The 55,707-nt window shown below is 55.1% G+C and carries 57 protein-coding genes, 2 tRNA genes, 2 other RNA genes and 1 riboswitch (1 of these 62 running past the window's edge); of the genes, 27 read left to right on the top strand and 34 right to left on the bottom strand.

From position 1 onward, the window contains the following. Positions 1-112: 112 nt before the first annotated feature. Positions 113-1,252: a glucans biosynthesis protein MdoC gene (mdoC, locus tag BH714_RS04300; protein WP_014169528.1), complete on the top strand. Its 1,140-nt coding sequence runs from the start codon at positions 113-115 to the stop codon at positions 1,250-1,252. Positions 1,253-1,286: 34 nt separating this feature from the next. On the opposite strand, the gene ymdB is transcribed toward mdoC, so the two are convergent. The 5 genes from ymdB to csgB form a co-directional block, all read right to left on the bottom strand. Next, positions 1,287-1,829, bottom strand: coding sequence for an O-acetyl-ADP-ribose deacetylase (gene ymdB, locus BH714_RS04295; RefSeq protein WP_014169527.1), 543 nt, complete (start codon positions 1,827-1,829; stop codon positions 1,287-1,289). A 106-nt stretch (positions 1,830-1,935) separates the two neighbouring features. Next, positions 1,936-2,256: a fimbrial protein gene (locus BH714_RS04290; protein WP_014169526.1), complete on the bottom strand. Its 321-nt coding sequence runs from the start codon at positions 2,254-2,256 to the stop codon at positions 1,936-1,938. 159 nt (positions 2,257-2,415) lie between these two features. Next, positions 2,416-2,748 (bottom strand): curli assembly chaperone CsgC, encoded by a 333-nt coding sequence (gene csgC, locus BH714_RS04285; RefSeq protein ID WP_040017126.1) that lies wholly within the window; start codon positions 2,746-2,748, stop codon positions 2,416-2,418. A gap of 60 nt (positions 2,749-2,808) precedes the next feature. Further along, positions 2,809-3,264, bottom strand: a complete 456-nt coding sequence (gene csgA / locus BH714_RS04280; RefSeq protein ID WP_014169524.1) for a curli major subunit CsgA — start codon at positions 3,262-3,264, stop codon at positions 2,809-2,811. A gap of 41 nt (positions 3,265-3,305) precedes the next feature. Next, positions 3,306-3,761 carry a curli minor subunit CsgB gene (gene csgB / locus BH714_RS04275; protein ID WP_020884698.1) on the bottom strand — a complete coding sequence of 152 codons (456 nt, stop codon included), beginning with the start codon at positions 3,759-3,761 and terminating at the stop codon, positions 3,306-3,308. Positions 3,762-4,527: 766 nt separating this feature from the next. Here csgB and csgD point away from each other — a divergent pair. The 4 genes from csgD to csgG are packed head-to-tail and all read left to right on the top strand — an operon-like array spanning position 4,528 to position 6,869. Next, the gene (gene csgD, locus BH714_RS04270; protein WP_020884699.1) at positions 4,528-5,178 is read left to right on the top strand and encodes a biofilm master transcriptional regulator CsgD; all 651 of its coding nucleotides are present in this window, start codon (positions 4,528-4,530) and stop codon (positions 5,176-5,178) included. 4 nt (positions 5,179-5,182) lie between these two features. Next, the gene (gene csgE, locus BH714_RS04265) at positions 5,183-5,572 is read left to right on the top strand and encodes a curli production assembly/transport protein CsgE (protein ID WP_020884700.1); all 390 of its coding nucleotides are present in this window, start codon (positions 5,183-5,185) and stop codon (positions 5,570-5,572) included. A 23-nt stretch (positions 5,573-5,595) separates the two neighbouring features. After that, positions 5,596-6,009, top strand: coding sequence for a curli production assembly/transport protein CsgF (gene csgF / locus BH714_RS04260; protein WP_020884701.1), 414 nt, complete (start codon positions 5,596-5,598; stop codon positions 6,007-6,009). 26 nt (positions 6,010-6,035) lie between these two features. Next, entirely contained in the window at positions 6,036-6,869 is an 834-nt protein-coding gene (gene csgG / locus BH714_RS04255; RefSeq protein ID WP_014169519.1) for a curli production assembly/transport protein CsgG, read from the top strand. Positions 6,870-6,912: 43 nt separating this feature from the next. Here the strand turns inward: csgG and BH714_RS04250 are convergent, their stop codons facing one another. The 4 genes from BH714_RS04250 to ghrA all read right to left on the bottom strand — a co-directional run bounded on the left by BH714_RS04250 (position 6,913) and on the right by ghrA (position 9,827). Further along, positions 6,913-7,395, bottom strand: coding sequence for a DUF1097 domain-containing protein (locus BH714_RS04250; protein WP_074176885.1), 483 nt, complete (start codon positions 7,393-7,395; stop codon positions 6,913-6,915). A 96-nt stretch (positions 7,396-7,491) separates the two neighbouring features. Further along, on the bottom strand, positions 7,492-8,046 hold the full coding sequence (locus BH714_RS04245; RefSeq protein WP_040017125.1) for a TorD/DmsD family molecular chaperone: 555 nt from the start codon (positions 8,044-8,046) through the stop codon (positions 7,492-7,494). 20 nt (positions 8,047-8,066) lie between these two features. Next, positions 8,067-8,804 (bottom strand): phosphatase, encoded by a 738-nt coding sequence (locus BH714_RS04240; protein ID WP_014169516.1) that lies wholly within the window; start codon positions 8,802-8,804, stop codon positions 8,067-8,069. Between the two features lie 84 nt (positions 8,805-8,888). Then, on the bottom strand, positions 8,889-9,827 hold the full coding sequence (gene ghrA / locus BH714_RS04235) for a glyoxylate/hydroxypyruvate reductase GhrA (protein WP_040017123.1): 939 nt from the start codon (positions 9,825-9,827) through the stop codon (positions 8,889-8,891). A 232-nt stretch (positions 9,828-10,059) separates the two neighbouring features. On the opposite strand from ghrA, the gene BH714_RS04230 reads away from it, so the two are divergent. Then, positions 10,060-10,147: transfer RNA gene (locus BH714_RS04230), tRNA-Ser, on the top strand. Positions 10,148-10,374: 227 nt separating this feature from the next. Next, positions 10,375-10,510: non-coding RNA, RtT sRNA (locus BH714_RS04225), on the top strand. A gap of 120 nt (positions 10,511-10,630) precedes the next feature. On the opposite strand, the gene BH714_RS04220 is transcribed toward BH714_RS04225, so the two are convergent. Next, on the bottom strand, positions 10,631-11,536 hold the full coding sequence (locus BH714_RS04220) for a LysR family transcriptional regulator (protein ID WP_014169514.1): 906 nt from the start codon (positions 11,534-11,536) through the stop codon (positions 10,631-10,633). 109 nt (positions 11,537-11,645) lie between these two features. Between BH714_RS04220 and BH714_RS04215 the strand changes: the two genes are divergently transcribed. The 4 genes from BH714_RS04215 to BH714_RS04200 all read left to right on the top strand — a co-directional run bounded on the left by BH714_RS04215 (position 11,646) and on the right by BH714_RS04200 (position 13,621). After that, on the top strand, positions 11,646-12,506 hold the full coding sequence (locus BH714_RS04215; protein WP_040017122.1) for a pirin family protein: 861 nt from the start codon (positions 11,646-11,648) through the stop codon (positions 12,504-12,506). A gap of 20 nt (positions 12,507-12,526) precedes the next feature. Further along, the gene (locus BH714_RS04210; RefSeq protein WP_040017121.1) at positions 12,527-13,204 is read left to right on the top strand and encodes an isochorismatase family protein; all 678 of its coding nucleotides are present in this window, start codon (positions 12,527-12,529) and stop codon (positions 13,202-13,204) included. A gap of 147 nt (positions 13,205-13,351) precedes the next feature. Then, positions 13,352-13,439, top strand: a tRNA-Ser gene (locus BH714_RS04205). Between the two features lie 44 nt (positions 13,440-13,483). Then, positions 13,484-13,621, top strand: a non-coding RNA gene (locus BH714_RS04200) — RtT sRNA. Between the two features lie 116 nt (positions 13,622-13,737). Here the strand turns inward: BH714_RS04200 and phoH are convergent. The 4 genes from phoH to efeU form a co-directional block, all read right to left on the bottom strand. Further along, a complete protein-coding gene (gene phoH / locus BH714_RS04195) occupies positions 13,738-14,526 on the bottom strand; it encodes a phosphate starvation-inducible protein PhoH (protein ID WP_040017120.1) in 789 nt (262 codons plus the stop codon). Positions 14,527-15,025: 499 nt separating this feature from the next. Continuing rightward, positions 15,026-16,309, bottom strand: coding sequence for an iron uptake transporter deferrochelatase/peroxidase subunit (efeB, locus tag BH714_RS04190; protein ID WP_020884708.1), 1,284 nt, complete (start codon positions 16,307-16,309; stop codon positions 15,026-15,028). 5 nt (positions 16,310-16,314) lie between these two features. Continuing rightward, the gene (gene efeO, locus BH714_RS04185) at positions 16,315-17,442 is read right to left on the bottom strand and encodes an iron uptake system protein EfeO (protein WP_040017119.1); all 1,128 of its coding nucleotides are present in this window, start codon (positions 17,440-17,442) and stop codon (positions 16,315-16,317) included. A gap of 42 nt (positions 17,443-17,484) precedes the next feature. Next, positions 17,485-18,318 (bottom strand): iron uptake transporter permease EfeU, encoded by an 834-nt coding sequence (gene efeU, locus BH714_RS04180; RefSeq protein ID WP_020884710.1) that lies wholly within the window; start codon positions 18,316-18,318, stop codon positions 17,485-17,487. 251 nt (positions 18,319-18,569) lie between these two features. On the opposite strand from efeU, the gene BH714_RS04170 reads away from it, so the two are divergent. Next, a complete protein-coding gene (locus BH714_RS04170; protein ID WP_014169507.1) occupies positions 18,570-19,754 on the top strand; it encodes a NupC/NupG family nucleoside CNT transporter in 1,185 nt (394 codons plus the stop codon). 32 nt (positions 19,755-19,786) lie between these two features. On the opposite strand, the gene BH714_RS04165 is transcribed toward BH714_RS04170, so the two are convergent. Continuing rightward, a complete protein-coding gene (locus BH714_RS04165; RefSeq protein ID WP_014169506.1) occupies positions 19,787-20,206 on the bottom strand; it encodes a DUF3574 domain-containing protein in 420 nt (139 codons plus the stop codon). A gap of 110 nt (positions 20,207-20,316) precedes the next feature. Next, positions 20,317-21,825 carry a sodium/proline symporter PutP gene (gene putP, locus BH714_RS04160; protein WP_020884712.1) on the bottom strand — a complete coding sequence of 503 codons (1,509 nt, stop codon included), beginning with the start codon at positions 21,823-21,825 and terminating at the stop codon, positions 20,317-20,319. Between the two features lie 423 nt (positions 21,826-22,248). Here putP and putA point away from each other — a divergent pair, with 423 nt between their 5' ends. Both putA and BH714_RS04150 read left to right on the top strand, forming a co-directional pair. Beyond that, positions 22,249-26,211 (top strand): trifunctional transcriptional regulator/proline dehydrogenase/L-glutamate gamma-semialdehyde dehydrogenase, encoded by a 3,963-nt coding sequence (gene putA, locus BH714_RS04155; RefSeq protein ID WP_040017118.1) that lies wholly within the window; start codon positions 22,249-22,251, stop codon positions 26,209-26,211. A 101-nt stretch (positions 26,212-26,312) separates the two neighbouring features. After that, positions 26,313-26,708, top strand: a complete 396-nt coding sequence (locus tag BH714_RS04150; RefSeq protein WP_020884714.1) for a lysozyme inhibitor LprI family protein — start codon at positions 26,313-26,315, stop codon at positions 26,706-26,708. On the opposite strand, the gene rutR is transcribed toward BH714_RS04150, so the two are convergent. Continuing rightward, entirely contained in the window at positions 26,705-27,343 is a 639-nt protein-coding gene (rutR, locus tag BH714_RS04145; RefSeq protein WP_014169502.1) for an HTH-type transcriptional regulator RutR, read from the bottom strand. The two genes, BH714_RS04150 and rutR, sit on opposite strands and share 4 nt — an antisense overlap. Positions 27,344-27,586: 243 nt before the next feature. Here rutR and rutA point away from each other — a divergent pair, with 243 nt between their 5' ends. From rutA to rutG, 7 genes are read left to right on the top strand one after another with little or no spacing between them, the layout of a single operon-like run. Then, positions 27,587-28,678 (top strand): pyrimidine utilization protein A, encoded by a 1,092-nt coding sequence (rutA, locus tag BH714_RS04140; protein WP_025204484.1) that lies wholly within the window; start codon positions 27,587-27,589, stop codon positions 28,676-28,678. Beyond that, positions 28,678-29,367, top strand: coding sequence for a pyrimidine utilization protein B (rutB, locus tag BH714_RS04135; RefSeq protein ID WP_020884717.1), 690 nt, complete (start codon positions 28,678-28,680; stop codon positions 29,365-29,367). Before rutA ends, rutB begins: the two co-directional genes overlap by 1 nt. 11 nt (positions 29,368-29,378) lie before the next feature. After that, positions 29,379-29,765: a pyrimidine utilization protein C gene (gene rutC, locus BH714_RS04130; RefSeq protein WP_020884718.1), complete on the top strand. Its 387-nt coding sequence runs from the start codon at positions 29,379-29,381 to the stop codon at positions 29,763-29,765. Positions 29,766-29,772: 7 nt separating this feature from the next. Beyond that, a complete protein-coding gene (gene rutD, locus BH714_RS04125; RefSeq protein ID WP_020884719.1) occupies positions 29,773-30,573 on the top strand; it encodes a pyrimidine utilization protein D in 801 nt (266 codons plus the stop codon). A 9-nt stretch (positions 30,574-30,582) separates the two neighbouring features. Then, positions 30,583-31,173, top strand: coding sequence for a malonic semialdehyde reductase (locus BH714_RS04120; RefSeq protein ID WP_020884720.1), 591 nt, complete (start codon positions 30,583-30,585; stop codon positions 31,171-31,173). A gap of 9 nt (positions 31,174-31,182) precedes the next feature. Next, complete coding sequence (rutF, locus tag BH714_RS04115; protein WP_040017115.1) at positions 31,183-31,677, top strand: NADH-dependent FMN reductase RutF; 495 nt, start codon at positions 31,183-31,185, stop codon at positions 31,675-31,677. Positions 31,678-31,698: 21 nt separating this feature from the next. Then, positions 31,699-33,027 (top strand): pyrimidine utilization transport protein G, encoded by a 1,329-nt coding sequence (rutG, locus tag BH714_RS04110; RefSeq protein WP_014169495.1) that lies wholly within the window; start codon positions 31,699-31,701, stop codon positions 33,025-33,027. Here rutG and BH714_RS04105 read toward each other — a convergent pair. Together BH714_RS04105 and BH714_RS04100 are read right to left on the bottom strand one after the other, a co-directional pair. Then, positions 33,015-33,938, bottom strand: coding sequence for a DMT family transporter (locus BH714_RS04105; RefSeq protein ID WP_040017114.1), 924 nt, complete (start codon positions 33,936-33,938; stop codon positions 33,015-33,017). The two genes, rutG and BH714_RS04105, sit on opposite strands and share 13 nt — an antisense overlap. 117 nt (positions 33,939-34,055) lie before the next feature. Further along, the gene (locus BH714_RS04100; protein WP_001273664.1) at positions 34,056-34,226 is read right to left on the bottom strand and encodes a con-10 family general stress protein; all 171 of its coding nucleotides are present in this window, start codon (positions 34,224-34,226) and stop codon (positions 34,056-34,058) included. A gap of 391 nt (positions 34,227-34,617) precedes the next feature. Here BH714_RS04100 and wrbA point away from each other — a divergent pair, with 391 nt between their 5' ends. Together wrbA and BH714_RS04090 are read left to right on the top strand one after the other, a co-directional pair. Then, the gene (wrbA, locus tag BH714_RS04095) at positions 34,618-35,214 is read left to right on the top strand and encodes an NAD(P)H:quinone oxidoreductase (protein ID WP_014169491.1); all 597 of its coding nucleotides are present in this window, start codon (positions 34,618-34,620) and stop codon (positions 35,212-35,214) included. Positions 35,215-35,232: 18 nt separating this feature from the next. Continuing rightward, positions 35,233-35,460: a YccJ family protein gene (locus tag BH714_RS04090; RefSeq protein ID WP_014169490.1), complete on the top strand. Its 228-nt coding sequence runs from the start codon at positions 35,233-35,235 to the stop codon at positions 35,458-35,460. A 32-nt stretch (positions 35,461-35,492) separates the two neighbouring features. Here BH714_RS04090 and agp read toward each other — a convergent pair whose 3' ends face one another. Together agp and BH714_RS04080 are read right to left on the bottom strand one after the other, a co-directional pair. Then, complete coding sequence (gene agp / locus BH714_RS04085; protein ID WP_040017112.1) at positions 35,493-36,734, bottom strand: bifunctional glucose-1-phosphatase/inositol phosphatase; 1,242 nt, start codon at positions 36,732-36,734, stop codon at positions 35,493-35,495. 86 nt (positions 36,735-36,820) lie between these two features. After that, entirely contained in the window at positions 36,821-37,180 is a 360-nt protein-coding gene (locus tag BH714_RS04080) for a winged helix-turn-helix transcriptional regulator (protein ID WP_020884724.1), read from the bottom strand. A 100-nt stretch (positions 37,181-37,280) separates the two neighbouring features. Between BH714_RS04080 and BH714_RS04075 the strand changes: the two genes are divergently transcribed. Beyond that, positions 37,281-38,030 (top strand): SDR family oxidoreductase, encoded by a 750-nt coding sequence (locus BH714_RS04075; protein WP_032681279.1) that lies wholly within the window; start codon positions 37,281-37,283, stop codon positions 38,028-38,030. 1 nt (position 38,031) lies between these two features. Here BH714_RS04075 and BH714_RS04070 read toward each other — a convergent pair whose 3' ends face one another. Continuing rightward, on the bottom strand, positions 38,032-38,535 hold the full coding sequence (locus BH714_RS04070; protein ID WP_040019009.1) for a DedA family protein: 504 nt from the start codon (positions 38,533-38,535) through the stop codon (positions 38,032-38,034). Positions 38,536-38,825: 290 nt separating this feature from the next. Next, positions 38,826-38,995, top strand: a riboswitch (M-box (ykoK) riboswitch). A 60-nt stretch (positions 38,996-39,055) separates the two neighbouring features. Between BH714_RS04070 and BH714_RS04065 the strand changes: the two genes are divergently transcribed. After that, on the top strand, positions 39,056-40,057 hold the full coding sequence (locus tag BH714_RS04065; protein WP_040017110.1) for a magnesium transporter: 1,002 nt from the start codon (positions 39,056-39,058) through the stop codon (positions 40,055-40,057). A 41-nt stretch (positions 40,058-40,098) separates the two neighbouring features. Here the strand turns inward: BH714_RS04065 and BH714_RS04060 are convergent, their stop codons facing one another. After that, entirely contained in the window at positions 40,099-41,175 is a 1,077-nt protein-coding gene (locus BH714_RS04060) for a LacI family DNA-binding transcriptional regulator (protein ID WP_040017109.1), read from the bottom strand. Between the two features lie 269 nt (positions 41,176-41,444). On the opposite strand from BH714_RS04060, the gene BH714_RS04055 reads away from it, so the two are divergent. Further along, positions 41,445-42,710 carry a maltoporin gene (locus BH714_RS04055; RefSeq protein WP_040017108.1) on the top strand — a complete coding sequence of 422 codons (1,266 nt, stop codon included), beginning with the start codon at positions 41,445-41,447 and terminating at the stop codon, positions 42,708-42,710. A gap of 104 nt (positions 42,711-42,814) precedes the next feature. On the opposite strand, the gene BH714_RS04050 is transcribed toward BH714_RS04055, so the two are convergent. The 6 genes from BH714_RS04050 to BH714_RS04025 form a co-directional block, all read right to left on the bottom strand. Next, on the bottom strand, positions 42,815-43,057 hold the full coding sequence (locus BH714_RS04050) for a PTS sugar transporter subunit IIB (protein ID WP_073395886.1): 243 nt from the start codon (positions 43,055-43,057) through the stop codon (positions 42,815-42,817). Between the two features lie 99 nt (positions 43,058-43,156). After that, positions 43,157-45,214, bottom strand: coding sequence for a beta-galactosidase (locus BH714_RS04045; RefSeq protein ID WP_040017107.1), 2,058 nt, complete (start codon positions 45,212-45,214; stop codon positions 43,157-43,159). A gap of 30 nt (positions 45,215-45,244) precedes the next feature. Continuing rightward, positions 45,245-46,447: a glycoside hydrolase family 53 protein gene (locus BH714_RS04040; RefSeq protein ID WP_040017106.1), complete on the bottom strand. Its 1,203-nt coding sequence runs from the start codon at positions 46,445-46,447 to the stop codon at positions 45,245-45,247. Between the two features lie 2 nt (positions 46,448-46,449). Then, complete coding sequence (locus tag BH714_RS04035) at positions 46,450-47,301, bottom strand: sugar ABC transporter permease (protein WP_014169479.1); 852 nt, start codon at positions 47,299-47,301, stop codon at positions 46,450-46,452. Positions 47,302-47,312: 11 nt separating this feature from the next. Further along, positions 47,313-48,617 (bottom strand): carbohydrate ABC transporter permease, encoded by a 1,305-nt coding sequence (locus BH714_RS04030; protein ID WP_020884733.1) that lies wholly within the window; start codon positions 48,615-48,617, stop codon positions 47,313-47,315. A 57-nt stretch (positions 48,618-48,674) separates the two neighbouring features. Then, entirely contained in the window at positions 48,675-49,889 is a 1,215-nt protein-coding gene (locus BH714_RS04025; RefSeq protein WP_040017105.1) for an extracellular solute-binding protein, read from the bottom strand. Between the two features lie 321 nt (positions 49,890-50,210). Here BH714_RS04025 and BH714_RS04020 point away from each other — a divergent pair, with 321 nt between their 5' ends. Then, positions 50,211-51,326 (top strand): ABC transporter ATP-binding protein, encoded by a 1,116-nt coding sequence (locus BH714_RS04020; RefSeq protein WP_020884735.1) that lies wholly within the window; start codon positions 50,211-50,213, stop codon positions 51,324-51,326. Here the strand turns inward: BH714_RS04020 and hpxK are convergent. The 5 genes in view from hpxK to BH714_RS03995 are tightly spaced (at most 14 nt apart) and all read right to left on the bottom strand, a layout consistent with a single transcriptional unit that may run on beyond the window. Beyond that, the gene (hpxK, locus tag BH714_RS04015) at positions 51,323-52,564 is read right to left on the bottom strand and encodes an allantoate amidohydrolase (protein WP_040017104.1); all 1,242 of its coding nucleotides are present in this window, start codon (positions 52,562-52,564) and stop codon (positions 51,323-51,325) included. The two genes, BH714_RS04020 and hpxK, sit on opposite strands and share 4 nt — an antisense overlap. After that, complete coding sequence (locus BH714_RS04010) at positions 52,561-53,802, bottom strand: pyridoxal-phosphate-dependent aminotransferase family protein (RefSeq protein ID WP_014169474.1); 1,242 nt, start codon at positions 53,800-53,802, stop codon at positions 52,561-52,563. The genes hpxK and BH714_RS04010 overlap by 4 nt, the downstream gene beginning before the upstream one ends. Before the next feature lie 14 nt (positions 53,803-53,816). Beyond that, positions 53,817-54,554, bottom strand: coding sequence for an amino acid ABC transporter ATP-binding protein (locus BH714_RS04005; protein WP_040017103.1), 738 nt, complete (start codon positions 54,552-54,554; stop codon positions 53,817-53,819). Next, positions 54,535-55,191: an amino acid ABC transporter permease gene (locus tag BH714_RS04000; protein ID WP_025204495.1), complete on the bottom strand. Its 657-nt coding sequence runs from the start codon at positions 55,189-55,191 to the stop codon at positions 54,535-54,537. The genes BH714_RS04005 and BH714_RS04000 overlap by 20 nt, the downstream gene beginning before the upstream one ends. Further along, a protein-coding gene (locus BH714_RS03995) for an amino acid ABC transporter permease (RefSeq protein WP_040017102.1) crosses the window boundary here: on the bottom strand, positions 55,191-55,707 show its 3' portion. 149 nt of this gene lie beyond the right edge of the window; 517 of the gene's 666 nt are visible here — the last part of the coding sequence; its start codon lies beyond the right edge, outside the window; the stop codon is at positions 55,191-55,193. Before BH714_RS03995 ends, BH714_RS04000 begins: the two co-directional genes overlap by 1 nt.

Genomic DNA, 55,707 nt, shown 5'->3' with positions numbered 1-55,707 from the left:
TTGCGTGCTTATCCTGGAGACAGGGTGTCGGTCTTGGTGTAGGGTTGGCTTCGAATGTAACCATTATGAGTCTTAGGGATAAGGCGAAAAGTCTGAGAATGCACAAAGTTATATGAGCTCAACACCTGTAGAACGTGAATATTTCCTCGACTCGATCCGGGCATGGCTGATGCTGTTGGGGATCCCCTTTCACATTTCACTGATTTACTCCAGCCACACCTGGCATGTGAATAGCCAGATGCCTTCCTGGTGGCTCACGCTGTTTAATGACTTTATCCATGCCTTTCGTATGCAGGTGTTTTTTGTCATATCCGGCTATTTCTCCTACATGCTGTTCTTACGCTACCCGGTAAAACGCTGGTGGAAAGTGCGCGTGGAGCGTGTGGGCATTCCGATGTTGACCGCCATTCCCCTGCTGACGTTGCCGCAGTTTATTATGTTGCAGTACGTCAAAGGCAAAGCGGAGAACTGGCCAAATCTGACGCTGTATGAAAAGTACAATACCCTGGTCTGGGAACTGGTGTCTCACCTGTGGTTCCTGCTGGTCCTGGTGGTGCTCACCACGGTCAGTCTGGTCATTTTCAGCCGCCTGCGCCATCGCCTGAGTACCCAGGCCGATACCTTCTTCGCCAATATTACGCTGGGTAAACTGTCTCTGCTCTTTTTGCTGCTGGGTATCGCCTATGCGGCCGTGAGACGCACGCTATTTATCGTGTATCCGCCGATACTGAGTGACGGGCTGTTCAATTTCGTCGTGATGCAGTCGCTGTTTTACATCCCCTTCTTTTTAGCCGGTGCGCTGGCATTTATTCATCCCAAACTTAAATCGCTGTTTACCACCCCGTCGCCATGGTGCGCCCTGGGTGCCGCTATCGCGTTTGCGGCCTATCTGTTAAATCAGCGCTATGGCAGCGGCGATGGCTGGATGTATGAAACAGAAAGCGTGATCACCATGCTGCTGGGTCTGTGGATGGTGAATGTGGTCTTCGCGCTGGGACACCGCTTGCTGAACTTTAAGTCCAGCCGCGTGACCTACTTCGTCAATGCTTCACTGTTTATTTACCTGGTGCACCACCCGCTGACGCTGTTCTTCGGCGCTTATATCACGCCACATATTGCGTCCAACACGCTGGGTTTCTTTACCGGACTGGTCTTTGTGATTGGGATTGCCATCGTGCTTTATGAAATCCATCTGCGGATCCCGCTCCTGCGTTTCCTCTTTTCAGGAAAACCACAGGCTAAAGCCTCATAAACAAACGCGGCGCACTCAGTGCGCCGCGTTTGTTTTAGCTCTCTACGTCCTGTCCACGCTGCGTGAGAAGCCGCTGATAAAGGTGTGTGGTTTCTTCGTCGAAACAGACAAAAATCACCTTCTCAGGCATCGGCTTGAGGGAGAGGTATCGGTAAACGGTCTCTACCGCGATCGTGGCAGCGGCAGGTTTTGGATATCCATATACCCCAGTGCTGATAGCCGGAAAAGCCATCGTCTTATAGCCGTTATCCGCTGCCAGGCGCAGGCAGTTGCGGTACGCCTCCTCCAGAATACTCGCCTCATGCCGATCGCCGCCATGCCATACAGGCCCCACAGCGTGAATCACCGCTTTGGCAGGAAGATCTCCCGCGAGGGTAATCACCGCATGACCCGGAGGACATTCACCCTGCTGCTGACGCACAGCTTTACAGGCCTCAAGGAGCTGCGGTCCTGCAGCCCGGTGGATTGCGCCGTCAACACCGCCCCCGCCCATCAGTGATGGATTGGCCGCATTAACGATCACGTCGACGTGCATCGTCGTAATATCGCCATGAATGACTTCAATTTGCGGTTTCATACGTACCCTCTGCTACCCGCCTTTTTCTTAAGTGTATCGCAGAGGAGGTATGGATAAAAAACTATCGGGGAAAAACCTCTTCCGCCGGGGAGCGGAAGAGCGAGAATTAACGATACTGAATTTGAACAACCGCGAGCGTTTTTTCGGGATTAAGGTACTTCATGCTGAGAGTTGCGAGGCTGGAATCGTTGACCTGACCGTTAAGTACATCTTCATAGCTGACTCTGCGCGTTTGCATCCGATTATTATCCGGGCATGTCATTGCAAACGCGTCATGATGCGGTGTGACCACGCAGGGGTCTGCGACAATAGCGCCGCGAAAATGAATCACACCACCGTCGACAATCGTGGCTGAAAAAGCGGGAGTAATAAATGCAGAGAGGATCAAACCTAAACCATAAACCCGTCGGGCTAAATATTTGGTCACTATATGTACTCCTCAATGAAAGTCGTCCTTGAGGGGTAAACGCGCTCCGCTAGGGCAAACGAAGCATCACGTTATGGAACAGCACTGCACAGTTCCTGATAACAGCATAGCTCAACCGCGCACGCCCGCCATATCCACAACATCTTGATTTCATAATCATTAGAGCGCACTTCCCGCCGGGGACCATTGCTGTGATAAATGAAGCGATTTCCCGTCAGAGACGGTGACAGTAATGTTCACCTTGTCTCCGGAATCTATATTTAAACTCAGCCGCATTAAATCAATCGTCTGATTAGCGGGAATAAAAAGTGTGTTTTGTTGCCGTGAAGAACTTTGCCCCCCCAGCCCCTGTCGCAAAGAGACAATCTGCACCTGACATTCACACGGTTCCGTCAGAATAACCTGCGGAATAATGGTGGTCATATTTCCCTGTTGCGACGTTTTAAACGTGATCTGACTGGAAAGCGCCGCGAGGAGAATTAAGGTATTCATGATGAACTCCCGAAAAAAAAACAGGGCAAATGCCCTGTTTTTTGTAGCACAGACTGGAAATTAATACTGATGTGCAGTCGCGTGGTTGCCAAAACCAACCTGCTGAACAGTCACAGTGGATCCGGATGCGGTTTGATCAACAGCAGCACCGTTGCCACCACCGTACTGGCTAACGTTCATCACCGAGTGGTTACCATTCCACTGGTCAAGCGTTGCGCTGTTACCGAAACCATTCTGAGTCAGACTAATTGAGCTGTCATCAGAGCCCTGACCAACGTCAGCACCGTTACCGCCGCCACTTTGATTAATGGTCAGTGTGGAATTTCTCGCACTGGTTTGCAAAGCGAGAGCCGAGTTACCGCCACCGTACTGGTAAATGCTCAGCGTTGAATTTGGACCACTGTCATGACCACCGTGGCCATGCCCGTTACCCCAACCGCCTTGATTAATACTACCGGCCATAGCACTACCAGAAACTACGATTGCTGCAATTGCTGCCACTTTGATAAATTTCATGGTAAACCCCCATCGGATTGATTAAAGTCGCCGCTAAATAACTAACGCTGAATAACGCGAATCGCCATTTGCGACTGTCTCTGCACTACAACTGCGGTTTTCTGCGTACCGTACTGCGTAATATTTGCTCTATTACCCGACCCTTTTTGGATAATTTTCGCACTATTACCATATCCATCTTGCGTAATACCTGCATCATTCGCGCTACCGCTCTGATCGATCCAGGCAATATTATAAGTCCCTGATTGATCAACTCTCGCTCTGTTGCCTGCTCCATCCTGAGAAACAATGGACAATAATTTTGACCCGTCCTGGCGAACCTGAGCATCATTTAACATGCCCTGCTGACCAATAATGGCTGCCTGATTTAATGATGAACGACTTAATTCATTAACCGTGAAGTTATATTCAGCGTTAGCCAAATCTGAATCAGCCGCGATTACAAATCCAGGCGCACCCAGTAATGTAAACATCATAAATAACGATGTATTTTTCATGTTGTCACCCTGGACCTGGCTATTTGATAACGCCATAACCTTGTTACTGTGACTTCGTGTTAGAACGACTCGTAATTTGTTAACGCGTCGTTACGGTGATGAGTATGTCTGCCGAAACATTTTAAATATCTCACCCGCGTGGCTTATTTTTATTTATCACGTCACCTCAAAGTAGTAATTCCATGCAAAAAAACGTTATAGACCGGGGTTCTTATTTTTCTATTAAGCCTTTCTTAATAATCGATTGTGCAGCGGGACGAGAGGAGTAAAGCCCCCATGCAACGGACGCTAAACGAAACGCCAGGAGGACATTTTACACAACACGTGACACGAGACCTGTTTTCTTAAGACGCAGCATCGTTCATTCCAGGACTTAGAAAATCTCTGTGACTCATACCTCTTTACGGGAAGAAATAAATAATTAATATTAATAAAAATCAAACAATTATAAATATTTGTATGATTTTTAAAATCTGTGCAGGGTTATTTACATGTACAACTTTCTTATCATTCCACAACATTTAAAAGAGTCCATTTTCACAAATTAATATTGATTTTTACATCCTGTTACACGTTTAACACTTGCTTTAAAGTTAGTAATAGCTAGATTGAAATCAGATGTACGAAATTTGTTTTATATTTACCTCCTGCTGGAGGTTATGGTTTTTTTCTTCACACAGCAGTGCAACATCTGTCAGTACTTCTGGGGTCCTCTTTTTTATCTGGAGGACCGCTGTCAGGTGTCATAAAAAAGTGGGGTTTCATCATGTATAATGAAGTCCAAAGTTTACATGGTCATACGTTACTGTTGATCACAAAACCTTCGTTGCAAGCGACCGCTTTATTACAACATTTAAAGCAATCGCTGTCTCTGCACGGGAAATTACATAATATTCAACGTTCTTTTGATGATATTGCACCTGGCAGTATCATTCTGATTGATATGATGGAAGCGGATAAAAAGCTTATCCATTACTGGCAAGATAATTTAAGCAGGAAAAACAATAATATCCGCGTGTTATTATTGAATACTCCTGATGAGTATCCCTTCAGGGATATTGAAAGCTGGCCGCATATCAATGGTGTGTTCTATATCACGGAAGAAGAAGATCGGCTGGTCGAAGGTCTGCAGGGTATATTGCGCGGCGAGTGTTATTTTTCGCAAAAACTTGCCAGCTACCTCATCACGCACTCCGGAAATTACCGCTATAACAGTTCAGAGTCAGCGCTGCTAACGCACCGTGAGAAAGAGATCCTGAACAAATTGCGCATTGGTGCTTCAAATATTGAAATCGCCCGTTCGTTATTTATCAGCGAAAATACGGTAAAGACGCACCTTTATAATCTTTTCAAGAAGATAGCTGTTAAGAACCGAACTCAGGCTGTTTCATGGGCAAACGATAACCTCAGGCGTTAATCAAATGAAACGCACGTTGAGTTGGATCGCCGCAGCGAGTTTCATGCTCGCTGCCGGGAACGTACGGGCCGTCGAGGTCGAAGTTCCCGGATTGTTAACAGACCACACTGTCTCCTCGGTCGGGCACAATTTTTATCGTGCATTCAGTGACAAATGGGACAGTACATTTACTGGAAATATAACAATCAACGAGCGGCCCAGTGCACGATGGGGAAGTTGGATAACAATAACGGCTAATCAGGACGTTATTTATCAAACATTTTTATTCCCCACGAAAATAGACTTCGATAAAAACGTAGCCTTAGCACTGGCTCAATCAGAAGATGCTATTAATCGCCTGCAAATTGATAAAGCGCTATTAAGCACTAGCGATTTAGCAAAAGACGAATTCTAGCGAACCTATATCCGGAGGCTGTCATGCGTATTGCATATGCAGTTGTTTCGATAATGCTAATAACCCCTATAAGCTGGGCCGGAAATATGACGTTCCAGTTCCGTAACCCTAACTTTGGCGGTAATCCCAATAATGGGGCGTTTCTGTTGAACGAAGCCCAGGCGCAAAACTCCTATAAGGATCCCAGCTTTAAGGATTTTAGCGTCGATACCCCATCGGCACTGGACAACTTCACGCAGGCTATCCAGTCGCAGATTTTGGGAGGGTTGCTGACCAACATTAATACCGGCAAACCCGGCCGAATGGTGACCAACGACTTCATTGTCGACATCGCCAACAAGGACGGACAACTCCAGTTGAACGTTACCGATCGAAAAACCGGGAAAACCTCCACCATTCAGGTTTCCGGTCTACAAAGTGATTCAACGAACTTTTAAACAACAACGAAATAAGGACAACGATCATGCAGCGCTTCCTGATATTTGTTGCAGTGTGCTTATTGAGCGGTTGTTTAACTGCTCCACCTAAAGAAGCTGCAAAACCAACATTAATGCCTCGGGCTCAAAGCTATCGTGATTTAACACATTTACCTGCGCCGACCGGTAAAATATTTGTCTCGGTTTACAACATTCAGGATGAAACGGGACAATTTAAACCTTATCCGGCAAGTAACTTTTCTACGGCAGTGCCACAGAGCGCCACCGCCATGCTGGTGACCGCCCTGAAGGATTCGCACTGGTTTATTCCTCTGGAACGTCAGGGTCTCCAGAACCTGTTAAATGAACGGAAAATTATTCGCGCTGCGCAGGAAAATGGTACCGTCGCGAATAATAACCGCATGCCGCTGGAATCACTGGCCGCGGCGAACGTCATGATCGAGGGATCGATTATCGGTTATGAAAGCAACGTTAAATCGGGTGGTGTGGGCGCGCGTTACTTTGGTATCGGTGCTGATACGCAATATCAGCTCGACCAAATCGCCGTTAACCTGCGTGTCGTCAACGTCAGCACGGGCGAAGTGCTCTCTTCGGTAACGACCAGCAAAACCATTCTTTCTTATGAAGTGCAGGCCGGGGTTTTCCGCTTCATCGATTACCAGCGTTTGCTGGAGGGTGAAATCGGGTATACCTCTAACGAACCGGTCATGATGTGTCTGATGTCAGCCATAGAAACCGGGGTAATCTTCCTGATTAATGATGGTATCGATCGTGGATTGTGGGACCTGCAGAACAAAGCAGAGGCGCAAAACCCGATACTGGTTAAATACCGCGATATGTCAGTGCCTCCGGAATCCTGACAGGAAGCGCATAAAAAAGGCGAGATCATCATCTCGCCTTTTTTTATTCGCTTACCGCAGTGATGTTTTGCGCTTTATCCCGTCTGGCGGCCAGCCAGAGGCCGCTGTTCTTCATGGCATAGCCAAACACCAACCCCAGCATTAGCGAGGGAAGCACCAGCGCCCAGTCCCCCTGCCCTGCAAACGTCGCGCATGCGCCCATAAAGGTACCGGGTACAAACGACAGCAGCATATGCTTTGCCTGGATACACATCAAAAACGCGACTACGCCGGTCATGATATAGCCCAGGATCTCCAGATGCGGGGCCAACGCGCTGCCCTTCATAATCACGAGTGCCCAGATAACACCGCTCATCAGGGTACAGCCAGAGATAAAAAGCCCTTTTACGCCGCCTTGCGGGCAGGCAAAGTAGGCCGTACAGCCCAGAAACCCGGCCCAGCTGAGCAACCCGAGAGAGACCGCCACCCATCCCCATAGTCCGGAGAGAATGCCTGTCGTGAATGCGATACACAGTAATATGTTCATGGCGCGCATCTTAGCAGAAGCGCGCCATGGAAATGAGATCAGATGCACATTCCGTGCAAGATGAAATGTATGGTTGCAGAATTTATGTGACCTAAATCACTCTTCATCCTCTTCTTCCAGCTCATCCCACATTGCCGCAATGGCGTCGCGGGTCAGCGGAGCCAGCGTTCTCCAGAACGGCGAGGTCGCATGTGCTTCAACTTTGCCGAGGAAAGTACCGCACCACGGCAGCAGATACGCTTCGAAGAGCGTTTCGATAGCCTCGTTCTCATCATCAGCGGCGTGATCTTCAATCCAGGATGCAGCCAGCAGCAGCGTTCCGATATGGTCCGCAGGGGTATCCGTCAGCGGCATTCCGCGTTCAGAGAGAAACGTGCGCACTTCCGCTTCCGTCGCCCCTTCCTGCCAGGCTGAACGGTACGGCGAAACGCGGCATTCGTCGCCAATAAACAGTGCGTTGTAATCCGTTGAAATCTGCTGCATATCGCAACTTTTTTGCAGACGCTCCAGCAACTCATCCTGTTCCAGCGGCCAGTTTTGCGCCAGTTTCCCTTCACGAATCAGGGTAAAGAGTGGAACCAGCAGCGGGTCTTGCGGCTGACGATAGAACAGCGTACCCAGCACGCGGCAAAGGATGGAAAACTCATTCATTTTTTTATTCCATTACACAATTAAAGATCGGCAAATTCATCAATCGGATCCATTCCGCGTGACTCGAGGAAATCAAGCATGCGGCGTGGGGTAACATTAAGGATCCTGTCTTCCGGGAAATCCACGTCATTCAGTATTTTCAGGCATTCACTAAAATCACCCAGCGTAAACGCGGTATGGGAATCGGAACCCAGCGCCACCATGCCGCCGGCATCCCGTACTGCAGCTGCCACGGCGCGACAGTTTGCTTCACTGCCCTTGCGCGAGTGAACAAAAGAAGAGTTATTGATCTCCAGCGCCACGCGGTGTTTCGCTGCCGCCTGGGCAACAGCCTCGATATCAATCGGGTATTTAGGATTACCCGGATGAGAAATAATGTGCACGTTGCCGCTGGCTATAGCAGCAATCATCGCTCGGGTGTTCGTCTCTTTATCCTGCGGCGCGAAAACCGGCTCGTGGAAACCGGCAAGGATCAGATCCAGAGAGGTCAGCATCGGTCCGGTGCAGTCGATTTCACCGTCTGTATTTTTAATGTTTGCCTCGATACCGCGCAGTATCCCAATACCGTCCACCAGACGTGGCCAGATCCGCATATTCACAAAATGCCAGTAGTGCGGCGCATCTGCCATGTCCGGGCCGTGATCGGTAATCGCAAAAAGCGTAATGCCCTTGCGTTTCGCTTGCGCGATATAATCATGGAGGTTGCTATACGCGTGAGTACTGGCGACGGTGTGCATATGCAGGTCAACGGGATACATCTTTCTCTCCTCTGCGGTTTTTCCAAAGGATAGCAGTTATCTGCAGCGAATATTAGCAAAAACCCGGCTAACGCCGGGTTTCACTCAGTAGCCGCGCTGTCTGTCGACCTTTCCGGTTACCGGATGGCCCTGCTCCATCTCACTGATGGTGTGGGTAATATAGGCCACAGCTTCCGCCGGACGCGTGACCGCTGCAATGTGCGGCGTCATCGCCACATGCGGATGTGCCCACAGCGGGCTTTCGGCCGGTAACGGCTCGCGGCTGTACACATCCAGCATCGCCCCTTTCAGTTTTCCGCTGTTCAGCGCCTGAAGCAGATCGGACTCAACAAGGTGTACCCCGCGTGCCAGGTTCATTACGTAACTCTGGTCGGCCAGTTGATTAAGCAGTGCACCATTGATAATCCCCACCGTTTCGGCCGTATTTGGCAGCAGGTTGATGAGCACGCGCGTACCGTTCAGGAACGCAGGAAGCTCATCAGCGCCGGCAAAACTTTCTACGCCCGGATAATCCTTGCGGCTACGGCTCCAGCAGCGCAGTGGGAAGCCCCACGGGGCAAGTGCTTCAGCGACTTTTGAGCCGAGCACGCCAGCCCCGAGGATACCAATGGTAAAATCTTCACGCTGATAATCCGGCAGCGGCTCCCAGTGGGATTGCTGTTTTAGTGCCTGATAGTCGTCGAAGCGGCGGAACCAGTGCAGCACCTGGCTGACGGCATACTCCTGCATTTGCTGGCCCATGCCGGTATCTTCCAGACGGAAAAGAGGGATCTCTTCCGGCAGCATTTCAGGGTGTGCTTTCAGTTTGCTCAGAATCGAATCCACGCCGGCGCCCAGTGCAAAAACGGCCTTCAGTTTACGGCCCTGGAGCATTTCTACCGGCGGATGCCAGACCAGCGCGTAGTCAGCATGTTCGTTATCACCACGTTTCCACTCACGCACGCTCGCCCCGGGCAACGCCGCCGAAAGTGCCTTAATCCAGTAAGCAGTATCAAAAGTGGGGTGATAGAAGATTATATCCATAGTCATTCCTGCCTTTTATTGCGCTGTTTTGTGTTCATTTTCAACTGGATTGCCAGCATAACAAATTTTTCCCGCCACCGCGTTGTTGATAAAAAAGGCGCTTTCAGCACATTTAAAAGCCATGTTGACTGAAGTTTGTCTAAATGCACTGATTTACTGAAAAAGTGAGTTGACGCCAGTTCGGCTTTTCCTTACATTAGCGCCCGTCCCGGCAACAACGGGATGACAATATGGTGAGGTGTCCGAGTGGCTGAAGGAGCACGCCTGGAAAGTGTGTATACGGCAACGTATCGGGGGTTCGAATCCCCCCCTCACCGCCATATTTAAGATGATAGCTCGTACGAAAGTACGGGCTTTTTTCTTTTATATTCCCCGGACAGGGGGGATGAGAATCCCCGACCGGGGTTCGACAACGGGCGACAGCCAGTTGGACAGACTGAGCGCGCAGCGAACAGGCTGCCCACAGGGCGAGCGAAGCGAGTCAATCCCCCCTTCACCGCCATATTCAAGATGAGAGCGCGTACGAAAGTACGGGCTTTTTTCTTTTATATCCCCCGGACAGGGGGGATGAGAATCCCCGACCGGGGTTCGACAACGGGCGACAGCCAGTTGGACAGACTGAGCCCGCAGCGAACAGGCTGCCCGCAGGGCGAGCGACGCGAGTCAATCCCCCCTCACCGCCATATTCAAGATGAGAGCGCGTACGAAAGTACGGGCTTTTTTCTTTTATATTCTCCGCCCGCGCAGCATGAGACCTTGTGTGGTGTAAGATCCTCACCCTCGCTCCAGGGGAGAGGGAAAGATTAATCTTCCACCATCCGCGCATACTCTTCGGTAAGAAAATCCACCAGTGCCCTGACAGACGGGAGTAACCCGCGTCTTGAAGGATACACAGCATGAATCACCTCACGTCGTGGCTCCCAGGCATCAAGTACGCGAATGAGGTCCCCTGACGCAAGCTGATCTTTCACCATCAATATCGGCAACTGCACCACGCCGATACCCGCTATAGCCGCTTCACGCAGCGCCAGCATATCGGTAGTGATCAGGCGAGGATGGTAATGGATTTCCGCCTTCGCCCCTTCGGGACCGCTCAGTTCCCATTTATGGATGTGTTTACCCTCGTTCGTGCTTAATCCAGGCCAGGCACTGAGTTCAGAGGGCACCAACGGTTTACCCATCCTTTGAATCAACGCCGGTCCAGCGACCAGGCAATGTCCCCGGTCAGCCAGTACCCTTAACACCAGATCGCTGTCATCGAACGGACGCGGGCGCACACGGATCGCGACATCAATCCCCTCCCCCACCAGGTCTACCCGCCGGTTGGTTGCCTCAAGCTGCAGCGCGATCCCTGGATAGCGCGCCATAAATCTCGCCAGCATCGGGCCAACATGGACATGCAACAATGTTATCGGGCAGGTGATCCTGACAATACCGCGCGGCTCAGCCTGTAACGCGGCCACCGCCTCCTCAGCAGCTTCTGCTTCCACCATCATCGCTTTACAGTGCTGATAGAAGGTCTGGCCTACTTCTGTCACCGTAAACTGCCGCGTTGTGCGATGTATTAACCGCACGCCAAGCCGCTCTTCCAGCTGAGCTATCCGGCGGCTTAGCCGGGACTTCGGCAAATCGAGCGCACGCCCCGCTGCAGCAAAACCACCGTAGTCGACCACCTTCACAAACCAGACGAAGTCATTGAGATCCTGCATAAATCCTCATCGTTCTATTTTCAGAACAGTGAATGCCATTTTCACTATCTACCGAGATATTAACGCTGAATATAAGCTAATTACATCAACAACGCTTCAGGAGTTCATCATGAAAAACGTAACAGGCGTGTATACCGCTCCCCGTCAACACTGGGTTGGTGATGGTTTCCCGGTACGTTCAATGTTTTCTTACCAGACGCACGGCGAACCGCTCAGTCCGTTCTTGCTGCTGGACTACGCCGGGCCATACACCTTCCCGGCGGATGGGGCAAAGCGCGGCGTCGGCGAGCATCCGCACCGGGGTTTCGAAACGGTCACCCTCGTCTATTCCGGCGAAGTTGAACATCGCGATTCCACCGGCAGAGGCGGCGTAATAGGCCCCGGGGACGTGCAATGGATGACGGCGGGCGCTGGCATTTTGCACGAGGAGTTCCACTCCAGCGCGTTCGCGCAGAAAGGCGGTGAACTGAAAATGATGCAGCTGTGGGTCAACCTGCCTGCCAAAGACAAAATGGCGACGCCGGGCTACCAGAGCATCACTAAGGCGGATATCCCTGTGATCACGCTGCCGGATAACAGCGGCTCGCTGCGGGTTATCGCAGGTCGCTACGAGGATGTTGCTGGCCCCGCGCACACCTTTTCACCGCTAAACGTCTGGGACATTGCGCTCAATCAGGGTAGCCATCTCACGCTCAGTCAGCCGGAGGGCTGGAGCACGGCGCTGGTTGTGATGGAAGGCACCATTACGGTGAACGGAACAGCCCAGGCAGGCGAGGCACAGCTGGTTGTATTAAGCCAGCAAGGCGACACACTCCATCTGGAAGCGAGCCTCGATGCCAAAGTCCTGCTGATGGCCGGCGAGCCGCTGAATGAACCCATCGTGGGCTATGGGCCGTTTGTGATGAACAGTAAAACCGAAATCGCGGAAGCCATTCGTGATTTCAACTCCGGCCGCTTCGGCCAGATCTGATGGTAATAAAGGAGAAGAAGATGTCTGCACCTGCAAATTTTAACGGCTCACGCCCGGTTATTGATGTAAACGATGCGGTGATGTTGCTTATCGATCACCAGAGCGGACTTTTCCAGACCGTGGGGGATATGCCAATGCCAGAGTTGCGCGCACGTGCTGCGGCGCTAGCAAAAATCGCTACCCTGGCGAAGATCCCGGTGATCACCACCGCTTCTGTTCCGCAGGGACCGAATGGCCCCCTTATTCCGGAGATCCACGCTAATGCGCCACATGCGCAATACGTTCCACGTAAAGGTGAGATCAACGCCTGGGATAACCCGGAGTTTGTGGCTGCGGTGAAAGCCACCGGGCGCAAAACGTTGATCATCGCCGGCACCATCACCAGCGTCTGCATGGCGTTTCCCTCTATTAGCGCAGTCGCGGAGGGTTATAAAGTGTTTGCGGTTATTGATGCCTCCGGCACCTACAGCAAAATGGCTCAGGAGATCACCCTGGCGCGCGTGGTCCAGGCCGGGGTGGTACCAATGGATACCGCGGCGGTTGCCTCTGAGATCCAGCGGACATGGAACCGGGAAGATGCAGCCGAGTGGGCTGAAGTGTATACCCATATCTTCCCTGCCTATCAGCTGCTGATCGAAAGCTATACCAGAGCACAAGAGGTGGTCAAAAACAGCGAAGTGCTCGATTCACAGCGTTAATCACCGGCTCCACGGTCAAAATGACGTGGAGCTGATTATTGCTTAACCGAACAAGCACTAAAGCAGAAAATCTGCTTGACCGTTTTAGCGCAACTCCCTATAGTAGCGCCCCGTTGCCCCCCAAGCGGTCAGGCAGCAAAACAATATGGTGAGGTGTCCGAGTGGCTGAAGGAGCACGCCTGGAAAGTGTGTATACGGCAACGTATCGGGGGTTCGAATCCCCCCCTCACCGCCATATTTAAGATAAGAGCTCGTACGAAAGTACGGGCTTTTTTCTTTTATATCCCCCGGACAGGGGGGATGAGAATCCCCGACCGGGGTTCGACAACGGGCGACAGCCAGTTGGACAGACTGAGAGCGCAGCGAACAGGCTGCCCGCAGGGCGAGCGAAGCGAGTCAATCCCCCCCTCACCGCCATATTCAAGATGAGAGCTCGTACGAAAGTACGGGCTTTTTTCTTTTATATTCCCCGGACAGGACGCCCGCACAAAAAACAAAGCCCGGTTTCCCGGGCCTTGAACACAACGGCTAACTCAATAGTACGCTTGCAGCGTGCGCTGGCAGAGCGCTGAACGCACGCAGTCTTCTTTCGTGAAGCGTACCACCCCAATCATCTCATCTTCCTCAAAACGTGACATGGCGTCGCTCAGTCCGGACTTCACGCCCGACGGCAGATCGCACTGGGTAATATCACCATTGACGATGACCGTCACGTTTTCCCCGAGGCGCGTTAAAAACATCTTCATTTGCGCTGCGGTCACGTTCTGAGCCTCGTCAAGAATGACGACCGCATTTTCAAATGTACGTCCGCGCATATAAGCGAACGGCGCGATTTCCACCTTGCCAATCTCTGGTCGCAGACAGTACTGCATAAAGGATGCTCCCAGACGTTTCACCAGCACGTCATAGACGGGCCTGAAGTAAGGGGCAAACTTCTCTGAAATATCTCCTGGCAAGAAGCCAAGATCTTCATCAGCCTGCAGTACCGGACGGGTGACAATAATTCTCTCCACGTCTTTATGGATCAGCGCCTCTGCCGCTTTGGCTGCACTGATCCACGTTTTCCCGCATCCAGCTTCGCCGGTTGCAAAGATGAGCTGTTTACTCGCGATAGCATTCAGGTAGTGCGCCTGAGCCTCATTGCGCGCCACAATTGGAGAATTATCACGGCTGTCTCGGGCCATGCCAATTGCTTCTACGCCACTCATCTGCACAAGCGAGGTGACCGATTCTTCTTCACGCTGTTTATGACTACGTGAATCCCGTCTCAGCACACGTTTTGCTTCGCGACGAGCTTTGATCACTGCTTTTTGTCTTCCCATGGATAGCACCTTGAGTTGTTGGTATTCATCACACGTGCCAGTTTCAGCACGATTATGCGCACGAACATCAGAGGGTTGGCTTCCTTGTAAGCCATTGCTTGCTTTACCGGATGACGCAACAGAACGGCTACGCGCACCATTCTGCACGTCGGTCGAAAGAGATTCTTGAGTCGAGGGGGATAATTTTGTGGTGAGGAAATCGCTGCCGGAGTCTGAGCCTCCGCGCCGGGTGCTGCGGGTGTTGTGTTTACCATGTCCAGTACAGGACGCAACCATTCGCGATCTCCATAGTGATTCAGCATCACTGCCGGGAACTACCGCTGTCTTATCTTAAGTACATCAGGAGTTATCATAAATGCAACATTTATTTTACCTGAACGTAACTTTAAGACTGTCCCTACAGTGGAAATCAGTCTCATACAGGAATATTACAGAAATATAACAGCAGGACAGGCATATGAAAAAATAATGTCCCCGCGAATTATCGCAGGGACAATTATCAGGCTTCAATCAACCCTTGAGCGAGATAGGCGTTGCGATCGCGTGCGCCAGGCAGGGCAAAGAAATAACCGCCGCCGATGGGTTTAATGTACTCTTCCAGCGCTTCCCCGTTTAAGCGTTTCTGTACGGTCAGGAAGCCCTTCTCCAGGTCGTGCTGATAGCAGACAAACAGCAGCCCCATATCGAGCTGGCCGGCGTTGGTTACGCCAAGTGAATAGCTATATCCCCGACGCATCATCAGGCTGGATTGTGTCTCTTTGGTACGCGGATTGGCCAGTCGGATATGGCTGTCCAGCGCGATGACATCGCCATTCGGATCGCTGGCGTAGTCAGGCACATCATGCTCGTTCTTCATCCCGAGCGGAGCGCCACTCTGTTTATCGCGGCCAAAAATCGTCTGCTGCTCTTTGAGCGGCGTACGGTCCCAGAACTCCACGTGGAACTGAATAATCCGCACCGCCTGATAGCTTCCCCCCACAGCCCATGCCGGCTCGCCCTGATCGGCCGTCACCCAGACCACCTCTTTCATGAGCGGATCATTACGGCTGTCCGGGTTGGCCGTGCCGTCTTTAAAGCCCAGCAGGTTTACGGGCGTCTCTTTCCCTTTGCTGCGGGCGGCATGGTCAGAGATAAACCCTTCCCGCTTCCAGCGAACGCTCAGCAGGTCCGGCGTGTGCTTGATGATGTCGCGCAGCGCGTGGATCACCGTATCCTGGGTGTTGGCGCAAATTTGCAGGAGCAGATCGCCGTGGCAGAGAGCAGCATCCAGAGAGTCATTCGGGAAACGCGTCATTTTCTGCAGCGCTTTTGGCTTCTGTTTTGCCAGCCCGTAGCGCGCATCAAACAGCGACTCACCGAGCGAAACGGTTATCGTCAGGTTATCCGGAGCGATAAATGCCCCGAGGATACCGGAATCCATCGGCGGCAGACGCGGGTTAGGCGTGTCCGGCGCCGGACCACCGGCGGTGAGAAACGCGATGCGCGTCGTCAGCAGGCGGAACAAACGCTCAAGATCGGCTTTATCGCTTGCCAGCGAATCAAAAGCCACCAGCATCATGGAGGCCTGCTGTGGCGTCAGAATGCCCGACTGATGCTCGCCATAAAAAGGCTGCGTCTCCATGCGTGCATTGGGTGACAGCGTGCCGGGAGCACTTTGCGGTTTCGCCGCATGCGCCACCGGACACCCTCCGGCCAGAGCAAGGGCGCCCCCCAGCGCCCCTACCCCTTTTAACAATCGACGACGTGAAGGTTCCACCACGTCGTGTTCATTCTGCTTGTTCATCGTGCTTAATCCAGACCCAGTACGCCACGCAGCAGGGAGAGATCTTCCGCCAGTGTGGTAATCGGGCCTTTCAGCGCGTTACGGTCGGCATCGGTCAGTTTATCGTAGGTTTCAAACCCGTCTTTGGTACGGTACTTCGCCAGAATGGTGTCGACTTTTTTGAAGTTGGCATCCACTTTCGCCAGCAGTTCGCTGTTATCTTTCTGCAGCTGAGGACGCAGCAGATCGACAATTTTCTGCGCGCCATCGACGTTCGCCTGGAAGTCCCACAGGTCGGTGTGGCTGTAACGGTCTTCTTCACCGCTGATTTTACTGGCCGCCACTTCTTCAATCAGACCCGCGGCACCGCCCACCACTTTTGATGGCGGGAAGGCCAGCTCGCTGATGCGTTTTTGCAGCTCAAGCACGTCACTGTTCAGCTGATCGGCATATTTATCCATCCCTTTGAGAGTGTTATCGCCAAACAGGGCTTTCTCCAGACGGTGGAAGCCGGTAAATTTCGGGTCGGCTGCTTTTTGCTCAAAATCATCTTCACGGGCATCAATGCTGCCATCCAGGTCAGAGAACAACTCGGCAATCGGCTCAATCCGCTCGTAATGCTGGCGGGTTGGCGCATACAGGGATTTCGCTTTCGCGATATCGCCCGCTTTTACCGCATCGGTGAAGGCTTTGGTACCCGCAGCCAGGTCCGCCGTCTCTTTGATGACATACGCTTTATAAGCAGTAATCGCATCACCCAGGCTCAACAGGGCCGTGCCTTTTCCGGCGTCCGCCGTGGCGTTGCCCTTCACGATAAGCTTGCCTTTAGGGTTCGTCAGCAGCCCGCAGGTCATCTCATATTCACCCGGCTGCAGGTTGGCGGTCATCTTCTGACTAAAGCCCGGCGCGATATTTTCACGCTCTTCCACCACCATGACGCCTTTCAGGATTTCCCACTCCAGCGCCTTCTGGCTGTGGTTCTGAATAATAAACTGGGTTTTGCCGCTGTTGACCGTGATGGTCATTGGCTCGCACTGCTTATCATTGACCGAAACCTTGACCTGCGGAACATCCGCGCCCCAGGCGGAAAATGCTGAAGCGAACAGCGCGGCAATGCCTGCGCATAACGCACTACGACGGAACTGAATTGCCATGACTCTTCCCTTTAAAAGTATGTTGTAACTAATGCAGACAGATTACGGCGCAACGCGCGACGTCTGAGTGCCGGTGCGCGGCGGCATGGCAAACAGCACCAGCGCCGGAACCAAATAGATAAAGTACATCGCCACTTCGCTGACGCTCGGCGTTTCCTGGTAACCAAAAATACCTTCGAGCAAGGTACCGGTCAGGGAGTGCGTTGAGAGCACGTTACTGAGGTCGAACGCCACTTCCTGGAAGTGATTCCACAGGCCCGCTTCGTGGAAAGCGCGGATCGCCCCCGCCGCCAGCCCAGCGGCCACCAGCAGAATAAACAGGCTGGTCCATTTAAAGAATGCACCCAGGTTAAGACGAATGCCGCCCCAGTAGAGCAGGAAGCCCAGCACCACCGCAGTGGCCAGACCCAGCATCGCACCCAGCGGTGGCCAGATCCCCACATCCTGCTGAAATGCCGCCAGCAGGAAGAAAACCGACTCCAGCCCTTCCCGCGCCACGGCGAAAAAGACCATCATGATCAGCGCCCAGCCGTGGTTATTGCCCTTTTGCAGGGCGTTATCCACCGCCTGCTCCAGCTGCACCTTCACGTTGCGGGACACTTTACGCATCCAGAACACCATCCAGGTGAGGATTACCACGGCAATGACGGCCACGATCCCTTCAAACAACTCTTGCTCTTTCTGGGGAAACTCACCGGTGGTTTCATTGATAAGAATGCCAAGGCCCAGACAGAGTGCTGCGGCGAGGAATACCCCAATCCACATGACACCGATCCAGCGTCCACGCTGGGTTCGCTTCAGATAACTGGCGATGAGGCTGACGATGAGGGCCGCTTCGAGACCTTCGCGTAACATAATGAGAAATGGAACAAACATGCCGACACCTTAAATGTTTATCGCGGTCAACTGATGCAAAGAAAGGTAAATTCTTGTGATAGTGATTATCATTACGCCAGCAAGAAAAACAAGCGAAATGTGTGTTGTTTTGATGACGAGTTGTAAACACCCAGCCTGGTAATAATTGCTGGCGTTATCGTTAAGTTTATAAGTTATAGCGAAAATGCCCATTTACGGTTAATCAGGGCTGTGGCTAAATATCTGCCTCAAAAACCAACTGAAAATTAACCATGTTTAACATTATCCATTTCCTGCTGGCGCTGGTGATTATTCTTGCGCTTGCCTGGCTGGTGAGTTTCGACCGCCGAAAAATTCGCATTCGTTTTGTTTTACAGCTGATTGTCATTGAAATAGCCCTGGCGTTCTTTTTCCTGCATGCCGAAAGCGGGCTGTTCATTATTAAATATGTCTCGGGATTCTTTGAGTCACTGCTGAAATTCGCGGCTGAAGGCACCAATTTCGTCTTTGGCGGGATGGGTGAAAAAGGACTGGCGTTCATTTTCCTCGGCGTACTTTGCCCGATTATTTTTATCTCCGCACTGATTGGTATTCTTCAGCACTGGCGAATTCTGCCGATTTTTATTCGGGTGATCGGGACACTGCTGTCAAAACTGAATGGCATGGGTAAGCTGGAATCGTTCAACGCGGTGAGCTCGCTGATCCTCGGACAGTCTGAAAACTTTATTGCCTACAAGGGTGTACTGGGCGACCTCTCCTCTCGTCGTCTCTTCACCATGGCGGCCACGGCCATGTCGACGGTATCTCTGTCGATTGTCGGTGCCTATATGACCATGCTCGACGCCAAATTTGTCGTTGCCGCGCTCATCCTGAACATGTTCAGCACCTTTATTATTCTCTCCATTATCAACCCGGCGCGCCCGGAAGCAGAGCCGGACATCAAGCTTGAAAAGCTGCACGAGTCCCAGAGCTTCTTCGAAATGCTTGGCGAGTATATTCTGGCCGGTTTTAAAGTGGCGATGATTATTCTGGCGATGCTGATTGGCTTTATTGCCCTTATTAGCGCCGTTAACGCCCTCTTCTCCAGCGTATTTGGTATGAGCTTCCAGCAGATCCTGGGCTATGTATTTTACCCGCTGGCATGGCTGGTTGGTATTCCGCTGAGCGACGCGTTGAATGCCGGCAGTATTATGGCAACCAAGCTGGTCGCAAATGAATTTGTGGCAATGATTGAGCTGCAAAAAATTGCGCATCAGATGTCACCACGCGGACTGGGCATTTTGTCCGTTTTCCTGGTGTCGTTCGCTAACTTTGCCTCTATCGGCATTGTGGCCGGGGCGATCAAAGGCCTGAACGAGCAACAGGGGAACGTGGTATCGCGTTTTGGCTTACGTCTGGTGTATGGCGCGACGCTGGTCAGTTTACTGTCCGCCAGCTTTGCAGGACTGGTGCTGTAAGCGATAACGGCGGGTTCTCCCGCCGTTTTTCATTAAAACTGCACGCACACCGGCTGATCGACTCGCATCACCGACTCCTGCGCGAAGCGTGATTTATAAATACCGCGCAACGCTTCAATATTCTTCTCGCTCTGCGCATCTTTACCGTGGATCAGCATAAGCGCCTTGCTCGGTTCACGCGCCACTTTCCCGTCGTTACCCAGCCACTGCCCACGCGCATCAAAGACCGTCAGGCCATCGCGAAAACGCGGCGTCACGTCCTGGTCAACGAACTGCTGCCACTCGCCGGTGGTGATTTGCGCCCCTGCGGGACGGTTTAGCCCGAAATAGAGCGTGGTTTGCTGCATCTGGTTATCCGCTTTGCAGGTCTCCATCGCCGCGTGTTGCGACGGCACACTGCAGCCCGCCAGCATCAATAATGCCGCTGCCATTACCCCTGTTTTGATTGTCATGCTTCGCTATCCTCATTGTTATAAGCACAGCGATATCATCGTAAATTGCGGATTTTGGCAAGAAAAAAGCCGGGTAGCGCGCGCTTACCCGGCCTGACTATCAGCGAAGATTACTCAGCCTGCAGCTTAGACGGCGGTGCAGTGTGATAGTGTGCGTCTGCTTCAGCAAAACGTTTCTGCATTGAGGCAGAAGGCGCTTTACCCAGCAGGCTGAACACCACAATGCCGATACTGCCGAAGATGAAGCCCGGGATAATTTCGTACAGACCGAGCCAGGCGAACTGCTTCCAGACGATAACGGTAAGCGCACCGATAATCATCCCCGCCAGCGCGCCGTTGCGGGTCATGCGCGACCACAGCACCGAGAAGAGCACCACCGGACCAAACGCCGCACCAAAGCCCGCCCACGCGTAGCTTACCAGGCCCAGCACGCGGTTCTCAGGGTTTGCCGCCAGCGCAATGGCGATTAAGGCCACCACCAGCACCATGAAACGCCCCACCCATACCAGCTCTTTCTGGCTCGCATCTTTACGCAGGAACGCTTTGTAGAGGTCTTCGGTGATTGCACTTGAGCAGACCAGCAGCTGGCAGCTCAGGGTGGACATCACGGCCGCCAGGATCGCGGAGAGCAGAATACCGGCAATCCACGGGTTGAACAGAATGCCCGCCAGTTCGATGAACACACGTTCGGCGTTCTGGTTTACTGCACCTGCCTGCGCCGGGTTATTGTTGAAGTAAGCGATGCCGAAGAAACCAACCGCACAGGCACCCGCCAGGCAGAGGATCATCCACGTCATACTGATACGACGGGCATGAACAATCGTGTGGTGAGAGTCAGCGGCCATGAAGCGCGCCAGAATGTGCGGCTGACCGAAGTAGCCCAGACCCCAGCCCATCAGCGAAACGATGGCGACAAAGTTCAGCCCTTTCAGCATGTCGACGTTTTCAATGCTCTTCTGCTTAATCACTTCCAGCGAATCAGCAAAGCCGCCGACGGTGAAGATGACAATGACTGGCGTCAGGATCAGAGCGAAGATCATCAGGCTCGCCTGCACGGTGTCAGTCCAGCTTACGGCCAGGAAACCGCCCACGAAGGTATAGAGAATGGTTGCCGCAGCACCAGCCCACAGCGCCGTTTCATAGCTCATGCCGAAGGTGCTTTCGAACAGGCGCGCACCGGCCACAATGCCAGAGGCACAATAGATGGTGAAGAACACGAGGATAACCAGCGCAGAGATAATGCGCAGCACGCGGCTGTTATCTTCAAAGCGTCCGGTGAAGTAATCCGGCAGGGTCAACGCATTGTTGTTGGCTTCGGTATGCACGCGCAGACGGCCTGCAACCAACTTCCAGTTGATCCATGCCCCGACGGTCAGGCCAATGGCGATCCAGCTTTCAGAAATACCGGAGATGAAAATCGCCCCCGGCAGACCCATCAGCAGCCAGCCGCTCATGTCGGACGCGCCCGCAGAGAGTGCGGTGACCATCGGCCCTAAGCTACGCCCGCCCAGAATGTAGTCGTCAAAGTTCTTTGTTGAACGCCATGCCAAAAACCCTATCAGGATCATGCCAAATATATAAACGAGAAATGTCACCAGCATCGGTGTGCTAATTGCCATTCAAATTCTCCAAAATGTCGAGCGACAACCGTCCGGGTTGCCTTGTTATGTCATCACCGGAACGTAGTGATGTGTGTATGTGTTTCTGTTGGCCGCGCGTATCCTGCCGTAAGCAGTGCTCGCACACAAACGATTTAACACTGCATTTACATCAAATTCATCCCTGGTTTTATACGTCTTTCGTATAGGTTGCACTCGCTCACGCTTTTACGGGTTGCACCTTTTAAAAGTGTTAAGTCCCGCATAAAAACAGGCCTCTCATCCAGAAGCCAGCACTTTTTTCCAGCTAACCATCTCTTAACAATCCATTCATTTTCTGGGTTGCAAACCAGGTCACATTTAACACGGTTGCACAAAGTTGCAACATGGTGGATATTTCACGCTATCGATAGCACACGACGACAGAACAACAGGAGCTTTGGCATGGGTATGACCACCATGGGGGTTAAGCTGGATGACGCAACCCGCGAACGGATTAAGACCGCAGCAACCCGCATTGACCGCACGCCGCACTGGCTAATCAAGCAGGCGATTTTTAACTACCTCGAAAGACTCGAAAGCGATGAGGGGCTGCCAGAGCTGCCCGCGCTGCTGGCGGGTGCAGCCAATGAAAGTGATGAGGTTTCCGCCGCTGCTGACGAAAACCATCAGCCGTTCCTTGAATTCGCCGAGCAGATCCTGCCTCAGTCGGTCAGTCGCGCCGCCATTACCGGTGCTTACCGTCGTGCCGAAACCGACGCCGTACCGATGCTGCTGGAGCAGGCCCGTCTGCCAGAAGCCATTGCCTCTCAGGCGCACAGCCTGGCGTATCAGCTTGCCGACAAACTGCGTAACCAGAAAAATGCCACCGGCCGCGCCGGAATGGTACAGGGGCTGCTGCAGGAGTTTTCCCTCTCCTCTCAGGAGGGCGTAGCGCTGATGTGTCTGGCGGAAGCGCTGTTGCGTATTCCTGACAAAGCCACCCGTGACGCACTGATCCGCGACAAAATCAGCAACGGTAACTGGCAGTCACACATTGGCCGCAGCCCGTCGCTGTTCGTCAACGCGGCGACCTGGGGCCTGCTGTTTACCGGCCGACTGGTCTCGACCCATAACGAAGCCAACCTCTCCCGCTCCCTGAACCGCATCATCGGCAAGAGCGGTGAACCGCTGATCCGCAAAGGTGTGGATATGGCGATGCGCCTGATGGGCGAGCAGTTTGTTACCGGCGAAACCATCGCGGAAGCGCTGGCCAACGCCCGTAAGCTCGAAGATAAAGGTTTCCGCTACTCTTACGACATGCTGGGTGAAGCGGCTCTGACCGCCGCCGACGCGCAGGCTTATATGGTCTCTTACCAGCAGGCGATTCACGCCATTGGTAAAGCGTCAAACGGTCGTGGTATTTATGAAGGCCCGGGGATCTCCATCAAGCTCTCGGCCCTGCATCCGCGCTACAGCCGTGCGCAGTACGACCGGGTGATGGAAGAGCTCTATCCGCGCCTGAAGTCTCTGACCCTGCTGGCGCGCCAGTACGACATCGGTATCAACATCGATGCCGAAGAGGCCGACCGCCTGGAGATCTCCCTCGATCTGCTGGAAAAACTGTGCTTCGAGCCGGAGCTGGCAGGCTGGAACGGAATTGGTTTCGTTATCCAGGCGTATCAGAAACGTTGTCCGTTCGTGATTGATTACCTGATTGACCTGGCAAGCCGCAGCCGCCGTCGCCTGATGATCCGCCTGGTAAAAGGCGCCTACTGGGACAGCGAAATTAAACGCGCCCAGATGGAAGGTCTGGAAGGCTATCCGGTCTATACCCGCAAGGTTTACACCGATGTCTCATACCTTGCCTGCGCGAAAAAACTGCTCGGCGTGCCGAACCTGATTTACCCGCAGTTTGCCACCCATAACGCCCACACTCTGGCGGCCATCTACAGCCTGGCCGGTCAGAACTACTATCCGGGTCAGTATGAGTTCCAGTGCCTGCACGGCATGGGTGAACCGCTGTACGAGCAGGTCACCGGTAAAGTGGCGGACGGCAAACTGAACCGTCCGTGCCGTATTTATGCCCCGGTGGGCACCCATGAAACCCTGCTGGCGTACCTGGTGCGTCGTCTGCTGGAGAACGGGGCGAACACCTCCTTCGTTAACCGTATCGCCGATACCACCCTGCCGCTTGACGAGCTGGTTGCCGATCCGGTGCAGGCGGTTGAGAAGATGGCGGCCCAGGAAGGTCAGATTGGCCTGCCGCATCCGAAGATCCCGCTGCCGCGTGAACTGTACGGCAAAGGTCGCGTGAACTCCGCGGGCCTGGACCTGGCGAACGAACACCGTCTGGCCTCCCTCTCCTCCGCCCTGCTCAACAGCGCGCTGCAGAAATGGCAGGCCAAACCGATTCTGGAGCAGCCCGTCGCTGATGGCGAAATGCAGCCCGTGATTAACCCGGCGGAGCCAAAAGATATCGTCGGCTACGTGCGTGAAGCAACCGAAGCAGAAGTGGATCAGGCGCTGGACAGCGCGGTGAATAACGCGCCAATCTGGTTCGCGACGCCGCCGCAAGAGCGTGGCGCCATTCTGGAACGTGCTGCGGTGCTGATGGAAGACCAGATGCAGTCGCTCATCGGGATCCTGGTGCGCGAAGCAGGTAAAACCTTCAGCAACGCCATTGCCGAAGTTCGTGAAGCGGTCGACTTCCTGCACTACTACGCAGGCCAGGTTCGTGATGATTTCGATAACGAAACCCACCGTCCTCTCGGTCCGGTGGTGTGTATCAGTCCGTGGAACTTCCCGCTGGCGATCTTCACCGGCCAGATTGCCGCCGCACTTGCCGCAGGCAACAGCGTGCTGGCAAAACCGGCGGAGCAGACCCCGCTGATTGCCGCTCAGGGTATTAACATTCTGCTGGAAGCGGGCGTGCCTGCGGGTGTCATACAGCTGTTGCCGGGCCGCGGTGAAACGGTCGGGGCGAAACTGACCGCCGATAACCGTGTGCGCGGCGTGATGTTTACCGGCTCAACTGAAGTGGCCTCCCTGCTGCAGCGCAACATCGCCACCCGTCTTGATGCACAGGGGCGTCCAACGCCGCTCATCGCTGAAACCGGCGGCATGAACGCCATGATCGTCGACTCCTCCGCGCTCACCGAGCAGGTGGTGGTCGATGTTCTCGCCTCCGCCTTCGACAGCGCGGGCCAGCGCTGTTCCGCCCTGCGCGTGCTGTGTCTGCAGGATGACGTGGCAGACCACACGCTGAAGATGCTGCGCGGCGCGATGGCCGAATGCCGCATGGGTAACCCGGGCCGTCTCACGACCGATATCGGGCCGGTTATCGACGCGGAAGCCAAAGCAAATATCGAAAACCACATTCAGACCATGCGCGCCAAAGGCCGTCCGGTCTTCCAGGCCGTGCGTGAAAACAGCGAGGATGCCCGCGAGTGGCAGACCGGCACCTTTGTGCCGCCAACGCTGATTGAACTGGCCAGCTTCGACGAGCTGAAAAAAGAGGTCTTTGGCCCGGTATTGCACGTGGTGCGCTACAACCGTAACAACCTCAACGAGCTGATTGAACAGATTAACGCCTCCGGCTATGGCCTGACCCTCGGCGTGCATACCCGCATCGATGAGACCATCGCTCAGGTGACCGGCAGCGCTAAAGTAGGCAACCTATACGTCAACCGTAACATGGTCGGCGCGGTAGTGGGCGTACAGCCGTTCGGCGGTGAAGGTCTGTCAGGTACCGGTCCAAAAGCCGGTGGTCCACTCTACCTATACCGTCTGCTGGCAAACCGTCCGGACAATGCGCTCGGCGTGACGCTGGCACGTCAGGATGCCGAACGTCCGGTGGACGCGCAGCTGAAGGCCGTGCTGACACAGCCGCTGGAGGCGCTCATCACGTGGGCAGAAACACGCCCGGAACTGCGCGCTGTCGCACAGCAGTATGGCGAACTGGCGCAGGCGGGAACGCAGCGCCTGCTGCCGGGGCCAACCGGTGAGCGCAACACCTGGACGCTGATGCCGCGCGAGCGTGTGCTGTGCGTGGCGGACAACGAGCAGGATGCGCTGGTTCAGCTGGCCGCTGCTGCTGCAACCGGTTGTGAAGTGCTGTGGCCGGAAGATGCACTGCATCGTGACCTGGCGAAACAGCTGCCGAAAGCGGTCTCTGCCCGCATTCATTTTGCGAAGCCCGATGCCCTGCTGACTCAGCCGTTTGATGCCGTTATCTATCACGGTGATTCCGACCAGTTGCGCGAACTGTGCGAGCAGGTGGCGGCCCGCAGCGGTGCGATTGTTTCGGTACAGGGCTTTGCCCGCGGCGAAACCAACCTGCTGCTGGAACGTCTGTACGTGGAGCGCTCGCTCAGCGTGAACACCGCGGCGGCGGGCGGTAACGCGAGCCTGATGACAATCGGTTAATCGTGTAAAATATCCCCGGTGGCACTACGCTTACCGGGGTGACAAAATAACCCAGGGCCGGATAAGCACAGCGCATCCGGCTTTTTTACATGGAGGGGATGATGAAAAGATATCTGATCGCGGGGGCTGCATTGCTGCTGAGCGCGAACGCGCTGGCAGAAGAATGCGCAAATGCGACCACCCAGCTTGAAATGAACACCTGTACGGCGCAGCAGTACCAGGCAGCCGATAAAAAACTGAATCAGACGTATCAGGCTGCCATCAAACGCGCAGAAGCCCCACAGCGTGAGCTTCTGAAAAAGGCACAGCAGGCGTGGATTGCCCTGCGCGATGCCGACTGCAACTTTATCGGGTCGGGTACTGAGGGAGGCAGCGTTCAGCCGATGATCATCAGCCAGTGCCTGAACGAAAAAACCGTTGAGCGTGAAGCGTTTCTTGCCTCACTGATGCAGTGTGAAGAGGGCGATTTAAGCTGCCCTCTTCCGCCGGGAAACTAACGCACGCGGATCCCTTCAATGATCATCTGCTGAACGTTTTCCAGCGTGCTGTGGAAAAACGCCTCATCCTGGAGCGTTTTACCGGTCACCGCTTCAACCTGGGCCGCAAAGTCAGCGTAATGCTGAGTGGAGGCCCAAATCATAAAGATCAGATGATGCGGGTCAACTGGAGCCAGCTTCCCGCCCGCCACCCATCCGGCAATAATGGCCGATTTCTCGTCAACCAGCTGTTTTAAATCCCCGGTCAGTTCCGCCTGCAACAGCGGTGCGCCCTGCAGCATCTCCAGGCAGAACAGCCGTGACGCCTGCGGATAATCACGCGACACCTCCAGCTTCAGGCGAATGTACTCCCTGATCGCCACCAGCGGGGCAAGCTCTTCGCGAAACGCCTTAAGCGGCGCCAGCCAGATATCGAGGATCTGCTGCATCACCGCAATGTAAAGCGCCTCTTTCGACGGGTAGTAGTAGAGCAGATTCGTTTTCGACACCCCGGCCTGTTCCGCCACCTGCTCCAGGCGCGTGCCATGAATACCAAACTGCGAAAAGGTCTCCAGCGCCGCACTCAGGATGGCCTGCTTCTTCGCACTGACCGCCTGCGAACGTTTACCGGGTGTTTTCACTGCACCTTGTGTCATTCCCGCTCTCCATATTTTGCGTTGCCATCAGCATAGCAAAACCCCTCACCGACCACGACACTCTGCACTCCGATCGCGCATGAATGCCTGTTTTCTGTGCAATGTTTTTGACCATTTAGTCCACATTTGCGTATCTCAATTAACCAACCATTGATTAACACATTAATAACAAAGCCATTTTCAAAACTGGCATTGCCTTTGCAAAACCCTCTTTACCTGCAACGTCGTAAAGAGAGGTTCGTGATGAAAATTGGCGTATTTGTACCTATCGGCAACAACGGCTGGCTAATCTCGACCACCGCCCCGCAATACATGCCTACTTTTGAGCTGAATAAAGCTATCGTGCAGAAGGCGGAGCACTACCATTTCGATTTTGCGCTTTCGATGATCAAACTGCGGGGTTTCGGCGGCAAGACCGAATTCTGGGATCACAACCTGGAGTCCTTCACCCTGATGGCCGGGCTGGCAGCCGTCACCTCGCGCATTCAGATCTACGCGACGGCCGCCACCCTCACCCTGCCGCCGGCGATCGTTGCCAGAATGGCCTCCACCATCGACTCCATCTCCGGTGGTCGCTTTGGCGTTAACCTGGTTACGGGCTGGCAAAAACCTGAGTATGAGCAGATGGGGATCTGGCCGGGCGACGAGTATTTCTCCCGCCGCTATGACTACCTGACCGAGTATGTGCAGGTGCTGCGCGATCTCTGGGGCACCGGCAAAAGCGACTTCAAAGGTGATTACTTCACCATGAACGACTGCCGCGTTAGCCCGCAGCCTTCCGCCCCGATGAAAGTGATCTGCGCCGGGCAGAGCGACGCAGGAATGGAATTCTCCGCTAAATACGCCGACTTCAACTTCTGCTTTGGCAAAGGCGTGAATACCCCAGCCGCCTTCGCCCCGACCGCGGCACGCATGAAAGAGGCCGCGGACAAAACCGGTCGCGATGTGGGTTCCTATGTCCTGTTTATGGTCATTGCCGACGAAACCGACGACGCCGCCCGCGCGAAATGGGAACGGTATAAGGCGGGCGCGGACGATGAAGCGCTGAGCTGGCTCACCGAACAGAGCCAGAAAGATACCCGTTCCGGCTCGGACACCAACGTCCGTCAGATGGCCGACCCGACCTCAGCGGTCAACATCAACATGGGCACGCTGGTCGGTTCCTATGCCAGCGTCGCCAGAATGCTCGATGAAGTGGCCGCCGTGCCCGGTGCGGAAGGCGTGCTGCTGACCTTCGATGAGTTCCTGACCGGTGTGGAAACATTCGGCGAGCGCATTCAGCCGCTGATGCAGTGCCGCGCCCACATTCCTGCTATCACAAAGGAGGTCGCGTAATGACCACGCTTGCAGCACGTCCGGAAGCCATCACCTTTGCGCCGCACCAAAGTGCCCTGATTGTGGTGGATATGCAAAACGCCTATGCCAGCCAGGGCGGCTATCTGGATCTGGCGGGATTTGACGTCTCCGCCACCCGACCGGTGATTGAGAACATTAAAACCGCAGTCAACGCAGCCCGCGCGGCAGGCATGCTGATCGTCTGGTTCCAGAACGGCTGGGACGATCAATATGTGGAGGCCGGTGGCCCGGGCTCTCCCAATTTCCATAAATCGAACGCCCTGAAAACCATGCGCAAACGGCCCGAACTGCAGGGCACACTGCTGGCGAAAGGCAGCTGGGATTACCAGCTGGTGGATGAGCTGGTGCCAGAGGCAGGCGATATCGTGCTGCCCAAACCGCGCTACAGCGGCTTTTTTAACACCCCGCTCGACAGCCTGCTGCGCAGCCGGGGGATCCGTCATCTGGTCTTTACCGGCATCGCTACCAACGTCTGCGTGGAATCCACCCTGCGCGACGGCTTCTTCCTGGAATATTTTGGCGTGGTGCTGGAAGACGCCACCCATCAGGCCGGGCCGGCGTTTGCGCAGCAAGCGGCCCTGTTCAACATCGAAACCTTTTTTGGCTGGGTCAGCAACGTCGCGGATTTTTGCGACGCCCTGAATCCACCGTTAGCCCGTATTGCCTGAGGAACAAGACCATGCCGAAATCCGTGATTATTCCGCCAGGAACCAGTACCCCGATTGCCCCGTTCGTGCCCGGCACGCTGGCCGATGGTGTGGTGTATGTATCCGGCACGCTGCCGTTTGATCAGCACAATAACGTGGTCTACCCCAACGACCCAAAGGCGCAAACCCGCCACGTGCTGGAGACGATCAAAAAAGTGATCGAAACAGCGGGTGGCACAATGGAGGATGTGACGTTCAACAGTATCTTTATCACCGACTGGAAAAACTACGCCGCGATTAACGACATTTACGCCGAGTTCTTTCCCGGTGATAAACCGGCCCGGTTCTGCATTCAGTGTGGGCTGGTGAAGCCAGATGCGCTGGTTGAAATCGCGACCGTTGCACACATCGCAAAGTGAGGCGGCCATGAAGCTCTCTGTCTCACCTCCCCCTTACGACGGCGCGCCCACGGTTGTCCTGATTGCCGGGCTTGGCGGGGGCGGCAGCTACTGGCTACCGCAGCTTGCCGTCCTGGAGCAAGAGTACCAGGTGGTGTGCTACGACCAGCGCGGGACGGGCAATAATCCCGACGTGCTGCCGGAAGCCTACAGCCTGGCGATGATGGCCGACGAGCTGGCCCGGGCGCTGAATGCCGCCGGGATCGTTCGTTACTGCGTCGTGGGTCATGCGCTGGGGGCGCTGATCGGCCTGCAGCTGGCGCTCGACCACCCCGATGCCCTCAGCGCGCTGGTGTGCGTGAACGGCTGGCTCACTCTGAATGCTCATACCCGACGCTGTTTCCAGATCCGTGAACGCCTGCTTCATGCAGGCGGCGCACAGGCGTGGGTAGAGGCGCAGCCGCTGTTTCTTTACCCGGCCGACTGGATGGCCGCCCGCGCGCCGCGCCTGGAGGCCGAAGAGGCCCTGGCACTGGCCCACTTCCAGGGCAAAAACAACCTGCTGCACAGGCTGAATGCCCTGAAGAAAGCGGACTTCAGTCGCCATGCCTCACGCATTCACTGCCCGGTACACCTTATCTGCTCCGCCGACGATCTGCTCATCCCTGCGGTCTGTTCCACTGAGCTGCAGGCGGCCATCCCCGGCAGCCACAAGGTGGTAATGCGCCAGGGCGGGCACGCCTGCAACGTCACCGAGCCAGAAACTTTTAATACGCTGCTGCTGAACGGGCTTGCCAGCCTGCTGCACAGCCCTGAACCCGCTTTATAAGGAGCCCTGATGAGCGAAGCGATTACCCCTGGCGCGCTGGCATCACTGTTTACCGGCGCACGCACCCATAACGGCTGGCAGGCGATCCCCGTCAGCGACGAGACGCTGCGCGAGATCTACGACCTGATGAAATGGGGTCCCACGTCCGCCAACTGCTCGCCAGCGCGGATTGTGTTTGTACGAAGCGCAGAGGGAAAAGAAAAACTGCGCCCGGCGCTTTCCAGCGGCAACCTGGAGAAAACCCTCACCGCCCCGGTCACGGCGATTGTCGCCTGGGATAGTGAATTTTATGAACGCCTGCCCGTCCTGTTCCCCCACGGGGATGCGCGGAGCTGGTTTACCTCAAGCCCGGCGCTTGCCGAAGAGACCGCCTTTCGCAACAGCGCGATGCAGGCGGCTTACCTGATTTTCGCCTGTCGGGCGCTGGGGCTCGATACGGGCCCGATGTCAGGCTTTGATCGCCAAAAAGTCGACGACGCGTTTTTCACCGGCACGTCGCTAAAAAGTAATCTGCTTATCAATATTGGCTATGGCGATACCAGCAAACTCTACGGCCGTTTGCCGCGTCTGGCCTTTGAAGACGCATGCGCACTGGCATAAGGAGCCATCATGATGACACCCGATAAACAAACCTTCCGTGATGCCATGGCCTGCGTCGGTGCGGCGGTCAATATCATCACCACCGACGGTCCTGCCGGGATGGCGGGCTTCACCGCCAGCGCGGTGTGCAGCGTAACGGATTCACCACCCACGCTGCTGGTATGCCTGAACCGTGGCGCATCCGTCTGGCCGACCTTCAGTGAAAACCGCACCCTGTGCGTCAATACCCTGAGCGCCGGACAAGAGCCGCTATCAAACCTGTTTGGGGGGAAAACCCCGATGGACGAGCGCTTCGCCGCCGCGCGCTGGGAGACCGGCGAAACGGGTTGCCCGCGTCTGGAGGAGGCGCTGGCCTCGTTTGACTGCCGTATCAGCCAGGCGGTGAGCGTGGGCACGCACGACATCCTGTTTTGCGACATCGTTTCGATTATTCGCCACCCCGCGCCGCAAGGGCTGGTGTGGTTTGACCGCGGCTATCACGCGCTTATGCGACCCGCCTGTTAACCCTCCTTAAGGAGTCAGCTCATGGCAATGTTCGGTTTTCCCCACTGGCAGTTGAAATCGACCTCTACGGAACCTGGCGTGGTCGCGCCGGATGAAAGGCTCCCGCTCGGGCCAACCTTAGTGATGGGGGTTCAGCACGCGGTTGCGATGTTCGGCGCAACGGTGCTGATGCCCATGCTGATGGGGCTTGATCCCAATCTGTCCATTCTGATGTCGGGTATCGGTACCCTGCTGTTCTTTTTCATCACCGGCGGGCGCGTGCCCAGCTATCTTGGTTCCAGCGCTGCGTTTGTCGGCGTGGTCATCGCCACCACCGGCTTTAACGGTCAGGGCATCAACCCGAATCTGAGCGTCGCGCTCGGCGGCATTATCGCCTGCGGGCTGGTCTACACGCTGATTGGCCTGGTGGTCATGAAGGTCGGGACGCGCTGGATAGAGCGGATGATGCCTCCCGTCGTCACCGGGGCAGTGGTAATGGCAATTGGTCTGAACCTTGCGCCAATAGCCGTCAGAAGTGTTTCCGGTTCGCCCTTTGAAAGCTGGATGGCGGTGATCACGGTACTCTGCATTGGCCTGGTGGCGGTGTTTACGCGGGGGATGATCCAGCGACTGTTGATCCTGGTGGGGTTAATCGTTGCCTGTCTGGTGTACGCCCTGCTGGCAAACGTCTTCGGTCTGGGCAAGCCGGTTGATTTTACGCTGCTGCATAACGCCGCCTGGTTCGGCCTGCCGCAGGTGACGTCTCCGGTCTTTAACACGCAGGCGATGATGTTAATTGCGCCGGTTGCGGTGATCCTGGTGGCAGAAAACTTAGGCCATCTGAAAGCCGTTGCGGGTATGACCGGGCGCAGCATGGACCCTTACATGGGCCGCGCCTTTGTCGGCGACGGTCTGGCTACCATGCTCTCCGGCTCGGTCGGCGGCAGCGGCGTAACGACCTACGCTGAAAATATTGGTGTGATGGCAGTGACCAAAGTTTACTCCACCCTGGTCTTCGTGGCGGCAGCGGTGATGGCGATGCTCCTCGGCTTCTCACCGAAATTCGGCGCGCTGATCCACACCATTCCCGCGCCGGTGATTGGTGGGGCATCGATTGTGGTATTTGGTCTGATTGCCGTTGCCGGGGCACGCATCTGGGTGCAGCACCGTGTCGATCTGAGCCAGAACAGCAACCTGATTATGGTGGCGGTCACGCTGGTGCTGGGGGCGGGAGATTTTGCCCTGACGCTGGGCGGCTTCACCCTTGGTGGGATTGGCACCGCAACCTTTGGCGCAATCCTGCTTAACGCCCTGCTGAGCCGCCGGGAAGCGGCCGCACCGCAGGGCGACGTGGTACATCAGGACTCTTGATTTATCGCAGCGCTGTCACGCTCTGGCAGCGCTTTTTTCTTCCGTTTCAGCTTCAGCTCACTCACCAGCACGCCGGCGACAATAAACGCCGCACCCACCAGCGCCAGCAGCGGTAAACGCTCTCCGGCGATACGCCCGAAAATGCCCGCCCATACCGGTTCACCGGTATAGATAACCGTCGCACGGGTCGGGGAAACGCTGCGCTGCGCCCAGTTCATGGTGACCTGGATGATGGCGCTAAAGATACCCAGCCCCAGCGCCACCACAACCAGCCCGGTGGACATCGGCGGAACAGACTCCCCTGCCGGCACCATGGTGGTAAAAGCCACCAGCGACGCGGTCGCCAGCTGAACCACGGTGACGCGCTTGACGTCCACTTTGCCAGCCCAGGCGCTGATCAGAATAATTTCCGCGGCAATCGCGATAGCGCCCACCAGCGTAATGATTTCGCCCGGCCCCAGCGCCAGCAGGTTGTTTTCCGGCCCGGCAAGCAAGATAAGGCCAATAAACGCCAGCACGATCCCCGTGCAGGACATCAGACCCGGTATTCTCCCCAGACAGAGCCATTGCAGTAACGGCACCAGCGGCACATACATGGCGGTAATAAACGCCGATTTGCTGCTGGTGATGGTCTGCAATCCCCACGTCTGCAGGCTGTAGCCCATGGCAATCGCAACCCCAATGGCCACCCCGGCCTTCAGTTCTTTAAGCGTCAGCCCACGCAAGGTTTTAAGCGAGAGTAACCCCACGGCAATCGCCGCCGTCGCAAAGCGCAGGCCGACAAAAAAGAACGGACCGCTCAGCGTGACCGCGTACTGGACGGCGAGAAAGGTTCCGCCCCAGAACATGGTGATCAGAATGAGAAGGGCTTCCTGAGGTTTGACGGAGAATGTGAAACGGGAGAGAGACATGCGGCACCAGCAAATAAGCATCAATCCTCTAGTGTGCGATGCCTTTGGTGACAGTTCAATGTTGCAGAAATAAAAAACCGCCGGGAGATCCCGGCGGCAGGGTATCAGCCCGGCGTATTACTTATTGCTGCCATGACTGTTTTTGCCCCCTTTTTTGCCAGCTTCTGATGCACGCTGAGGGTCATTTTTGAAATTCCCCCCGCTAGACTGGCCACCTTTACGACCTGCTTCTGATGCTCTTTCACGGTCTTCAGCGAAATTACCTGAACCACCACGATGGTTTGCCATCTCTAACCTCCAGAGTGTGAAACATTAGACATCATATTGCATTCAGTAAAAGAGGATTCTTTCACCGCGCGGCTGAAGGACAGTGCCTTTATCTGTGCCGCGTGAAATTAAGCTTAGTGGAATGCGGCTATCCGGCAAGTCAGAGGTAATATTCTGCAACATGATCTCAGCCATTCGGGTGAGATTACGCGACGACCATTTATAAGCCTTTCTTATCATTTTAAAAATCCGCAGCGGGAAAGTTGTTTCATTTTGCTACAAAGCGCTTTTGTATCCATATTGTTATAAATCAAAGAAATGCCGTTCATTTTTGCAGTCTGGCTGTGATGACTTATCTTTAAATGAACGCAGCGATCCGCTGTCAGAAAACACAAACGAGGAGTGATGCAAAATGGCAAAAGTTCTGGTGCTCTATTATTCCATGTATGGACACATTGAAACCATGGCTCACGCGGTAGCAGAAGGTGCAAACAGAGTGGACGGCGTAGAAGTTGTGGTGAAACGCGTACCGGAAACGATGCAGGCTGAGGCGTTCGCCAAAGCCGGGGGGAAAACACAAAATGCCCCGGTTGCCACCCCGCAGGAACTGGCTGATTACGATGCCATTATTTTCGGCACCCCTACCCGATTTGGCAATATGTCAGGCCAGATGCGGACCTTCCTCGATCAAACCGGAGGACTTTGGGCATCCGGAGCGTTATACGGCAAACTCGCCAGCGTCTTCAGCTCCACCGGGACCGGCGGCGGTCAGGAGCAGACGATTACGTCAACCTGGACTACCCTTGCTCATCATGGGATGGTGATTGTGCCGATTGGCTACGGCGCGCAGGAACTGTTTGATATTTCCCAGGTTCGTGGCGGGACACCGTACGGCGCCACCACCATTGCCGGTGGCGATGGCTCCCGACAGCCGAGCAACGAAGAGCTCACTATCGCCCGCTATCAGGGTGAGTATGTCGCAGGCCTCGCCAAAAAACTGAACGGCTAACTCAACAGGAGGACAAGCATGCCAACTCAAGAATCCAAAGCCCACCGCGTGGGTGAATGGGCAAGTTTACGCAACACCTCTCCGGAGATCGCCGAAGCCATTTTTGAAGTCGCGAACTATGACGAGAAGCTGGCAGAGCAGATTTGGGAAGAAGGCAGCGATGAAGTGCTGGAACGTGCCTTCGGGAAAACGGACAAAGACGCGCTCTTCTGGGGTGAGCAAACCATCGAACGTAAAAACGTCTGAACGTTTCCCCCCGCCTGAGCGGGGGGTTTTACCTATTTCGCCGCGTTATTCATCACCGCATTGAATTTATCGATTGGGCAAAAACCGTTCGCATCAACCGGACACCCCTTCAGCTCCAGCGTCACACGCTGTGCCGGCGCATCCAGTGATAATACGCTGGCGTTACGCAACTGGTCGGCGCTCTGATAGACATACTCAATCTTCATGAGCTCCTGGTTGGCGTTTTTATCATGCCAGCGCTGGAAAACAATTTTCCCGCCAATTGGCGTCCGCTCGTGCTGGTCATGCAGCTGGTACGGTTTGAAATCCAGCGCCGTAAGCAGCGACGCGATATTGGAATCATGCCCCACCAGCAGGGTGATTTTCGGCGCTTTCGCCTGCCCGGTGACGAGGGCCTGGTCGATATACTTCACCAGCGGTTTGGCCACGTTTTGCGCCACCTCGGTGGAGGTAAACAGCGAGTCCTGATAGCCATTTTTCAGCTGCGACAACACGCGCCACTGTTGATCGGTTTTAATTTCACCCCAGGCAACCTGGTCTGCCGGGAAGCCTTCGTAATACTGCAGCGTGAAGGCATCCACCAGCGAGTTACCGACTTTTAACGGACCCGATACGCCAGGTTCTTTTTCATAGTCAGCGCTGAAGGTATCTTTCGCCTCCGCCAGCGAGCACACGTTCTTCTCTTTACAGGACGGTGAATCGGCGTAATTCGTCATCTGCTCCAGCAGCTTGTAGCTCTCGCCAAGCTGCATTTTCTGCCGCTCAGTTTCCATCGCCTTCAGCGCTTTTTCACGGAATTCAGGTGAGTTATCCGTAATCACTGGGTTAAAGGTCGGATCCATGGTGCCTATTTTTTCCTGATGATGCACAGGCACATCGCACCCCGGGAAGGCGCCGGTGATAAAGAACTGCGCGGTGGCGACAGTGCGCTGCAGGCTGTTGGCATAGGCATATACGCTATCCGCGGCCGGGCACTCGCCGGTTTTCACCATTCCCTGCTGTGCCAGCCACTCGCGCATATAGTGGCCCATATAGACTTCAAGCACGCCACCTTTGGTGGTGAGCTGGCCGCCTGGCACCTCCCATTCTGGCCACTGCTTCGGTGTGGATTGCTCGAGCACGCTGCCATTGTTGGCGAGCGGCGCGCGCAAATTATGGCGACTCATGATTAAAACTTGTTCCAGCTGATACCCTTCCGGCGTCTCTTGCGCCTGCACGCCAGATGTCACTGTTATGGAACCGGCGATTGCCAGCGCGAGTAGTGCTTTTCTCATCCCTAATTCCTCACTCGTTTTAAAATGTCGCAGTGAGTGTGACAGATTCGTGACAATTTTCCGGGAAGCGTTTCGCAAACTGAGGATTACTTTTCAAGGCGATCGCCGTATTCGCTCATCCAGTCGGCCAGCGGGGAGAGCGCGCTCTGGAGGGTTAATCCCAGCGCGGTTATCTGATACTCCACTCGCGGTGGGATCTCCGGGTAGATAGTGCGCGACACCAGCCCGCGCTGCTCAAACAGGCGCAACTGCTTCGTGAGCTCTTTTTGCGTGATGGGGGCGGCGGCACGCAGCAGATCGCCAAACCGGACCGGTGCATTGAGCATAATCAGGCGATAGAGCACCGGGATGGCCCACTTACCGGAAATCAGGTTTACAAACTGCGTCATCGGGCAGAGATAAACCTCAGATTTTTTTTCACAGGGTATAGTGAGTGATTCCGCCATAGCACACCTCTTGCCTCATTAGTATCCAAATGGTACCTGGTTTCCTTTCGATACTAACGTTTCTATAGTGCTTTCTCCAGAGTCATTTCAGGAGAAGCACATGGGTCGTTTAGCAGGTAAATATACGCTGATTACCGGCGGTACTTCCGGTATTGGTCTCGCTACCGCGCAGGAATTTATTGCCGAAGGGGCGCACGTTGCTGTCACCGGACGTAACCCGGATACCCTTGCCGAAGCACAACGCATTCTGGGCGATAATGCCTGGGTTATTCCGACCGATGCGGGTGACATCGCCGCGCAAAAAGCGCTGGCGGACACGCTCGCCTCTCGCTGGCCACGTCTTGATGCCGTGTTTATTAACGCCGGCGATGTGACGCACGGGCTGCTTGAAGAGTGGCAGGAAGACGCCTGGGATCGCCTGATGGGCATCAACCTTAAAGGACCGTTCTTTTTGATTCAGGCCCTGCTGCCGCTGCTCAATAATCCCTCCTCTGTGATCCTGTGCGGGTCCGTGAGCGCCCGCATCGGGCTGCCTGCCAGCAGCGTTTATGCCGCCAGCAAGGCGGGATTACTGTCGCTGGCACGCACGCTGTCAGGGGAGTTGTTGCCGCGCGGTATTCGCGTCAACGGCCTGAGCCCGGGTCCGGTAGAAACACCGGCATTTAATAAAACGGGGTTAAGCGAGGAAGCGCTCAAGGCGATGCTGGGGGATATCACCAAACTTGTGCCGCTGGGCAGAATGGGCACGCCGACGGAGCTGGCGAAAGCCGCGCTCTATCTTGCCTCTGACGAATCGCGCTATATGGTGGGAACGGAACTGCTGGTCGACGGCGGAATGGGAAACCTGTAGGTCAAAAGGCGCTGATGCCGGTGACGATGCCGACATACAGCGCCGCCCATACGACGGCTGAAATCAGGCTTACCGCGTACACCTTCGCCGCGTTCAGTCTGAGCATGCCCGCTGCCAGCGGGACGATATAGCGCAGCACCGCCAGGAAACGCGCGGTAAAGAGCACCAGCACGCCGTTTTTCTGCAGCTGATGTTGTACCCGCAAAAATTTCTCGGCGTGCCGGGAGGTGAAGCGCGTGACCAGCCGCGTGTGGCCCATCAACTGGCCGATATGATAATTCAATACCGACCCTGTTGCGGCACCCGCCGCGACAGCCAGCCACGTCAGTCCCGGATGCAGGCTGGTCTGGCTGACGGTGATCCCTGCCAGCAGCATCACCGAGGCCGGCGGAAGCACGGAGGAAACCAGTACCGTAGACTTGCTCAGCGCGATGACGAAAAGCAGCGCGAACAGATGCGTCGGATAGAGCGCAAAATGATTCAGCAGATTGTCAAACCACATCATATTCCACCCCGCAGCGTTCGTGATGCTGACCATTAGAAACGAACAACCTTAAATGGGGTATCAACCGCTCAGACCTCCAGCAGGAAGGCATTAACGACACGCGAAAATGTCAGCGCCATTTAGAAACACAGAGGTGTGGAATTATACTCTCTTGAGCAATAACCTCCGTCATTGATGAATAATCGATGTCATTAATACGCGGGATTAAATTATTGTTCTAAACGTTTCTTAAACGTCTTTTAAATTCCACAGCGCGATTTTTAAAGTGGCGTATTATCCCTCTCGTTTTACAACGATCTCGTTATGGCGAGGCTCCTGTACAAATACACGTTATCGCTCTGGTGGGTTCGAGAGAACCGGCACAGGGTAAAACAGGCACTGTCGAATCAAGGCTTTGTCAGTATAACTTCCCTTACGGGATACGGTGTACAGTGCTGAACCCAGGACGTGGGGATCTCCTCTTCGACATGCCCTGTCTTGCTCGCCCCTGAGAGATTTTATTATTCAAAGGGAATTCACTATGTCTTACGCTATTCACAATCAAAACCTGGCATTCAATGACAGCGCAATCGCGCAATATATGAATACCGATTTTATCGTCCTCGATATTTCATTATGCGTGGCGCTGGCACGCGAGCAATTTTTCGAAAAATTAAAAGAGGATGATATTCCATCGCATATTTTCCTCGAAGATAACGGTCGGCTGGCAGGCATGGTTGCGGTGCGCAAACTGCTGCAGACCGCCGATACGGTACAGCCGGTGAAAACGCTGATGATTTCTCAGTTTCTGCAGGTCAAACCGGAAGACGAGCGTGCCGATGTCGCCGGGCTGCTGGCCCACGGCGAGGCGGATGTCGTGCCGGTGGTCACGCACGGTAAAGTGGTCGGCTGCCTGACCGAACGCGAAATCGCCCATCTGCTGGAAGATGATGTCACCGAAGATGCCCAGCTCCAGGGAGCAACGCTGCCGCTGGAAAAGCCGTATCTGGAAACCAGCCCCTACAGCCTGTGGAAAAAACGCTCCGTCTGGCTGCTGCTGCTGTTTGTCGCTGAAGCCTATACCAGCTCGGTTATTCAGCACTTCGAAGAGGCGCTGGAATCCGCCATTGCCCTGGCCTTTTTTATTCCGCTGCTGATAGGGACCGGTGGGAACAGCGGGACGCAGATCACCTCCACGCTGGTGCGTGCAATGGCGCTGGGTGAAGTGCGTCTGCGCGACGTTGGCCGCGTGTTACGAAAGGAGATGACCACCTCGCTGATGATTGCCGCCACGCTTGGTCTTGCCGGGTGTGTTCGCGCCTGGATGATGGGTATCGGGCTGGAAATTACCCTTATCGTCAGCCTGACGCTGGTCTGCATTACGCTGTGGAGTGCGATTGTCTCGTCAGTTATTCCGATGGTACTGAAGCGCTGCGGCATTGACCCGGCCGTCGTTTCCGCGCCCTTTATCGCGACGCTTATCGACGGAACCGGTCTGATTATCTACTTCAAGATTGCGCAGTACACGCTGGGGCTGGAATAAGAGTGCAGCACCTCACCCGCCGGGATGAGGTGCTCACCGTTTTACATATCGCCAAGCTGATGTGCGATATCACGAAGCTGTTGCGCCAGCGCCTGCAGGTTTTTGCCCTTCTCACCTTTCGGCCCGGTCGACTGCCGCACCACCAGCCGGGCAGGCAAAATGGATGACAGGCGCACGGCATTGTCTTCGCCACTGTCAAGAATGCGGCGCACCGCCTCTTTCCCCTGCAGATCCAGATCCAGCGATACCGTGGTCAATGCCGGATAGAAGAATGAGCTTTCGTAGGTGTCATCGTAGCCAATCACCGATTTTTCACCCGGAATGGAAATCTGATGCTGATGGAAAGCACTTAATACCCCCAGCGCCATCTGGTCGTTGGCCACCAGCACGGCAGAAAATTGCGGCGTCTCGCGCAGCATCTGCAACGCACCCGCGTAACCGCTCTGCGCATCCCAGTTCCCGCGGATCACCGAGGCCGGCTCCAGACCGTAACCTTTCAGGGTTTCAATCCAGCTTTTCAGCCTGAGCTGCGCCGAGACAGAAGAGGCTGGCCCCGCCAGCAACGCGATTTCCCGGTGCCCCAGTTCGTAGAGATATTTGACACTGGCACGGGTGCCATCTGCCGGGTTAAACGAAACGTTAAACACGGAACTGTAAGGGTCAACGTCGAGGAACAGACAGACGATATCGTCGTTGTCCGTCGCGATTTTCTGCGCCTGCTCTGCTTCCAGCGGGACATTGATGATCACCTTACTGACGAGCTGAGATTTCAGTTCATTGATCGAATCCTGGATGCTGTGGTTGACGTTCTCATCAATCATGGAGATCAACACCTGATACCCTTCCACATTTGCATAACGTTTTACCGCCGCGGCGACCTGTGACGGCGCATGCAAAGCCAGCGAAATCGTCACCAGTCCGACGGTCTGGGTCTGCTTTCCGACCAGCTGCTGCGCCAGGCGGTTCGGGACATACCGCAATAACTCTATGGATTTCTCCACCTTGTGACGCGTGGCTTCGGATACATTGGCAGATTTATTCAGTACCCTGGACACGGTCTGATAGGAGACGCCCGCATGGCGTGCGACGTCCTCTAACGTTGCGCTTTTCGACTTCATGGTCCGGTTCCTTATGTTGTTATGCGCTGATTGTATCAGGGGCGATATAAAAAAACGTCCACTGGGCACGTCTGGCTGCCATAACACCATCAAAAAGTATTACGTTCACAATACTACATTTCTGGTCACACCTCATCAATCGTAACAAAATTGGCTATTTTATTTGCACTTAATCACAGATTAACGATCACGCAATTGCCAGAAAAAAGGTTTAGGCATTTTATGACAGCGGATTTGTGAACGTATTACAAAACAATAAGAGGGTAACAATGGACACGACGATCCGCTCTGTATCTGTTGCGTTGGCTGCCGCGTTAGCGTCTCCTTCGCTGTTTGCAGCGTCTTCAGTACCAATTGATTTTCATGGGTATCTTCGCTCCGGTGTGGGCGTCTCACGGGATGGTGGGATGGAGGAGTGGCAAAAAAATAAAATTGGCCGTCTGGGTAACGAGGCCGATACCTACGGCGAGCTGGAGCTGGGCTCAGAGGTGTACAAAAAGAACGATGTCAGCTTCTACCTCGACAGCATGGTGAGCATGGTCTCTGACGGCTCTAACGACAATGAAACCACCTTCGGCGACGATGCGCAGTTCGGGTTGCGTCAGCTGAATCTGCAGATCAAGGGGCTGATCCCCGGCGATCCGAACGCGGTGATCTGGGGCGGTAAGCGCTACTACCAGCGCCATGACCTGCACATCATTGACACCAAATACTGGAACATCTCAGGCGCGGGTGCCGGTATCGAAAACTACACGCTCGGACCGGGTGCGGTGTCCGTGGCCTGGATCCGTGGCGATGCCAACGACGTGGACTACCGCGTGGACGGCGATAGCGACGTTAATATCAACTACATCGACCTTCGCTATGCGGGCTGGAAGCCGTGGGCGGGTGCATGGACTGAAGTGGGCATTGATTACGCCATGCCAAACCCCACCAATAAGCAGAAAGAGTACGGTGGGCTGTATGAGGCCGATAACGGCGTCATGGTCACCGGTGAGATCAGCCAGGACATGTTAGGCGGCTACAACAAGCTGGTGCTGCAGTATGCGAACAAAGGCCTGGCGCAGAACATGGTGTCCCAGGGCGGCGGCTGGTATGACATGTGGAACTACGTGAACGACGCCAGCGGCTACCGTGTGATTAACACCGGCTTAATTCCGATTACGGACAAGCTCTCCTTCAACCACGTGCTGACCTGGGGCTCGGCGGATGACACCACGCAATTCACCGATAAATCGCGCCTTGTCTCGCTGGTGGGTCGCGCGCAGTACCAGTTCACCGAATATGTGCGTCTGATTGGTGAAGTGGGCGGTTTCTACCAGAAAGATACCTACACCGACGGCTCCAGCTACAAGCAGAGCGGAGAGAAGTACACCCTCGCACTCGGACTGGCGGATGGGCCTGATTTTATGTCGCGTCCGGAACTGCGCGTCTTCGCCTCTTACCTGAATGACTCCGAGAAAGGACAATCCTTCGAAGACGGCACCGCAAATAATACCTGGAACGTTGGCGTGCAGGTGGAAGCCTGGTGGTAATGTTTATTTCCTGATATGCGTTAATCGTTATTGTATATCCAACAACTGGCAGTCTATTATCCTGGTTTGGGATAGCCATTATTTTGGCTATCCCTTTTTTATTATTAGTGATTAAAATGCGCATCTAATAATTGCCGCAAGGTATCAGACTGGCGGCCAAATATCGCATGCACCTGCTGGCCGATAATAATCACGCCCAGCGCCCCCGCCTGTTGTAACGCCTGCGTATCCACCTTATTTAAATCTTTTACCGTGACGCGCAGACGGGTAATACAGGCTTCAACATGTTCGATATTATCGTCGCCGCCGAATGCAGGAATTAAACGCTGAGTTATTTCACTGTCCATAATACGCCTCTCTGTTATGCAGATAAAAAAATGCCTGCTCATAGAGCAGGCGCCTTCAGATTGATTAGCCAGGGTTGTACGACGCGACGCCCTCAGCGACTACGCTCTACGTCTGAGTACCCGACAATCCCACGGCAGCAGAGCGGTATCACCCGCGGCGGCGGCATCGGTCATGCAGTCGGTATACCCCTGCGGCAGCGTAATGAGCTGCTGCTGGGCGGTGTAGTTCTGCACAAACACCCACGTGGTTTCGCCGTCCGTGCGGGCCGTTGCCACCACACCCGGTGGGAAATCGCATTCCATGGCCCGCGGCAGCGCCAGTTCGTCAATAATCCCGGCGAAGAAATCACGCTGGAACGGCAGATCGTTGCGCGACGCCACATGCCACGCTTTCCCCTTACCGAAACGGTTCACCGTCACGGCAGGCCGACCGGCGTAGAAATCATCCCGGTAGGTCGCCAGCGGCTGAGCGTTTTCGACATGGATCAGTTCGCACAGATGACGAACCTGATACGGGCCCTGCAGGCCAGCCGCATTACCCGCCAGCCCCTGTACCAGATTACGTTCTCCCTCACCGAGACAGTCGATCTCTTCTGCCCAGATGCCGAGCAGTTTACGCAGCGGCCCCGGGAACCCGCCGAGATGACAAAGATCGCTTTCATCCACGATGCCGCTCCAGTAGGTGGTCACCAGATGGCCGCCCCCGGCGACAAACGCTTCTGCGCGTTCGGCGAAGCCTTCCCGCACCATATAAAGCATCGGCGCAATCACCAGCGCGTACTGGCTGAGATCGCCATCGGCATCAATCACATCCACCGCGATGCCTTTTTCCCAGAACGGACGGTAGTGTTCGTTAACGGTTTTTTCGTACTCCATCCCCATGTTGCGCGGCCCTTCGGCATCGTCCAGCGCCCAGCGATTTTGCTGGTCGAAGATAATCGCCACCCGTGCCTGTGTGCGACACCCGACCACCCCCGGCAGGCGCTCAAGCATTTCGCCCAGACGCGTCACTTCGCGCCCGACACGCGTATCAAGATGTCCCACGTGGTCGATAACCGCCCCGTGGAATTTCTCCACCGAACCGCGGCTTTTACGCCACTGGAAGTACTGTACGGCATCGGCCCCGTGTGCCACCGCCTGCATTGACGAGAGAATATGCATCCCCGGCTTTTTCAGCTTGCTGGTCGGCTGCCAGTTGGTGGTGCTCGGCGTGGACTCCATCAGCACAAAAGGTTTTCCGCCTTTCAGGCTGCGCATCATGTCGTGGTACATGGCGGTGTAGCAGGCGAGCTGGGTTTCGTCTTTCTCCTTGTGCCACATCGGGTAGCTGTCCCAGGAGATAAAGTCGATCGCTTTCGCAAGCTGCCAGTAGTCGTAATCGTAGAAGTACTCCATGAAGTTGGTCGTCACCGGCAACGCTGCGTTGACGGCTTTTAGCGGCGCAACCTCATGGCGACAGAAATCTGTTACCTGCGCCGTATTAAAGCGGCGCCAGTCGAGGTTCAGACCGTGAATGGACACCTCTCCCTGCGGCGCAGGGGACTCAATCTGCGACCAGTCGCTATAGGTGTGGCTCCAGAAGGTGCTCCACCATGCGTGGTTCAGCGCATCCAGGGTTTTGTAGCGCGCTTTCAGCCAGTCACGAAAGCGCTCCTGGCACAGATCGCAGTGGCACTCACCGCCGTACTCATTGGAGATATGCCAGCCCAGCACCGCCGGGTGCTGTGAATAACGCTCAGCCAGTAAGCTATTCATTTTGAATGTCTTCTCACGGTACACCGGGGAAGACATACAGTGGTTATGACGTCCACCGTGCAGCGCAGGCACGCGGTTACGCCCTACGCGCAGCACCTGCGGGTATTTTTGCGACATCCATGCCGGGCGCGCACCGCTCGGCGTGGCGAGGAAAATATGGATCCCCGCTGAATATAATTTATCAATGACGTTATCCAGCCAGACAAAATCATATTCCCCTTCACGCGGTTCGAGCTTCGCCCAGCTAAATATGCCCACCGACATGACATTACATTTCGCCTGCTGCATCATGGCAATATCTTTTTCAATAATACCGGGGTAATTCTCCCATTGCTCCGGGTTATAGTCGGCGCCATGCAATAACGCAGCGACCTTCGAACTTAAAGGCGCAAATTTATTCATATTAAAAACGTCCTGAAGTGAAACAGAATACTATTTAAATACCGTTATCGACGGCAGCACTTTGCCATGACAATCAAATAACGCCTGGTTTTCGCGGGCATTTCCCTCTTTCCAGTCATCATGGATATATTTCATGCCGGTTTTGGTGGCCCATGTGGTGCCCGGTACGGCAATCCAGGTCGGCTCCCAGTAGAATAGGCCCTTACCGCGACGATCGGGAACGTCAATCACGGCCTGCATTAAATCGTGGATATAATCGTACTGACCCTGCACGGTGCCGGGGTAGCCACCGTCCTTCTCTTCTTTAGCCTGGAAACTGTTTTCTGCGTTATCGCAGTTCTCCAGCGTATAGCCATAGGCCGCTTCCACCACAATCACGTCTTTGTTATAGCGTTTGCTGATGTCATCCATATTGGCTTTGAGCGCGCCGATCGGGCCATTCCAGTAGGTGTACATCGACAGGCCGATAATATCGAACGGCACATCGCGCTTCGTGATCTCATCAAACCACCAGCGGAAGGTGTCATTTTTAGTGCCTTCGGCCAGGTGCAGCATAATTTTCACCTGCTCGCCGTCGGTCAGGTTCTCCTTCATCCCGCTGATTGCGGCGTTGAGTAACCCGGCTACGCGGTCAAACTCGCCGCCACCCTGCCCCCAGCTTTTGCCTTCCGGCCAGAGCAGCCCGCCATTGATTTCATTACCAATCTGGACCATGTCCGGCAGCACGCCCTCTTTTTTAAAGCGGGCAATGGTGTCGCGCGTATAGTCATGGATTGCCGTTTTAAGCTGCGGGTAATCCATCTTCTCCCAGGCTTTAGGTTTGAACTGTTTGCCCGGGTCGGTCCAGAAATCGCTGTAGTGGAAATCGAGCAGGAGTTTTATGCCCTGGGCCTTTACGCGCTTCGCCAGCGCCAGCGTGTTTTCCAGATTGTTACTGCCGCCCCCGTAGGTATTTCCGTTGGCATCCTGCGGATCCACCCACAAACGCAGGCGCACATAGTTCACGCCGTTGGCTTTCAGAATGGCAATCGCGTCCTGCTGCTGGCCATTCTGGTTATAAAATGTTGCGCCATGCTGTTCCGCCTCGAGCAGCGTCGAGATGTCCGCCCCCTTAATAAAGTCTGCCGGCATGGCGTTAAAAGGACGCGTTTTTACCCCGTCCGCGGCGAACGCACTCGCGGCAAGACCGCAAGAAAGACAAACAGCAAGCAAAGCGGGTTTGAGTCTTTTCATGGTTATCCTTTAGTACTCCCGGAGGTCAGACCGGAAACGAAGTATTTTTGTAAGGCCAGATAAAGGATCGCGACCGGCACCGCAATCAGCACCGCGCCTGCCGCGTAGGTGGTGTAACTGGCACCCATTTTTTGCGCCACCAGGTTATAAAGCCCGATGGGTAAGGTGTATTTGTCCGGGGTGCGCAATATGGTGCTGGAGAGAATGAAATCCCCCAGCGGCCCGGTGAAGGAGAACAGCGCCACCACCGCCACAATGGGTTTGGAAAGCGGCATGATGATCTCGATGAAGATGCGGAAGTTACTGGCTCCGTCCATGCGCGCGGACTCGTCCAGATCCTTAGGAATGGCGTCCAGGTAGCCCTTCATCAGATAGGTATTCATTGGGATCATGCCGCCAACGTAAATCAGCACCAGCGCCAGATGGCTGTTGATTAAGCCCAACAGCTGCGAGAGCACGAAGATGGCAATCAGCGCCGAGAACTGCGGGATCATCTGCAGCAGCAGGAAGAGCATCAGTCCGTTCTGCCGCCCCTTAAAGCGAAAACGCGAGAAGGCATAGGCGGTAAAGCTAACGCTGATTAAGGTCAACACCATGGTCAGGAAGCTGATTTTCATCGAGTTCCAGTACCACGTCATGTAGTTCACCTGACCATTAAACAGGTCGGCGTAATGCTGGAACGACAGGTTCTGCGGAATAACAGAGGAGCTTAACAGGCTGTTGCCCGCGTTGAGTGAGGCGCCCACCGTCCACACCAACGGGTAAATGATGATGACCGACACCAGCACAATAACCAGCCAGGAGAGTGAAAGGCGGACCCATTTCTCACGTTTAATACTTTGTGATTTAGCCATTGTTACGTCCCTTACGCCATGTCGTCATTTTTGAAAGATTTGGTGGCGCGGAACTGCCATAACGCCAGGCCGACGACAAAAACAGACAGCAGGATGGTGATGGTCGCCGCAATGGCATATTGCGAAGATGACATCGTCAGTTTGTAGATCCACGACACCAGAATGTCGGTGCCGCCCGCATTCGACCCCACTACCGCCGGCCCGCCGTTATTGAACAGATAGATGATGTTGAAATTATTGAAGTTAAAGGTGTATTGCGTAATCAGGATCGGCGCTATGGCGTAGAGCACCAGCGGCAGCGTAATGGTCCGCAACCGGGTCCAGCTGCTGGCGCCGTCCATGGTGGCCGCTTCATACAGGTCATCAGGAATGGCCTGCAGCACGCCGGTGGTCATGGCGAAAACAAACGGGAAACCAAGCCAGGTTTGCATCATGATCAGCGCCGTTTTGGTCCAGAACGGATCGGTCATCCAGGCTTTAGGCGCAATCCCAAAGAAGGCCAGAATGGCGTTGTTAATCACCCCGAACGAGTCATTAAACATCCCGGCGAAAACCAGGATGGTGACAAAGCCCGGCACCGCCCACGGCAAAATAAAGATGGTGCGGATCAGCGGCTTAAAGCGTAAATCTTTCTGGTTCACCAGAATCGCCAGCAGTACGCCCACCGTACACTGCAGCGTAGTGGCGAGCAGCGTCCAGACCACCGTCCACTGCAGCACGTCGAAGAAGGTGGAACGCCAGATAGAGAGCGTAAAGATATTGATGAAGTTCTTAAACCCGACCCAGTCAACCAGCTTAGCCGGCGGCGTGTGGTAGAGGTTGTAATTGGTAAAGGCGATGGCAAACCCGAACAAAATGGGAAACACCACCACAAACACCAGCAGGATAAAGCCCGGGGTGATCATCAGATACGGGAAGCCGTCGCTCAATAGCATCTGATACTGTTTACGCACGCTGTTAAGCTGCAACCCTTCGTCACGTTTCAGGCCATTGACCCACGCATCACGCATCGACAGGTAATACACCATCACGCCGAACGCAGCGATTAACACGCTGATGATCCCCTCCGCCAGCAGGAAGATGGAGTTGTCGCGTGGCACCTCCTCACCCAGCGTCACCAGTCCCCACAGCCCTTCGCGCAGAAAATCAGCAAATACGCCGATAAAACTGGCAAGCAGCACCAGGAAGATGACCCCTTTCAGCCACTGACGGTGGTAAAACTGACCGAAGCCGGGAATGACCGCCAGCAGCAGGCTGGTCCAGGCGTGACGCCCGGCCACGCGCGGTTTGGCAAAATGTTCCGGGATGATACTCACAAACAACTCCTTTCAAAAAACGGGAGAGACGCCCTCCCGTTCTTCGACGTCAGAAAACTACTGGTTGCTGGCCTGCATGGCTTCGATTTGCATCTGAACCTGTTTTTCTGCGCTGTCGAGCGCGGCTTTCGGATCCTGTTTACCGGTCAGGCTCAGCTCGAGGGCCGCGTTCGCCGGAGCCCAGACTTCACCCATTTCCGGAATGCCCGGCATCGCTGTCGCCCGTGCGGCCTGCACGGCAACCGCGCTGGCTTTCTCGTCGTTCTTAATGAGCGGATCGTCAATCATCGCGGTCAGCGGCGGAATTTCACGCGTCGCGATATAGCGCGTTTTGACGTACTGCGGCTGGTTGATAAATTCGATAAATTTCTGCGCCATGGCTTTGTCTTTGCTCCAGGTAGAGACGACATAGCCCTTCACGCCCAGGAATGAACTCATTGGCTTACCGTCCGGCAGCGTCGGCAGCGGCGCAACGCCGTAGTTAATGCCCGCCGCTTCATACGGCTGGAACGCCCACGGACCGTTGATGACGGCTGCCGCTTTTTTCTCGGTAAACAGAGAATCGATCGCATTCAGACCGTTATCGCCAATGATCCCCGCCGGGAATACGTCATCGGCATAGAATTTTTTCAGGTAGGTGACCGCGTCTACCGCGCCCGGCTTGTTCAGGCCCACGTCGCTGGCGTTATAACCGCCTTTATCGTTTTTACCGAAGATGTACCCGCCCATCGGGGAGATAGCCCCCCAGCTGTAGTAAATCTGGTCGAACTTGGCGAGCAGGCCGTACTGGTTTTTGGCGCGCTGCTGTTTAGAAAAGTCATACCAGTCCTGAAGTGAATTGAGCGGCTTCGCGATCAGGTCTTTGTTGTAAATCAGCACCAGCGTCTCAACCGCTTTCGGCACACCGTAAAGGGTGTTATCCATTTTGAAGGCATTTATCGACGCCGGCGTGTACTGTTCGGTCTGCTTCGCCTCCAGATTCAGGGGGGTCAGCAGCCCTTGCACAACCGCGCCGCCGAGTTGATCATTGGGAATGACCAGCACGTCCGGGCCAATTCCTGCCGGGCCGTCGAGGCGCAGTTTTTCCAGCTGCTGCGCGTAAGGCATCTCCTGCAGGTTAACCTTAACGTCGTACTGCTTTTCGAAATCGGCGACCGCGTCTTTAATGCCGGACGACTTTTTGATGTCTTCCCAGACGTTAAGCTGCGTGGTGGCGTGAGCCTGCACCGCGAGCGTAGAGAGGATCAGAGCAGCGAGTATGTTCTTTTTCATTATCAACCTCATGTGAAGGTATAACAATTTTATGGTTGTTATTGCATTTCACCGCCATACACCTTCGCCAGAAAACCGACTAACACTGGCGTACAACGTATAACATCAAATGCCTTTGGTTTGGTATACGCTACCCTTCACATCATGATAACTCTACAAAAAACTGTAAGTTGTGTGATCGTCATAACATTAATGGAATATCGGTATAGGGTGCGTGAATACTGGAAGTTATAGTCAGAGCAGACAAATTGCACCGTCCAGCCATGTAGCAAATAATTGTTATACGTAATACATACGCGGCGGTTTACTCGGGGAATACAGATGTCGAACATACAATTGAGGAATGTCACCAAACGCTTTGGCGACACCGTAACCTTGCACAACGTGAATCTTGAGATTGAAGACGGTGAGTTTGCCGTCTTTGTCGGTCCTTCCGGCTGCGGTAAATCGACAATGCTGCGCATGATTGCTGGACTAGAGGACATTAGCGAAGGGGAAGTGTTGATTGGTGACGAGGTGATGAACGACGTTGCCCCCTCCCACCGCGGCGTGGCGATGGTGTTTCAGTCCTATGCGCTCTACCCACATATGACGGTGGCCGAAAACATGGGCTACGGCCTGAAGGTCAATAAGGTGCCGAAAGATCAGATCCGCCATCAGGTCGAGATGGTGGCCAAAACGCTGCAGCTTTCCCACCTTCTGGATCGCAAACCTAAGCAGCTTTCCGGCGGCCAGCGCCAGCGTGTGGCTATTGGCCGCGCCATCGTGCGTAATCCGCGGGTCTTTATGTTCGACGAACCGCTCTCCAACCTGGATGCCGAGCTGCGCGTGGAGATGCGTCTGCATCTTGCCCGTCTGCACCAGGAACTGAAAACCACCATGGTGTATGTCACCCACGACCAGATAGAAGCGATGACCCTGGCTGATAAAATTGTGGTGATGAACTACGGAAAGGTTGAGCAGATGGGCGCGCCGATGGAACTCTACTACAAACCGGCGAACAAGTTCGTGGCCGGGTTTATCGGCTCGCCGAAGATGAATTTCCTGCCGGCAACGGTAGAGGCCTGGCAACCGGGTGAGCTGACGGTGAGATTATCCCAGCAGAAGACGCTCACACTGGCCCTGACCACCACACCGTTGAACGCAGGCAGCCCGGTGACGCTGGGCATTCGTCCGGAACATTTAACCACCGATCTCCGCCACGGCACGCGGCTGACGTTTAACTGTGAAGTGGTTGAGCGTCTGGGCAACAACACCTACCTCTTTGGTCAGTGCTACGGCCACGACAATGTGAAGATTTTGCTGCCGGGCGATGTGAAATTCGCGCCGTGGCAGCAAATTGATGTGGCTTTTGATGATCGCCACTGCATGGTGTTTGACGAGCAGGATGTGCGGGTGAGTGCCGACATCGATGAAGCGGTACGCTCGGTCGCTTAACCCGCCAGACGCGTTACCGCACGCGTAAAGGCATCAATCGCCAGCGCGACATCCTCAGCCATCACCGATTCCGCCGGATGGTGGCTGACGCCTGCCCTACACCGCACAAACAACATCCCTACCGGCCAGCGCTCCGCCAGGGCGATGGTGTCATGACCGGCACCGCTCGGCAGCGATAATGTCTTCCCCTGCACCGATTCTACAGCCTCCGCCAGCAGCGCCTGCAGACGTGTATCGCATGGCGTGGCGGCGATTCGGTAAAATTCGTCGGCTGCAAAATGTATTCCGCGACGGGCCGCTATCGCCTGCGCCTGCGTCAGCAGTACAGTAAGCAGAAGGTCAAGCGGCGCATCCTGCGGGCCGCGAATATCTAACGAGAGCGCGACCTCGCCGGGGATGACGTTTACCGCACCAGGCAGACAGCGCAACTCACCCACCGTGGCCACCAGGTTGCCGCCGTGCTGACGGGTGGTGTTTTCAATCAGCACCATCCATTCGGCGGCGGCGGCCAGCGCGTCCTTACGATGCGCCATCGGCACGGTCCCGGCGTGGCCGGCCTCACCGGTGAAGCGGCAGTTCAGACGACGCGCACCGTTAATGGCTTCAACCACGCCCAGCGCCAGACCGGCCTGTTCCAGACACGGTCCTTGTTCAATATGCAGCTCCAGACAGGCGCTGAAATCATCCGGGCGTCTTGCGGCCATCGCGACACGGCTGGGATCTAACCCTGCCTGTACCATCGCCTGCGCCACGCTGATACCTCTGGCATCGCACGTGTCGAGCCAGCCCGCAGTCCAGGTGCCCGTCAGGGCGCGGCTGCCCAACAGCGTGATACCAAAGCGGGTACCCTCTTCATCGCAAAAGCCGACAATCTCAACGGCCTGCGCCAGCCGTTTTCCCTGCTGGTGCAGGCTGTCAACGACTTCAATGGCCGCCAGCACCCCCAGCATCCCATCGTAGCGTCCGGCATTGCGCACGGTATCCAGATGCGAGCCAAGCAATACCGCCGGTGCGCCCTCCTGCTCGCCTTCATAACGTCCGCAGATATTCCCCACGCTGTCCTGCCAGACGGTCATGCCCGCCTGGTTCATCCACTGCCCGACCAGCTGGTTAGCCTGCAGATGCTGGGCAGAGAGATACACGCGGGTAAGGGAATCCTGGGTTTCGCTGATGGCGGCCAGCGCATCGGCGCGGGCCATCACACGTTCTGCCGCCTGCTGGCGTGTCGCGTGATTCATAGCGCCGTCTCAGTGCGGTAATGATCCCACGCGGCCTGCATCGCGGCACCCTGCGTAGTGGAAAACTTCAGGTAGTTCAGTACCGACTCCAGCGCACTCAGGGTTGTCATCACGCAGTCTTTACGCGCGTTATAGCCCATGGTGCCAATACGCCACACTTTGCCGTGCAGCGGACCAAACGAAGTACCGATTTCAATGCCGAAATCCTCCAGCATCAGTTTACGCACCTGGTCACCGTTTACGCCCTGAGGGATAAGCACGCCCAGCACGTTGTTCATCTTGTGCCTGAGGTCGCCGAAGGTCTCGAGTCCCATCGCCTGAATACCTTTCAGCAGCGCATCCCCGTGCAGCTTGTGGCGGGCGATACCGTTATCCAGCCCTTCCTGCAGAATCAGGCGGGCACATTCGCGGGCGCCAAACAGCGCGGTGGTCGCTTCGGTGTGGTGGTTCAGACGCTCGGGTCCCCAGTAATCCATCACCATGCCGAGGTCGAAATAGTTGGAGTAAATCATCTCTTCGTCGCCGTCGCGATGGGCATCGGTACGGATCCCCTCTTCGATGCATTTGCGGCGACGGATTGCCTCTTCCATCCGCGGGCTCAGGGTAACGGGCGAGGTACCGGACGGACCGCCAAGACATTTCTGCATCCCCGCCGAGACCGCATCCAGCCCCCAGGCATCGGTCTCCAGAGCGTTGCCGCCGAGCGACGCGGTAGCATCGGTATAGAACAGGACATCGTAACGACGGCAGATTGCCCCGAGTTCTGCAAGCGGCTGCAGCATGGTGGTGGACGTATCCCCCTGCACGGTTAACAGCAGGCGCGGACGCACGCGTTTAATGGCATCTTCCACCCGATCCGGTGTGAACACCTCGCCCCACGGTACCTCGATGGTGTGGACCTCTGCGCGGCAGCGGCGGGCAATTTCGCACAGCAGATGGCCGAAGCGACCAAAAACGGGCACCAGCACTTTGTCCCCCGGACGAATGGCCGATACCAGAATCGCTTCAATTCCCGCGCGGGAGGTGCCGTCCACCAGCATCGTCCAGCGGTTTTCCGTGCGGAACACGCCGCGGTAGAGTGCCATGACGTCGTTCATGTAGTGGGTCATCGCCGGATCGTACTGGCCGATAAGCTGGCTCGACATGGCACGCAGCACGCGCGGATCGGCGTTGATCGGCCCCGGCCCCATCAGCAGACGTTGTGGCGGATTGATTTGCGGAAATTGAGCGATATCCATTTTTAAGTCCTTAGTTAATTGAGGCCGCGCACGGAGGAGATAAACTGTTTAAGCTCAGTGGTCTGTGGGTTAGCGAACAGCGTTTTGCTGTCGCCCTGCTCCCAGACGCGCCCCTGATGCATAAACACCACGCGGTCGCCCACTTCGCGGGCAAAATTCATTTCATGGGTCACCAGGATCAGCGTCATCCCCTCAGCGGCCAGTTGTTCCAGCACCTTGAGCACTTCGCCTACCAGTTCCGGATCGAGCGCGGAAGTTATCTCGTCACAGAGTAAAACTTTAGGCGACATCGCCAGAGCACGAGCAATCGCCACGCGCTGCTGCTGGCCCCCGGAGAGGCTTGACGGGTAGTAATCCAGACGGTCACCCAGCCCGACTTTCTCCAGCATGCGCTGTGCCAGCACCTGACATTCTGCTGCGCTTTTCTTCAGCACCCGACGTGGCGCGAGCATCACGTTTTCCATCGTCGTCATGTGCGGGAAAAGGTTGAAGTTCTGAAATACCATGCCGACCGAGCGGCTGATTTCACGCGCCTGGGAATCCCGGTCGGTAATGGTCATGCCGCCGAGCTTGATGCTGCCGTCCTGATACCCTTCGAGGCCGTTAATGCAGCGCAACAGCGTGCTTTTACCCGAACCGCTGCGCCCGATAATTGAAATGACCTGGCCCATGTCGATGTCCAGATCCACGCCCTTGAGCACGTGGTTATCGCCGTAGTACTTCTGCACCTGATTAATGGTGATGAGAGGCATTGAATTTAGTCTCCAGATAACGGCTGTAGCGCGACAGCGGATAACACAGAATGAAGTAGCCGAGCGCCACCAGCGCAAAGACTTTAAACGGCTGATAGGTCACGTTGGTCAGCATCGTCCCGGCCTTGGTCAGCTCGATAAAACCGATAATGGATGCCAGCGCGGTCCCCTTAATCACCTGCACGGCGAACCCCACCGTTGGGGCGATGGCGATGCGTAACGCCTGGGGAGCCACCACGCGAAACAGCGTCTGGCCGAAGGTCAGCCCCAGACAGCGCGACGCCTCCCACTGCCCTTTCGGCAGCGCACGAATACTGCCAAACCAGATATCAAGCAAAAAGGCGCTGGTGTAGAACGTCAGGGCCAGCGACGCGGCGGTCCACGGCGAAACATCGATACCCAACAGCGCCACGCCGAAGAAGGCCAGGAACAGTTGCATCAGCAGCGGCGTGCCCTGAAACAGTTCGATATAGCCGCGGATAAGACGTTTTACCGTACGCCCGCCCGTGAGGCGCAACAGCAACAGCGGCAGCGTTACCGCCGCCCCGCCGACAAACGCCACCAGCGACAGCAGCACCGTCCAGCGTCCGGCGAGCAGCAGATTGCGAATAATGTCCCAGTCGGTAAAGGTGGTCATCATGCCTGTACCCCCAGCCACTTCCGTCCTGCCGCCATCATTAGCTGGCGCAGGGTAATTGACAGCACCAGGTAAATTCCGGTGGTCACCAGATAGACCTCAAAGCTCAGGAACGTTCTTGACTGAATCAGGTTGGCGGCAAAAGTCAGCTCTTCATAGGAGACCTGCGACACCACCGACGAACCGAGCATAACGATAATGCACTGGCTGACCAGCGCCGGATAAATACGCTGCAGGGCCGGTGGCAGCACCACGCGTATAAACGTTTGCAGGCGGGTAAGCCCCAGCACGCGGCCGGCCTCCCACTGTCCTTTGGGCGTAACCTGAATACCGGCACGGACAATCTCCGTGCTGTACGCACCCAGGTTGACGACCATTGCCAGCAGCGCCGCTTCGCCCGCCGTCATCTTCAGCCCCAGATTCGGCAGACCGAACACAATGAAAAACAGCTGCACGACAAAGGGCGTGTTGCGGATAATCTCCACGTAGCCGCCCCAGATCCGGCTGAACCACGTC

The organism is Enterobacter ludwigii (assembly GCF_001750725.1).
In the GTDB taxonomy this organism is placed as follows: Bacteria; Pseudomonadota; Gammaproteobacteria; order Enterobacterales; family Enterobacteriaceae; genus Enterobacter; species Enterobacter ludwigii.
The sequence above is the reverse complement of the archived record's forward strand: the minus strand, read 5'-3'. Positions and strand labels throughout refer to the sequence as shown.

Bases quoted from the DNA above. Each gene is read 5' to 3' on its own strand.
- mdoC (WP_014169528.1), top strand. From the start codon at position 113: ATGAGCTCAACACCTGTAGAACGTGAATATTTCCTCGACTCGATCCGG.
- ymdB (WP_014169527.1), bottom strand. From the start codon at position 1,829: ATGAAACCGCAAATTGAAGTCATTCATGGCGATATTACGACGATGCAC.
- csgC (WP_040017126.1), bottom strand. From the start codon at position 2,748: ATGAATACCTTAATTCTCCTCGCGGCGCTTTCCAGTCAGATCACGTTT.
- csgA (WP_014169524.1), bottom strand. From the start codon at position 3,264: ATGAAATTTATCAAAGTGGCAGCAATTGCAGCAATCGTAGTTTCTGGT.
- csgB (WP_020884698.1), bottom strand. From the start codon at position 3,761: ATGAAAAATACATCGTTATTTATGATGTTTACATTACTGGGTGCGCCT.
- csgD (WP_020884699.1), top strand. From the start codon at position 4,528: ATGTATAATGAAGTCCAAAGTTTACATGGTCATACGTTACTGTTGATC.
- csgE (WP_020884700.1), top strand. From the start codon at position 5,183: ATGAAACGCACGTTGAGTTGGATCGCCGCAGCGAGTTTCATGCTCGCT.
- csgF (WP_020884701.1), top strand. From the start codon at position 5,596: ATGCGTATTGCATATGCAGTTGTTTCGATAATGCTAATAACCCCTATA.
- csgG (WP_014169519.1), top strand. From the start codon at position 6,036: ATGCAGCGCTTCCTGATATTTGTTGCAGTGTGCTTATTGAGCGGTTGT.
- BH714_RS04250 (WP_074176885.1), bottom strand. From the start codon at position 7,395: ATGAACATATTACTGTGTATCGCATTCACGACAGGCATTCTCTCCGGA.
- BH714_RS04245 (WP_040017125.1), bottom strand. From the start codon at position 8,046: ATGAATGAGTTTTCCATCCTTTGCCGCGTGCTGGGTACGCTGTTCTAT.
- BH714_RS04240 (WP_014169516.1), bottom strand. From the start codon at position 8,804: ATGTATCCCGTTGACCTGCATATGCACACCGTCGCCAGTACTCACGCG.
- ghrA (WP_040017123.1), bottom strand. From the start codon at position 9,827: ATGGATATAATCTTCTATCACCCCACTTTTGATACTGCTTACTGGATT.
- BH714_RS04220 (WP_014169514.1), bottom strand. From the start codon at position 11,536: ATGCAGGATCTCAATGACTTCGTCTGGTTTGTGAAGGTGGTCGACTAC.
- BH714_RS04215 (WP_040017122.1), top strand. From the start codon at position 11,646: ATGAAAAACGTAACAGGCGTGTATACCGCTCCCCGTCAACACTGGGTT.
- BH714_RS04210 (WP_040017121.1), top strand. From the start codon at position 12,527: ATGTCTGCACCTGCAAATTTTAACGGCTCACGCCCGGTTATTGATGTA.
- phoH (WP_040017120.1), bottom strand. From the start codon at position 14,526: ATGGGAAGACAAAAAGCAGTGATCAAAGCTCGTCGCGAAGCAAAACGT.
- efeB (WP_020884708.1), bottom strand. From the start codon at position 16,309: ATGAACAAGCAGAATGAACACGACGTGGTGGAACCTTCACGTCGTCGA.
- efeO (WP_040017119.1), bottom strand. From the start codon at position 17,442: ATGGCAATTCAGTTCCGTCGTAGTGCGTTATGCGCAGGCATTGCCGCG.
- efeU (WP_020884710.1), bottom strand. From the start codon at position 18,318: ATGTTTGTTCCATTTCTCATTATGTTACGCGAAGGTCTCGAAGCGGCC.
- BH714_RS04170 (WP_014169507.1), top strand. From the start codon at position 18,570: ATGTTTAACATTATCCATTTCCTGCTGGCGCTGGTGATTATTCTTGCG.
- BH714_RS04165 (WP_014169506.1), bottom strand. From the start codon at position 20,206: ATGACAATCAAAACAGGGGTAATGGCAGCGGCATTATTGATGCTGGCG.
- putP (WP_020884712.1), bottom strand. From the start codon at position 21,825: ATGGCAATTAGCACACCGATGCTGGTGACATTTCTCGTTTATATATTT.
- putA (WP_040017118.1), top strand. From the start codon at position 22,249: ATGGGTATGACCACCATGGGGGTTAAGCTGGATGACGCAACCCGCGAA.
- BH714_RS04150 (WP_020884714.1), top strand. From the start codon at position 26,313: ATGAAAAGATATCTGATCGCGGGGGCTGCATTGCTGCTGAGCGCGAAC.
- rutR (WP_014169502.1), bottom strand. From the start codon at position 27,343: ATGACACAAGGTGCAGTGAAAACACCCGGTAAACGTTCGCAGGCGGTC.
- rutA (WP_025204484.1), top strand. From the start codon at position 27,587: ATGAAAATTGGCGTATTTGTACCTATCGGCAACAACGGCTGGCTAATC.
- rutB (WP_020884717.1), top strand. From the start codon at position 28,678: ATGACCACGCTTGCAGCACGTCCGGAAGCCATCACCTTTGCGCCGCAC.
- rutC (WP_020884718.1), top strand. From the start codon at position 29,379: ATGCCGAAATCCGTGATTATTCCGCCAGGAACCAGTACCCCGATTGCC.
- rutD (WP_020884719.1), top strand. From the start codon at position 29,773: ATGAAGCTCTCTGTCTCACCTCCCCCTTACGACGGCGCGCCCACGGTT.
- BH714_RS04120 (WP_020884720.1), top strand. From the start codon at position 30,583: ATGAGCGAAGCGATTACCCCTGGCGCGCTGGCATCACTGTTTACCGGC.
- rutF (WP_040017115.1), top strand. From the start codon at position 31,183: ATGATGACACCCGATAAACAAACCTTCCGTGATGCCATGGCCTGCGTC.
- rutG (WP_014169495.1), top strand. From the start codon at position 31,699: ATGGCAATGTTCGGTTTTCCCCACTGGCAGTTGAAATCGACCTCTACG.
- BH714_RS04105 (WP_040017114.1), bottom strand. From the start codon at position 33,938: ATGTCTCTCTCCCGTTTCACATTCTCCGTCAAACCTCAGGAAGCCCTT.
- BH714_RS04100 (WP_001273664.1), bottom strand. From the start codon at position 34,226: ATGGCAAACCATCGTGGTGGTTCAGGTAATTTCGCTGAAGACCGTGAA.
- wrbA (WP_014169491.1), top strand. From the start codon at position 34,618: ATGGCAAAAGTTCTGGTGCTCTATTATTCCATGTATGGACACATTGAA.
- BH714_RS04090 (WP_014169490.1), top strand. From the start codon at position 35,233: ATGCCAACTCAAGAATCCAAAGCCCACCGCGTGGGTGAATGGGCAAGT.
- agp (WP_040017112.1), bottom strand. From the start codon at position 36,734: ATGAGAAAAGCACTACTCGCGCTGGCAATCGCCGGTTCCATAACAGTG.
- BH714_RS04080 (WP_020884724.1), bottom strand. From the start codon at position 37,180: ATGGCGGAATCACTCACTATACCCTGTGAAAAAAAATCTGAGGTTTAT.
- BH714_RS04075 (WP_032681279.1), top strand. From the start codon at position 37,281: ATGGGTCGTTTAGCAGGTAAATATACGCTGATTACCGGCGGTACTTCC.
- BH714_RS04070 (WP_040019009.1), bottom strand. From the start codon at position 38,535: ATGATGTGGTTTGACAATCTGCTGAATCATTTTGCGCTCTATCCGACG.
- BH714_RS04065 (WP_040017110.1), top strand. From the start codon at position 39,056: ATGTCTTACGCTATTCACAATCAAAACCTGGCATTCAATGACAGCGCA.
- BH714_RS04060 (WP_040017109.1), bottom strand. From the start codon at position 41,175: ATGAAGTCGAAAAGCGCAACGTTAGAGGACGTCGCACGCCATGCGGGC.
- BH714_RS04055 (WP_040017108.1), top strand. From the start codon at position 41,445: ATGGACACGACGATCCGCTCTGTATCTGTTGCGTTGGCTGCCGCGTTA.
- BH714_RS04050 (WP_073395886.1), bottom strand. From the start codon at position 43,057: ATGGACAGTGAAATAACTCAGCGTTTAATTCCTGCATTCGGCGGCGAC.
- BH714_RS04045 (WP_040017107.1), bottom strand. From the start codon at position 45,214: ATGAATAAATTTGCGCCTTTAAGTTCGAAGGTCGCTGCGTTATTGCAT.
- BH714_RS04040 (WP_040017106.1), bottom strand. From the start codon at position 46,447: ATGAAAAGACTCAAACCCGCTTTGCTTGCTGTTTGTCTTTCTTGCGGT.
- BH714_RS04035 (WP_014169479.1), bottom strand. From the start codon at position 47,301: ATGGCTAAATCACAAAGTATTAAACGTGAGAAATGGGTCCGCCTTTCA.
- BH714_RS04025 (WP_040017105.1), bottom strand. From the start codon at position 49,889: ATGAAAAAGAACATACTCGCTGCTCTGATCCTCTCTACGCTCGCGGTG.
- BH714_RS04020 (WP_020884735.1), top strand. From the start codon at position 50,211: ATGTCGAACATACAATTGAGGAATGTCACCAAACGCTTTGGCGACACC.
- hpxK (WP_040017104.1), bottom strand. From the start codon at position 52,564: ATGAATCACGCGACACGCCAGCAGGCGGCAGAACGTGTGATGGCCCGC.
- BH714_RS04010 (WP_014169474.1), bottom strand. From the start codon at position 53,802: ATGGATATCGCTCAATTTCCGCAAATCAATCCGCCACAACGTCTGCTG.
- BH714_RS04005 (WP_040017103.1), bottom strand. From the start codon at position 54,554: ATGCCTCTCATCACCATTAATCAGGTGCAGAAGTACTACGGCGATAAC.
- BH714_RS04000 (WP_025204495.1), bottom strand. From the start codon at position 55,191: ATGACCACCTTTACCGACTGGGACATTATTCGCAATCTGCTGCTCGCC.